General features: G+C 71.7%; 46 protein-coding genes and 2 pseudogenes. 29 read left to right on the top strand and 19 right to left on the bottom strand.

Annotated elements, in window-relative coordinates:
- Positions 1 to 198: 198 nt before the first annotated feature.
- The 3 genes from B1L11_RS02825 (at position 199) to B1L11_RS02815 (ending at position 4,673) form a co-directional block, all read left to right on the top strand.
- The gene (locus tag B1L11_RS02825; RefSeq protein WP_143736836.1) at positions 199 to 1,416 is read left to right on the top strand and encodes a hypothetical protein; all 1,218 of its coding nucleotides are present in this window, start codon (positions 199 to 201) and stop codon (positions 1,414 to 1,416) included.
- Positions 1,417 to 1,427: 11 nt separating this feature from the next.
- Positions 1,428 to 3,365, top strand: coding sequence for a serine/threonine-protein kinase (locus tag B1L11_RS02820; protein ID WP_079312909.1), 1,938 nt, complete (start codon positions 1,428 to 1,430; stop codon positions 3,363 to 3,365).
- A 72-nt stretch (positions 3,366 to 3,437) separates the two neighbouring features.
- Entirely contained in the window at positions 3,438 to 4,673 is a 1,236-nt protein-coding gene (locus B1L11_RS02815; RefSeq protein WP_079312861.1) for a serine/threonine-protein kinase, read from the top strand.
- Between the two features lie 13 nt (positions 4,674 to 4,686).
- On the opposite strand, the gene B1L11_RS02810 is transcribed toward B1L11_RS02815, so the two are convergent.
- Positions 4,687 to 5,568: a hypothetical protein gene (locus tag B1L11_RS02810; RefSeq protein WP_143736835.1), complete on the bottom strand. Its 882-nt coding sequence runs from the start codon at positions 5,566 to 5,568 to the stop codon at positions 4,687 to 4,689.
- 454 nt (positions 5,569 to 6,022) lie between these two features.
- On the opposite strand from B1L11_RS02810, the gene B1L11_RS02805 reads away from it, so the two are divergent.
- Both B1L11_RS02805 and B1L11_RS02800 read left to right on the top strand, forming a co-directional pair.
- Positions 6,023 to 6,802: an electron transfer flavoprotein subunit beta/FixA family protein gene (locus B1L11_RS02805; RefSeq protein ID WP_079312857.1), complete on the top strand. Its 780-nt coding sequence runs from the start codon at positions 6,023 to 6,025 to the stop codon at positions 6,800 to 6,802.
- Positions 6,803 to 6,812: 10 nt separating this feature from the next.
- On the top strand, positions 6,813 to 7,766 hold the full coding sequence (locus B1L11_RS02800) for an electron transfer flavoprotein subunit alpha/FixB family protein (RefSeq protein WP_079312855.1): 954 nt from the start codon (positions 6,813 to 6,815) through the stop codon (positions 7,764 to 7,766).
- Between the two features lie 69 nt (positions 7,767 to 7,835).
- On the opposite strand, the gene B1L11_RS02795 is transcribed toward B1L11_RS02800, so the two are convergent.
- Both B1L11_RS02795 and B1L11_RS02790 read right to left on the bottom strand, forming a co-directional pair.
- Positions 7,836 to 9,050 (bottom strand): MFS transporter, encoded by a 1,215-nt coding sequence (locus tag B1L11_RS02795; protein WP_079312853.1) that lies wholly within the window; start codon positions 9,048 to 9,050, stop codon positions 7,836 to 7,838.
- 154 nt (positions 9,051 to 9,204) lie between these two features.
- On the bottom strand, positions 9,205 to 9,696 hold the full coding sequence (locus B1L11_RS02790; protein ID WP_079312851.1) for a TetR/AcrR family transcriptional regulator: 492 nt from the start codon (positions 9,694 to 9,696) through the stop codon (positions 9,205 to 9,207).
- A gap of 102 nt (positions 9,697 to 9,798) precedes the next feature.
- On the opposite strand from B1L11_RS02790, the gene B1L11_RS02785 reads away from it, so the two are divergent.
- Entirely contained in the window at positions 9,799 to 10,953 is a 1,155-nt protein-coding gene (locus B1L11_RS02785) for a cysteine desulfurase family protein (protein ID WP_079312849.1), read from the top strand.
- Between the two features lie 87 nt (positions 10,954 to 11,040).
- Here B1L11_RS02785 and B1L11_RS02780 read toward each other — a convergent pair whose 3' ends face one another.
- From B1L11_RS02780 to B1L11_RS02770, 3 genes are all read right to left on the bottom strand, one after another.
- A complete protein-coding gene (locus B1L11_RS02780) occupies positions 11,041 to 11,520 on the bottom strand; it encodes a hemerythrin domain-containing protein (RefSeq protein WP_079312847.1) in 480 nt (159 codons plus the stop codon).
- 70 nt (positions 11,521 to 11,590) lie between these two features.
- Complete coding sequence (locus B1L11_RS02775; RefSeq protein ID WP_079312845.1) at positions 11,591 to 12,511, bottom strand: Rieske 2Fe-2S domain-containing protein; 921 nt, start codon at positions 12,509 to 12,511, stop codon at positions 11,591 to 11,593.
- 134 nt (positions 12,512 to 12,645) lie between these two features.
- Entirely contained in the window at positions 12,646 to 13,686 is a 1,041-nt protein-coding gene (locus B1L11_RS02770) for a DUF695 domain-containing protein (RefSeq protein ID WP_079312843.1), read from the bottom strand.
- A 76-nt stretch (positions 13,687 to 13,762) separates the two neighbouring features.
- Here B1L11_RS02770 and mnmA point away from each other — a divergent pair, with 76 nt between their 5' ends.
- The gene (gene mnmA / locus B1L11_RS02765; protein WP_079312841.1) at positions 13,763 to 14,848 is read left to right on the top strand and encodes a tRNA 2-thiouridine(34) synthase MnmA; all 1,086 of its coding nucleotides are present in this window, start codon (positions 13,763 to 13,765) and stop codon (positions 14,846 to 14,848) included.
- Between the two features lie 2 nt (positions 14,849 to 14,850).
- Here mnmA and B1L11_RS02760 read toward each other — a convergent pair whose 3' ends face one another.
- On the bottom strand, positions 14,851 to 15,483 hold the full coding sequence (locus B1L11_RS02760; protein WP_079312839.1) for an MBL fold metallo-hydrolase: 633 nt from the start codon (positions 15,481 to 15,483) through the stop codon (positions 14,851 to 14,853).
- An 18-nt stretch (positions 15,484 to 15,501) separates the two neighbouring features.
- Between B1L11_RS02760 and B1L11_RS02755 the strand changes: the two genes are divergently transcribed.
- The 4 genes from B1L11_RS02755 (at position 15,502) to B1L11_RS02740 (ending at position 19,337) form a co-directional block, all read left to right on the top strand.
- Positions 15,502 to 16,506: a methionine synthase gene (locus B1L11_RS02755; RefSeq protein ID WP_079312837.1), complete on the top strand. Its 1,005-nt coding sequence runs from the start codon at positions 15,502 to 15,504 to the stop codon at positions 16,504 to 16,506.
- 106 nt (positions 16,507 to 16,612) lie between these two features.
- Entirely contained in the window at positions 16,613 to 17,230 is a 618-nt protein-coding gene (locus B1L11_RS02750; RefSeq protein WP_079312835.1) for a DUF1989 domain-containing protein, read from the top strand.
- Between the two features lie 27 nt (positions 17,231 to 17,257).
- Positions 17,258 to 18,391 carry a tRNA-dihydrouridine synthase gene (locus B1L11_RS02745; RefSeq protein ID WP_079312833.1) on the top strand — a complete coding sequence of 378 codons (1,134 nt, stop codon included), beginning with the start codon at positions 17,258 to 17,260 and terminating at the stop codon, positions 18,389 to 18,391.
- A gap of 79 nt (positions 18,392 to 18,470) precedes the next feature.
- The gene (locus B1L11_RS02740) at positions 18,471 to 19,337 is read left to right on the top strand and encodes a polysaccharide deacetylase (RefSeq protein WP_079312831.1); all 867 of its coding nucleotides are present in this window, start codon (positions 18,471 to 18,473) and stop codon (positions 19,335 to 19,337) included.
- A gap of 84 nt (positions 19,338 to 19,421) precedes the next feature.
- Here B1L11_RS02740 and B1L11_RS47855 read toward each other — a convergent pair whose 3' ends face one another.
- The gene (locus tag B1L11_RS47855; protein WP_218670847.1) at positions 19,422 to 19,769 is read right to left on the bottom strand and encodes a CdaR family transcriptional regulator; all 348 of its coding nucleotides are present in this window, start codon (positions 19,767 to 19,769) and stop codon (positions 19,422 to 19,424) included.
- A 91-nt stretch (positions 19,770 to 19,860) separates the two neighbouring features.
- Positions 19,861 to 20,931, bottom strand: a pseudogene (locus B1L11_RS54460) (PucR family transcriptional regulator ligand-binding domain-containing protein); the annotation flags it as partial.
- A gap of 178 nt (positions 20,932 to 21,109) precedes the next feature.
- On the opposite strand from B1L11_RS54460, the gene B1L11_RS02730 reads away from it, so the two are divergent.
- From B1L11_RS02730 to ligA, 4 genes are all read left to right on the top strand, one after another.
- Positions 21,110 to 22,552 carry a cytosine permease gene (locus tag B1L11_RS02730; RefSeq protein ID WP_079312829.1) on the top strand — a complete coding sequence of 481 codons (1,443 nt, stop codon included), beginning with the start codon at positions 21,110 to 21,112 and terminating at the stop codon, positions 22,550 to 22,552.
- Positions 22,549 to 23,532 carry an asparaginase gene (locus tag B1L11_RS02725; protein WP_079312827.1) on the top strand — a complete coding sequence of 328 codons (984 nt, stop codon included), beginning with the start codon at positions 22,549 to 22,551 and terminating at the stop codon, positions 23,530 to 23,532. The genes B1L11_RS02730 and B1L11_RS02725 overlap by 4 nt, the downstream gene beginning before the upstream one ends.
- A 130-nt stretch (positions 23,533 to 23,662) precedes the next feature.
- On the top strand, positions 23,663 to 24,124 hold the full coding sequence (locus tag B1L11_RS02720; protein WP_079312825.1) for a hypothetical protein: 462 nt from the start codon (positions 23,663 to 23,665) through the stop codon (positions 24,122 to 24,124).
- A gap of 389 nt (positions 24,125 to 24,513) precedes the next feature.
- Positions 24,514 to 26,736, top strand: coding sequence for an NAD-dependent DNA ligase LigA (gene ligA, locus B1L11_RS02715; RefSeq protein WP_079312907.1), 2,223 nt, complete (start codon positions 24,514 to 24,516; stop codon positions 26,734 to 26,736).
- A 156-nt stretch (positions 26,737 to 26,892) separates the two neighbouring features.
- Here ligA and B1L11_RS02710 read toward each other — a convergent pair whose 3' ends face one another.
- Positions 26,893 to 28,326: an ATP-binding protein gene (locus B1L11_RS02710; RefSeq protein WP_079312823.1), complete on the bottom strand. Its 1,434-nt coding sequence runs from the start codon at positions 28,324 to 28,326 to the stop codon at positions 26,893 to 26,895.
- 175 nt (positions 28,327 to 28,501) lie between these two features.
- Complete coding sequence (locus B1L11_RS53695) at positions 28,502 to 28,741, bottom strand: cellulose binding domain-containing protein (protein WP_306291589.1); 240 nt, start codon at positions 28,739 to 28,741, stop codon at positions 28,502 to 28,504.
- 73 nt (positions 28,742 to 28,814) lie between these two features.
- Here B1L11_RS53695 and B1L11_RS54455 point away from each other — a divergent pair, with 73 nt between their 5' ends.
- The gene (locus tag B1L11_RS54455) at positions 28,815 to 28,982 is read left to right on the top strand and encodes a hypothetical protein (RefSeq protein WP_372974641.1); all 168 of its coding nucleotides are present in this window, start codon (positions 28,815 to 28,817) and stop codon (positions 28,980 to 28,982) included.
- Between the two features lie 95 nt (positions 28,983 to 29,077).
- Here the strand turns inward: B1L11_RS54455 and B1L11_RS53690 are convergent.
- Positions 29,078 to 29,912 (bottom strand): annotated as a pseudogene (locus tag B1L11_RS53690) (glycoside hydrolase family 6 protein); the annotation flags it as partial.
- Between the two features lie 362 nt (positions 29,913 to 30,274).
- On the opposite strand from B1L11_RS53690, the gene B1L11_RS02700 reads away from it, so the two are divergent.
- The 7 genes from B1L11_RS02700 to B1L11_RS02670 all read left to right on the top strand — a co-directional run bounded on the left by B1L11_RS02700 (position 30,275) and on the right by B1L11_RS02670 (position 39,973).
- The gene (locus B1L11_RS02700) at positions 30,275 to 32,344 is read left to right on the top strand and encodes a bifunctional diguanylate cyclase/phosphodiesterase (RefSeq protein WP_079312905.1); all 2,070 of its coding nucleotides are present in this window, start codon (positions 30,275 to 30,277) and stop codon (positions 32,342 to 32,344) included.
- A gap of 150 nt (positions 32,345 to 32,494) precedes the next feature.
- Entirely contained in the window at positions 32,495 to 32,794 is a 300-nt protein-coding gene (gatC, locus tag B1L11_RS02695) for an Asp-tRNA(Asn)/Glu-tRNA(Gln) amidotransferase subunit GatC (RefSeq protein WP_030506108.1), read from the top strand.
- The gene (gene gatA, locus B1L11_RS02690; RefSeq protein WP_079312821.1) at positions 32,791 to 34,281 is read left to right on the top strand and encodes an Asp-tRNA(Asn)/Glu-tRNA(Gln) amidotransferase subunit GatA; all 1,491 of its coding nucleotides are present in this window, start codon (positions 32,791 to 32,793) and stop codon (positions 34,279 to 34,281) included. The genes gatC and gatA overlap by 4 nt, the downstream gene beginning before the upstream one ends.
- Positions 34,282 to 34,307: 26 nt before the next feature.
- Entirely contained in the window at positions 34,308 to 35,639 is a 1,332-nt protein-coding gene (locus B1L11_RS02685; RefSeq protein WP_079312819.1) for an AAA family ATPase, read from the top strand.
- The gene (locus tag B1L11_RS02680; protein ID WP_079312817.1) at positions 35,639 to 36,277 is read left to right on the top strand and encodes a DUF4276 family protein; all 639 of its coding nucleotides are present in this window, start codon (positions 35,639 to 35,641) and stop codon (positions 36,275 to 36,277) included. The genes B1L11_RS02685 and B1L11_RS02680 overlap by 1 nt, the downstream gene beginning before the upstream one ends.
- A complete protein-coding gene (gene gatB, locus B1L11_RS02675) occupies positions 36,270 to 37,778 on the top strand; it encodes an Asp-tRNA(Asn)/Glu-tRNA(Gln) amidotransferase subunit GatB (protein WP_079312815.1) in 1,509 nt (502 codons plus the stop codon). The genes B1L11_RS02680 and gatB overlap by 8 nt, the downstream gene beginning before the upstream one ends.
- 230 nt (positions 37,779 to 38,008) lie before the next feature.
- Positions 38,009 to 39,973, top strand: coding sequence for a VanW family protein (locus tag B1L11_RS02670; protein ID WP_079312813.1), 1,965 nt, complete (start codon positions 38,009 to 38,011; stop codon positions 39,971 to 39,973).
- A gap of 53 nt (positions 39,974 to 40,026) precedes the next feature.
- Here B1L11_RS02670 and B1L11_RS02665 read toward each other — a convergent pair whose 3' ends face one another.
- A complete protein-coding gene (locus B1L11_RS02665; protein ID WP_306291587.1) occupies positions 40,027 to 40,950 on the bottom strand; it encodes a sorbosone dehydrogenase family protein in 924 nt (307 codons plus the stop codon).
- Positions 40,951 to 41,341: 391 nt separating this feature from the next.
- Between B1L11_RS02665 and B1L11_RS02660 the strand changes: the two genes are divergently transcribed.
- The 5 genes from B1L11_RS02660 (at position 41,342) to ilvC (ending at position 49,058) form a co-directional block, all read left to right on the top strand.
- Entirely contained in the window at positions 41,342 to 42,262 is a 921-nt protein-coding gene (locus B1L11_RS02660; RefSeq protein WP_079312903.1) for a 2-hydroxyacid dehydrogenase, read from the top strand.
- Between the two features lie 300 nt (positions 42,263 to 42,562).
- Positions 42,563 to 45,199 (top strand): bifunctional diguanylate cyclase/phosphodiesterase, encoded by a 2,637-nt coding sequence (locus B1L11_RS02655; protein ID WP_256862167.1) that lies wholly within the window; start codon positions 42,563 to 42,565, stop codon positions 45,197 to 45,199.
- A gap of 414 nt (positions 45,200 to 45,613) precedes the next feature.
- Entirely contained in the window at positions 45,614 to 47,434 is a 1,821-nt protein-coding gene (locus B1L11_RS02650) for an acetolactate synthase large subunit (protein ID WP_079312807.1), read from the top strand.
- Positions 47,435 to 47,483: 49 nt separating this feature from the next.
- On the top strand, positions 47,484 to 48,008 hold the full coding sequence (gene ilvN, locus B1L11_RS02645) for an acetolactate synthase small subunit (protein WP_030506098.1): 525 nt from the start codon (positions 47,484 to 47,486) through the stop codon (positions 48,006 to 48,008).
- Positions 48,009 to 48,065: 57 nt separating this feature from the next.
- Positions 48,066 to 49,058: a ketol-acid reductoisomerase gene (ilvC, locus tag B1L11_RS02640; protein WP_079312901.1), complete on the top strand. Its 993-nt coding sequence runs from the start codon at positions 48,066 to 48,068 to the stop codon at positions 49,056 to 49,058.
- A gap of 95 nt (positions 49,059 to 49,153) precedes the next feature.
- Here the strand turns inward: ilvC and dacB are convergent, their stop codons facing one another.
- The 4 genes from dacB to B1L11_RS02620 all read right to left on the bottom strand — a co-directional run bounded on the left by dacB (position 49,154) and on the right by B1L11_RS02620 (position 53,183).
- On the bottom strand, positions 49,154 to 50,737 hold the full coding sequence (gene dacB, locus B1L11_RS02635) for a D-alanyl-D-alanine carboxypeptidase/D-alanyl-D-alanine-endopeptidase (RefSeq protein ID WP_256862166.1): 1,584 nt from the start codon (positions 50,735 to 50,737) through the stop codon (positions 49,154 to 49,156).
- 81 nt (positions 50,738 to 50,818) lie between these two features.
- Entirely contained in the window at positions 50,819 to 51,352 is a 534-nt protein-coding gene (locus B1L11_RS02630; RefSeq protein WP_079312803.1) for a DUF1707 and FHA domain-containing protein, read from the bottom strand.
- A 121-nt stretch (positions 51,353 to 51,473) separates the two neighbouring features.
- A complete protein-coding gene (locus tag B1L11_RS46415; RefSeq protein ID WP_256862165.1) occupies positions 51,474 to 52,376 on the bottom strand; it encodes a CAP domain-containing protein in 903 nt (300 codons plus the stop codon).
- A gap of 171 nt (positions 52,377 to 52,547) precedes the next feature.
- Positions 52,548 to 53,183: a DinB family protein gene (locus tag B1L11_RS02620; protein WP_079312799.1), complete on the bottom strand. Its 636-nt coding sequence runs from the start codon at positions 53,181 to 53,183 to the stop codon at positions 52,548 to 52,550.
- An 89-nt stretch (positions 53,184 to 53,272) separates the two neighbouring features.
- On the opposite strand from B1L11_RS02620, the gene B1L11_RS02615 reads away from it, so the two are divergent.
- Positions 53,273 to 54,349 (top strand): sigma-70 family RNA polymerase sigma factor, encoded by a 1,077-nt coding sequence (locus B1L11_RS02615; protein ID WP_079312797.1) that lies wholly within the window; start codon positions 53,273 to 53,275, stop codon positions 54,347 to 54,349.
- On the opposite strand, the gene B1L11_RS02610 is transcribed toward B1L11_RS02615, so the two are convergent.
- Complete coding sequence (locus tag B1L11_RS02610) at positions 54,242 to 55,720, bottom strand: MFS transporter (RefSeq protein ID WP_079312795.1); 1,479 nt, start codon at positions 55,718 to 55,720, stop codon at positions 54,242 to 54,244. The genes B1L11_RS02615 and B1L11_RS02610 overlap by 108 nt on opposite strands.
- 124 nt (positions 55,721 to 55,844) lie before the next feature.
- Positions 55,845 to 56,732, bottom strand: coding sequence for a hypothetical protein (locus B1L11_RS02605; RefSeq protein ID WP_079312793.1), 888 nt, complete (start codon positions 56,730 to 56,732; stop codon positions 55,845 to 55,847).
- Between the last annotated feature and the right edge of the window lie 164 nt (positions 56,733 to 56,896).

Raw genomic sequence — 56,896 nt, 5'->3', positions numbered from 1 at the left:
TGGATGTACTGCGGTTAGAACAGCCGCTCGCGGGCGGGCCGCCGACCGGGTCGCCGATGCCGCCGATCACCCCGCCGGTCGCGCCCGTGGCGACGCCGCCGGTGGCGCCGGCCCAGCCGGGCGGCCGCGCCGAGGAGTTCGTCTCACTGCTGCGCGAGACGCCCGCGGCGGGTCAGGGGCGGCGACCCCTTCCCGACCGTGCGGGTGACCGGAGAGGACCTGCGCCGGGCGGGCCTCGGGCCGAACAGCCCGGCGAACGGCCCAGCGAACGGCCCAGGGAACGGCCCGGTGGAGAACCCGGCCGAGGGCGACATCCCCACGCGGATGGCTCCGCCCCGCACCCCGCCGACCGGCCCGTCCGGTCCGCCCGCGTACCCCGGCTCGCCCGTGTCGGGCCCGGCTCCCACGACCGGTGGGCCGCCCGCGCCGCCGCGTGGCCGGGCGGACGAGTGGCCCACGCCGATGCTGCGCCCGGAGGGCGACATCCCCACCCGGCGGGTGACCTCCGAGGAGGTGCGCCAGGCCGTCACCGGCGATCCCACGGGACCACGCGCGGCGTCCTCGGCGTTCACCCAACCCGGTTCCCCACAGCACGGGTCCCCACAGCACGGCTCCTACGAGCACGGGTCCTACGAGCAGGGGGACGTGGCGGCGCGCGACCACGCGCTCTTCGGGCACGCGCCCGAGATCTACGAGCGGACTCCGCACATCCACCAGCCGAACCCCGCGCCGTTCATGCCGACCGTGCGGGTGCCGCCGCCGACCGTGCCGCCCATGGCGTTCCCGCCCGGGGGGCTGTTCCAGCGCTCCAAGGCGTACGGCGTGGCGAGCGCGCTGCTGCTCGTCGTGATGACGTCTCTCGCGGTCGTGGCGCCGCTGCTGGTGTGCCTGGTGGCCGTGCCGGCCGTGGTGCTGCTGCGGGCCGCCGACATGGCCCAGCCGCACCTCAACTCCCGCCGTCCGGCGGGCGCCGCGGCGGCCGACGTGCTGCGGGTGCTGAGCCGTCCGGCGGAGCTCGTGAAGTCGATCGGCGTCACGATCGCGCTCGTGCCGTACGCGCTGATCCTGGGGCTGCCGGTGACGCTGCTGCTCACCGTCCTCCTCGGCGGCACGCCCGCGCTCCGGCTCGCGGCGCTGAGCTGGGGGATCGCGACGGCCTTGTGGACGATCTGCGCGGGGCCCGGAGTGGTGGGCCCGGGCAGGCAGATGCGGCGGACGCTGGCCTCACTGGTGCCCGGTGAGGGAGCGGCGAAGGGGCTCGCCTGGGGGATCGGCGCCTTCGCGGTGCTGACGGCGGCGATCGCGCTCTCCAGCCTCCTGGGTAAACAGACAGCAGGGCACTTCTGGGGCCCAATCGACGTTGTGTCAGTACTGGAACGACTGAGAGACCTGCGTAACCAGGCGGGGAACGGGTGACGGGGGACGACATGTCGGCTACTGAGGCTCCGGAGAGGATCGGGCCCTACCGGCTGCTCAGGCAGCTCGGCGAGGGCGGCATGGGGGTGGTCCATCTCGGTCTGGACGCGGAGGGGCGCGAGGTCGCGGTCAAGGTCCTGCATCCGCACGTCGCCACCGACCTCAAGGCGCGCGACCGGCTCACCCGCGAGGTCGAGACCATGCGGCGGGTGCGCAGCAAGCGCGTCGCCGAGGTGCTCGACGCCGACCTGACCGGCGCCGCGCCCTACATCGTGACGCGGTACGCCCCCGGGCGGACCTTAGAGCAGACGGTGCTGGAGGACGGGCCGCTCGCCGACGACGGCGTGATCCGGCTCGCGGTGGGGCTGTGCGAGGCCCTGGTCGCCATCCACGCGGCCGACGTCATCCACCGCGACCTCAAGCCGGCCAACGTGATGCTCGTGGACGGCGAGCCGCTCGTGATCGACTTCGGCATCGCCCACCTGGTCAACGCCACCCGGCTGACCCAGACGGGGATGTTCGTCGGCACGCCCGGCTACCTCGCTCCGGAGATCATCCGGGACACCGAGATCACCCAGGCCGCCGACGTGCACGCGCTGGCGGCCACGGTGTTCTTCGCGGCGACAGGGAAGGCGCCGTTCGGCTCGGGCACGTTCGAGTCGGTCTGTTACAACATCCTCGAAGGCAAGGCGCAGGTGGATCTCGCGCCGGCCTGGCTGCGGGGCTGGCTCCGCTCCGCGCTGGCGCCCGAGGCCACGTCACGTCCCACGGCCGCGTCGCTGCTCCGGCTCACCCGTTCGCTCGACCCCTCGGTCACCGTGCTGCAGGAGTCCGCCCACGAGCCGCCACGTGACGGCGGGACGCGGATCCTGGACGGCACGCGCGTGCTCGACGAGCCGGCGCGGGGGAACACGGGCGGCTTGAACGGGGGCGGCCCGGTGAACGGCGCCAACGGAAGCCGGACCTCCATGCTGCCGGCCGACGACGACAGCTACTCCGACCTGCTGCCGCCGGTGAACTACGTGGAGCCGGAGCGCCCCCGCAGGGAGCCCCGGGGGCCCCGGCAGCGCCGCCCGGTGTCCGCGCCGCCTCCGGCGCATCCGCAGGCCCCGCCGTACGGGCAGGGGGGCCCGCCCCCGCCGCCGTACCAGCCTCCCGGGTATCAGCAACCCGTGTACCAGCCGTACACCGACCAGCGGGTGGCGGGCTACCCGGAGCCCCGGGTCGCGCCGCCGCCGGCTCCCGTCGCGCCGCACGAGCCCGAGCCGAGGCGGGCCCCCTACCGGGCCCCGCATCCGGTGCTCGCGGCCCTGCTGCTGGCCACGATCGTGGCTCTGGCCTGCCTGCTGCCGGTCGTGGTGAGCCTGTTCGCCGTCGTGGCGGCGCTGTGCCTGCGGGTGGGGCAGTACCTGCTCGGCGATCTCGCCGACCGCCGGGCCGCGCGGGGCAGCAGCGGGGCCGACCCGCTCCTCGCGGTGCTCGGCACGCCCTGGGCGCTGATCAAGGCCGGGCTGGCGACGGTGGTGCAGGTGCCGCTGGCCGTGATGTTCGCGATGTGCGTGTGGGGCGGGTTCCGTTACCTCGGCGGGGTCAGGCCCGACCCCGCCGCCGCGTACGCCGCGGGCGCCTTCGTGGCGGGGCTGTTCCTCCTCCCGGGCGGGAAGGCCCCCCGCAAGGCCGTGTCCCGGACGCTGAGCGCGGTGATCCGGAGCCCCGGAGCGGGAATGATCGTGACGATCGCGGTCGGCACGGTCGCGCTGTTCGCGGTCATGACGGCGCTGTCCGCGGACGCCTCGTGGGTCCCCTGGCGGCCGCCGTCGGTGGCGGTGGACCACATCGTCGCGGATCTCAAACAGAAGGGTCAGGACACGGTCGTCAACCTGATCGGCGGCGTGATCGGGGACATCATGGACAGGATCGGCCTGGGCTTCCTGACCTTCTGGACCTGACCGCCCCGGTCCCTCGGTGAACCGGGAGGCCCCGAGCGAAGCGGGGGCCCCGAGCGAAGCGGGAGACACAGTTTGGGTACGCCGGAACAGCTTGGTCCCTACCGTCTGGTCTCCGCGCTCGGCTCCGGGGGGTTCGGTGAGGTCCACCTCGCGCTCGACCCCGACGGGCGCACGGTGGCGGTGAAGGTCCTGCATCCCCACGTCGCCTCCGACGGGTTCGCCATCGCCCGCCTCGCCCGCGAGGTGGAGACCATGCGCCGCGTTCGCGGGGCCCACGTCGCCGAGGTGCTGGACGTCTCGCTGTCGGGGGAACGGCCCTACATCGTCACCCGGTACGTCCAGGGCAGGCCGCTCAGCACGGTCGTGGCCAAGGACGGTCCGGTCGCCGGGGCCGACCTGCTGCGGCTCGCCCTGGGGCTGGCGGAGGCGCTGGAGTCCGTCCACGCGGCCGGCGTCGTCCACCGCGACCTCAAGCCGGCCAACGTGATCGTCTCCGAGCGCGAGCCGTACGTGATCGACTTCGGCATCGCCTGCGCGCTGGAGTCGGCCTCGGTCACAGCCTCGGGCGCGGTCGTCGGCACGCCCGGCTACCTGGCCCCCGAGGTGCTGGAGGGCCGGGAGGCCGGGCCGGAGGCCGACGTGTTCGCCTGGGGGGCGACGCTGGCCTTCGCCTCGTCGGGGCGGCAGCCGTACGGGACCGGGCCGGCCGCGGCGATCGCCTACCGGGTCGTCCACCGCGAGCCCGACCTGTCGGGCGTGCCGTCCTGGCTCGTCCCGATCGTGGAGCGGTGCCTGAGCGCCGATCCCGCGGACCGCCCGGCGACGGCCGAGCTGGCCGGGCTCCTCAAGGAGGCCGCCCCGGTGCTGGACGGGATCGAGCCGGCGCGGCCCGGCCTGTCGGAGGCGCCCACCCAGCAGTGGCGGCCCGGTGACCGGCGGCAGAGCCGGCCCTCGCGGGGAACCCGGCGGGGAGAGGTGGACGACACGCGCGCGGCGCACCGGGAGAAGCTGCACCGGCGCTGGGTGATCGGCTCGGCGGTGGTCGTCGGCCTGTTCGCCGCCGCGGCGCGCGCCGACCTGCCCGAGGTGTCGCTTCTCCTGCTGGTGCTCTACGGCATCGCCCTGCTCGTGGACGCGGGGTTCGGGCTGATGGGGAAGTCGAGGCGGCGGCTCGTGGTGGACCTCGCGGGCGGCGTCGGGGCCGTCGCGGTGTGGGCGCTGCTCAGCACGTTGTTCAGCACGGCGACGCTCCTCCTGGCCGTCGGCACCGTCCTGTTCCTGCTCGTCATGCTCGTGTTCGCGAGCTGAATCCCGCTGGGGGCTAGGAGAACCAGTTGCCGCCGAGCTCCCGGATGGTCTTGCTGCCCTGGGGCACCAGCAGCGCCTCGCTCAGCACCTGGTTGACGTGCTTGGGGTCGTTGACCATGCCGAACAGGAAGAACGAGCCGCCGTCCGCCGTACGGAAGCCGAAGACCGAACCGTGCCCGGCGAACGCGACGTACGCTCCCTTGTACACCTTGGGGAACACCTTGCGGCTGTAGCTGTCCTTGGCCAGGCGGTAGCCGGAGGCGCCCTCCTTCTTCTCGTTGTTCCAGAAGTTCAGGTACTCCTCGGCCACGGCACGCGCCACGGTGGTGTCCATGTCGGTGATGTAGCCGTCGGCGTCGAGCCGCGGCTCCGGCATCCGCTCGCCCCAGTGGATCGGTGTCGCGACGGCCAGTCTGAACGACTGCCCGGGGGAGCGGAAGAACGCGAGCACGTGGGGGCGGGCATGGCCCTTGGTGTCCTTGTAGGTCGCCTGGGCGATGAACCAGTCGCCGATCGGCTGCTGCCGCTCCGGCCTGGGCAGGTAGATCGTCGGGGTGCCGGTAACGTTGATCGGCTTGTGCCCCGGCTTCGTCCCGAAGATCTCGTGGTTGCGTTCGATCACGCCCTCGTGCAGGGCCGCCTCGACGAACAGCGCGTCGAGCCGGTCGTTCTGGTTCCACCACTCGCGCTTCCGCAGCGTCGCGTTGTACTTGCCCACCCACTCCCGCAGGGCCTGCCTCGCCTGGGAGATGGTCAGCCCGGTCTCGCCGGCGGAGGGAGTGGGGGCGGTGCTCGACGCCGGCCGGGGTGACGTGACCGTGCTCGGCGCGTCGGCGCGGTGGGCGACCAGATCGGTGACCACACCACAGCCGGACAGGCTCACGACAACAGCCACGATCAGCCACGTCCCACGCACCGGCAGAGACCCCCCAAGATCAGCCCCAAAATGCCAACATATCGGACACCGGAGCACGGTGAGCGCCGCGTGGTCCCGCCTGCTTACGATCATGGAGTGGCGGGCGTGGGCGGCGGGCGCCGCTCGGAGGTCCCGGCTACAGGGACCTCCGCGACGTCTCCGGAACATAGTTCGGTAGGGTGGCAGTGGGCGTGACCGGGTTCTGGGTAATTCCTCAACCGAAGGACGCGGCCGTAAAAACCTGGAGGTTTGCACCTAAGCTACCGATGGGTAACATACGCCTTGGGGGGACCAGGGTCAGTTCGACACCCGGGCCACCTGCACAGGCGCGCCCGCGAGCACCTGGCAGTCTTGCATCACGTGCGCGTACCCCGCGCCACGTACCGAGAACCGCGGCGTCAGCCGTACGGAAAGGGGAGGTCGGCCACCGGCCATGAACATCGTCGTCTGCGTGAAGCAGGTCCCCGACACGGCGACCGAGCGCAAGCTGAGGTCCGATGACAAGACGCTCGACCGCGACGCCGCCGACGGCGTCGTGAACGAGCTCGACGAGTACGCGGTCGAGGAGGCGCTGCGGCTCAAGGAGGCCCATGGAGGCGAGGTCACCGTCCTCAGCATGGGCCCCGCCAAGGCGACCGAGACCATCCGCAAGGCCCTGGCGATGGGCGCCGACAAGGCGGTGCACCTGCACGACGACGCGCTGCACGGCTCGGACGCCCTCGGCACCTCCTACGCCATCTCCCAGGCCCTGAAGAAGATCGGTTTCGACCTGGTGATCCTGGGTTCCGAGTCGACCGACGCCCGCACCGGCATGCTCGCCGCGATGCTGGCCGAGCGGCTCGGCGCCCCGCAGCTCACGCTCGCCAGCAAGGTCGAGGTCGAGGGCACCTCGATCCGGGTCGAGCGGATCACCGACTACGGCTACGACAAGGTCGAGGCGTCGCTGCCCGCCGTCGTGTCGGTGGTCGAGAAGATCAACGAGCCGCGCTACCCGTCGTTCAAGGGCATCATGGCCGCCAAGAAGAAGCCGGTCGAGACGCTCGGCGTCGCCGACGCGGAGATCGCGGCCGACCAGGTGGGCCTGGCGAGCTCCTGGAGCGAGGTCGTCGACTTCGCCGCCGCCCCGCCGCGTGCCGCGGGCACCGTGATCAAGGATGAGGGCGACGGCGGAGCCAAGGCCGCCGAGTTCCTCGCGTCGAAGAAGTTCATCTGAGGGGCTTGGGATGAGTGAGATTCTGGTTCTCGTCGAGCACGTCGACGGTGACGTCAAGAAGGTCACCCTCGAACTGCTGACCCTGGCCCGGTCGCTGGGCACCCCGGCCGCCGTGTGGGCCGGCCCCGGCTACTCCGACGCCGCGAAGGCCAGGCTCGCCGAGTACGGCGCCGAGAAGATCTACGTGGCGGCGGCCGACGAGATCGGCGACTACGTGGTGGCTCCCAAGGCCGAGGTGCTGGCGCACCTGGTGGCCGAGCGGTCCCCGGCCGCGGTCTTCGTCGCCGCGACCGGCGAGGGCAAGGAGATCGCCGGCCGCCTGGCGGTCAAGACGGACTCCGGCGTGATCTCGGACGCGGTGGGCGTCGGCGAGGGCTTCGTCGCCGAGCAGTCCATCTTCGGCGGCGGCGTCAACGTCCACAGCCGCGTGACCAAGGGCACGCCGATCATCACGGTCCGGCCGAACAGCACCGCCCCCGTCGCCGCGGCCGCGGCCGGCGCCGAGGAGAAGGTGGAGGTCGCGCTGTCGGACGCCGCCCGCGCGGCCAGGATCGTCGAGCGGGTCGTCCAGGAGAAGGGCGCGCGTCCGGAGCTGACCGAGGCCGCGATCGTGGTCTCCGGCGGCCGGGGCGTGGGCTCGGGCGAGAACTTCGCGATCATCGAGAAGCTCGCCGACGCGCTCGGCGCGGCCGTGGGCGCCTCGCGGGCCGCGACCGACGCCGGTTGGTATCCGCACCAGTTCCAGGTCGGGCAGACGGGCAAGACCGTCTCCCCGCAGCTCTACATCGCGGCCGGCATCTCCGGCGCCATCCAGCACCGGGCCGGCATGCAGACCTCCAAGACCATCGTCGTGATCAACAAGGACGCCGAGGCGCCCCTGTTCGAGATCGCCGACTTCGGTGTCGTGGGCGACCTGTTCCAGGTCGTCCCGCAGCTCACCGAGGAGATCGAGAAGCGCAAGTAGGACCCGGGCCGGAAGCGGCGCCGCACGAGGAGTGCGGCGCCGTTTCCGTCTGCCGGGGCGGTCCGGGAGTCACGCGGCCAGGGGAAGGGACCGCTCCTCGTCCTCCGCGGAGGCCCGCAGCGGGATGATCTCCGTACGGGACGCGGGCAGCAGCCGTGCGGCCACGGCGATGACGACGCCGAGCACGACCGCCACGCCCATCGCGAGCCGCAGCGAGGCCGCGGTGGACAGGAAGCCGATGACCACGGGCCCGAGCAGCAGGCCCGCGTAGCCCATCGCGCTCGCCTGCGCGATCGCCGGGCCGGGCTCGCGCGTCGCGGTCCCCGCCAGCGACAGCGCCATCGGCGAGATCGTCGCCACCGACAGCCCGATGAAGAACAGCCCGGCCACGGCGGCCACGGTCACCGGCGCGGCGATGACCACGAGGAACGCGAGCGCGGTGGCGGCGCCGGAGAACGTGATCAGCCCACGCGCGCCGTAGCGGCCGCGAAGCCGGTCGCCGGCCAGCCGGGCGAGCAGCATGCCCGCCTCGAACACCGGGTAGCCGAGCGCGGCGACCGCCTCGGAGGCGTGCAGCGTGCCGATCAGGTAGAGGCCGTTCCAGTCGGCGACGACGCCCTCCACCATGAACGCGGCGAAGGTGACCGCGCCGAGCAGGTAGACGACCCCGGGCAGCCTGCGCCGGGCACGAGCCTGCGCCTGGCCCGCCTGGTCCGCCTCGGGCGCGGGGTCGGGCAGGTGCAGACGGCTCAGGGCCAGCGCCGCCGGCACCGACACCAGGGCGACGACCAGGATGTGGACGGTGAGGGACAGGCCCAGGGAGATGGCCGCCGTGCCCAGCAGGCCCGCCGAGATCGCGCCGACGCACCATCCCGCGTGCATGCCGCTCATGATCGGCCGGCCGTACGCGCGCTCGACGGTCGAGCCCTGGGCGTTCATGCCGACGTCGACCGCGCCGAACGCCATGCCGAACAGCGCGGCGGCCACGGCCAGCACCGGGAGGGACGGCGCGAACGCGACGAGGACCAGTGACGCCGCGCACAGGGGAGCGGCCGCGCGCAGGACGCCTCGGCTGCCGATCCTGGCCAGGACGACGCGCATGAGCTGCATGGTGAGCAGCGCGCCGATCCCCCAGCTGAGCAGGGTGAGCCCGACCGACGACTCCGGCAGGCGGAGCCGGTCGGCCAGCGCCGGGAGGCGCACGGTGAAAGTTCCACACATAAGGCCGGCCAGGACAAAGGTGAGGACTGCCCCGTGACGGGCCTTCCTCAAAGCGCGGGTCATCACAGCTTCCTTTCCAGGTGAGTGGAGTGGGTTTCCGGGCCCGGTTTTACGGGCAGACACCAGCAGGTCGCCCTTTCACGGCGGAGCCGGAAGGAAGGGCGACCACCAGGTGTGGGTCAGGGGTCAACAAGCGGCGCTGTTCACAAGCGGCGCGCTACAACAGGGCGAGCAGCCTGGCGCGGATCGCGGCGTAGTCGATGATCGCCGCACAGTGGGTGGCGACCTCCCAGACGCCCTCACAGGCCAGCCGTACGACCTGGGAGGTCAGGGGGTCGGGCTCGTCGTCCAGGCCCTGCCGCATCCAGCGGTCCATCGCCTCGCGCAGCGGCGCGAGCAGTCCGGGATCGCCGGCCGCGCCCGTGACCACGGCCCATCGTCGCAGCCGGCCGGTCTCCACGGCCTCGAACGTCGCGGCGACGTACGCCCGGGTGTAGGTGCTCTCGGACTGCGCCTCGATGAGCGCGTCGAAATCGGCGATCAGGCGCTCGATCATGCCTTTGACGAGCGCGTCCTTGCTCGCGAAGTGATAGAGGAGACCGCCCTTGCTGACACCGGCGCGCTCGGCCACCGCCGCCAGGGTCAGGGCCTGGGCGCCCTGATCCTGCAGCAGGCCCTCGGCCGCGTCCAGCAGTTCGTCCCTCCTCATGCCCTCTACTGTACCGTCTGGACGGTTAAGTTGCGACACGTGCCGGTGTCCTTTGCTCGCCCGGATACGCTTGGTGGGCTGAATACGTGTCAGGGAGGGGTCGTGGGAGCTGCTTATCTGGACCATGCCTCGACCACACCCATGCTGCCCGAGGCGATCGAGGCGATGACCGCCCAGCTCGGGCAGGTCGGCAACCCCTCGTCCCTGCACGCGGCGGGCCGCCGGGCCCGCCGGGTCGTCGAGGAGTCGCGCGAGACGATCGCCTGCGCGCTCGGCGCCCGCCCGAGCGAGGTCGTGTTCACGGCCGGCGGCACCGAGGCCGACAACCTCGCCATCAAGGGCCTGTTCTGGGCGAGGAAGCGGCCCAGGATCCTGATCAGCTCGGTCGAGCACCACGCCGCCCTCGACCCCGCCCACTGGCTCGGCGACAACCACGGCGCCCGGATCGAGCTGCTGGAGGTGGACGAGCGGGGCCGGGTGCATCCGGAGACGCTGCGCGAGGCCATCGCCCGCGACCCGGACGACGTGGCGCTGGTGAGCGTCATGTGGGCCAACAACGAGGTGGGCACCGTGCAGCCGGTGCCCGTGCTGGCCGCCATCGCGCACGAATACGGCATCCCCTTCCACACCGACGCGGTGCAGGCGGTCGGCCAGCTCCCGGTCTCGTTCGCCGAGTCCGGCGTGGACGCCATGACCGTCTCCGGCCACAAGGTCGGCGGTCCCGTGGGCGTCGGGGCGCTGCTGCTGGCCCGGGGCGTCGATCCGGTGCCCGTCCTGCACGGCGGCGGGCAGGAACGCGACATCCGCTCCGGCACTCTCGACGCCCCGGCCATCGCCGGGTTCGCGGCGGCGGTCGAGACGGCCGTCGCGCGGCAGCCCGCCACCGCCGAGCGGCTGTCGGCGCTGCGCGACGACCTGATCGAGCGCGTACGGCTGGCCGTGCCCGACGTCGTGCTGAACGGCGACCCGGTCAACCGGCTGCCGGGCAACGCCCACTTCTCGTTCCCCGGCTGCGAGGGGGACGCCCTGCTCATGCTCCTCGACGCCAAGGGCGTGGAGTGCTCCACCGGGTCGGCCTGCTCGGCCGGGGTCGCCCAGCCGTCCCACGTGCTGCTCGCCATGGGTCAGGACGGCGTACGCGCCCGCGGCTCGCTGCGCTTCTCCCTCGGCCACACCTCGGCGGAGGAGGACGTCGACCGGGTCGCGGAGGTCATCGGGCACGTCGTCGAGCGCGCCCGACGTGCCGGTTTGTCGTAACCTGCCCTCGGAGCCCGGTGCAGCGCCACACGACCGTCGCGAGCGGCCCCCGCCGGAACCCGTGACCTCCCGCCGCCATCGCCGCGCCTACCGGGCCGTACGGCGCAGCAGCGCCCGTTGCAGTCGTAGGACCGCCCGGATGTGCCGTGACGAGCGCAGCCACTCCAGGCGGGCCTGGAGCCGGTCGCCCAGGTCGACGAGCAGCTCCTCGTCCGCGAAGCGCTCGATTTCCGGGAACATCTGCCGCTCCTCGTCCAGGTGGGCGTGCGACTCCAGCGCGTCGTGCATCACGCCCAGCTCCCGGTCGAACCGCTCGGTCCGCGGGTCGGCCCGCACCAGCGCCGCCAGCTGGTCGCTGAGCTGGCGGTGCTCGGACCAGGCCGCCGCGATGGCCGGGGTGATGTCCCGCATCGCGGGATAGAAGACGCTCTCTTCGATCCGCTCGTGCATCCACAGCTCGTCGAACAGCTCGTCGGCGAGCGCGCGCCGCCGGCCGGGCTGGGAGCGCGGCGTCTCCCGCAGCTGCCGCATGAGCCCCCGCAACACCTCGTGGTGCTCCACGAGCACCCGCGTCGCCGTCTTCCGCTCCCGCCGGGCGGCGCCTGCGGCGCCTCCGTGAGCACCTGCTGCCTCCTCCTCACGGCTGCACCTCCTGCTGGTGGATCAGTGCGCTCCCGGGAGGGGCGGTGGCCGCGGCAGGCGCACGGCGCACCTCGATCCATCCGTCGCGTACGCGGGTCTGGAAGCACGGCACGGGCGCCGCGGCCGGGCCGTTCAGGCTCTCTCCGCTGGACAGCTCGAACCGGGAGCCGTGCCAGGGGCAGGTGAGGGCGCCGTCCCTGAGCCAGCCCTCGGACAGCGGGCCGCGCAGGTGCGGGCAGGTGTTCTCCAGGGCGTGGATGCGGCCGTCCGCGCGGACCAGGACGACGTCCACGTCGCCCGCCCGCGCCCGGCGAGGGCTCTTGTCGGTCAGGTCGTGCTCGGCCATGACGCGGACGAAGTGACGTGGTTCGAGCTGCCTGCCGGTCTGGTCGACCCCGATCCGGTGGCGGTAGACGAGCGTGCCACCCAGGAAGCCGCTGACCATGATGACGGGATAGCCGAGCAGGGCGGCGAGCCGCCCCCGCAGGTGGTGCCCTCGGCCCCGCTGCACCCACGACCAGCCGTACAGGCCGAGGGCGAGCGTATTCAGCGTGCCGTGGACCATGCCGACGCGCCGGGCGTGGTCGTGCGTGTGCTGCCAGTCGTGCAGGCCCGTCACCGCCGCGGCCAGCGCTCCGGCGAGGCCGACTCCCACGGCTGCGCGCGCCGCGCGTTTCTGCCCGGCGAGGTCCAGGACCAGCGCCGTCGTCCAGGAGCCGATCGGAAGGTCGGTGAACACCGGGTGGAGAGGGTGCCCCAGCCAGACGCCGTGCAGGAAGCCGCGGGTGCGGCCGCCGGTGATCCCGAGGAGGTTCTCGGTGAACGCGAGGCCCTGTTCGAGCCGATGACCCGCCCGGTCGAGGCGGTCATCGCCTTCGATCGCGTTCAGCAACCGGTCCAGTGCGCGCTGAGCCATGTCCGACCCCAATCCCATCGCCGGATCGGCCCCGCAGCCTGCGGGAACGGGCGGAACGCGGGCGCTCGCCCGCGCGTTGCGTCTATCGCGACGTGCCCGAGCTCAAATGCGGTGAAACGCGCCGAATGTCCGGTTCAGGTCAGGAAGGGGGCCACCGCACTCCATGAGGGGTCCTCGGCCACGTCGACGCGGGCCCGCCCCTCCTTCCACTCGGCGGCGATCTCCTCGACCACGGGCGGCACGGCCGCCGCGGGGTCGGCGTAGACGTGCAGCACCCGGCTGCGGTCGGCGCTCAGGTGGGCCGTCAGCACGGCCGAGCCGAGCGTGGCCAGCCGTCCGCTCAGCCGCTCCTCGAAGTCGCGCAGCGCGTCCAGGGAGGCTCCCGTGGGCAGCCCGTCGCCGTCGGCCTCCTGGTAGGGCAGCGTGACCGCGATGTGCTGGTCGAACAGCGGGAAGTCGACCGGCCTGAGGGGATAGCGGGCGGCGGCCGTCAGCCGGCCGCCGGTGGCGGTGTGGCCTTCGAGGAGCGCCCACTGCTCCTCCGCGAAGCCCTCCGCCACGTCGGCGACGACGGAGGGCAGGTGGATCGCGGGAAGGGCGTCGATCGGCTCGAACTCCGCGGCCACGATCTCGCCCACCCAGCGGGCCACCTCGTCCTCGCCCAGCAGCCAGTCGAGCGCGAGGAGGGTCGCCTCCATCCGCGTGTCGTCGTCGACGTCGGGGAAGATCGGGTGGAAGGCGGTGACGTCCACGCGCGGCGTGCCGGGCGGCACGCGCAGCGCCACCACCAGCCGGTCGAGGCCGAACTCCCGCCCGCCGACGTCGACCGTCAGATCCGCGGCCTGCGGGTTCGCCTGCCGCGACGGATGGAACTCCCACATCGCGTCCGCCGGCGGCGCGGCCAGGGCCCAGCGGTGGGCGAACGGCCGCAGCTCCGGGTCGCCGGACGCGCTGACGACCAGGGCGTTCACGGCCATGCGGCCGGGAGCGATCTCCCAGACGAGGGACGGATGAAGCGCGGTGACGGCGGGGCCGATCATCTCGGCCAGGGCCTCGGGGTCCTCCGCCTCGACGTGCGCGTCGATCTGGGGACGCGCCTGGTCCCACCAGGTCCAGAAGGCCGCGATGGCCTCGGCGGGGTCGGCGGACTCGCTCTTGCGCCCGAACAGTCGCATGACCCCGCATCCTCCCAGCCCGCCCGCCCCGATGCCAACGCGGGCGCGGCCCGGTGGGCGGTAACCTCGAACTGTTATGGGTCCCACACGAAAGCTCCGCGTCCTCGCCGCCATGTCCGGCGGCGTCGACTCCGCGGTCGCCGCCGCCCGGATCGCCGAGGCGGGGCACGACGTGACCGGCGTCCATCTGGCGCTGTCGTCCAACCCGAAGTCCTACCGCACCGGCGCCCGCGGGTGCTGCACGCTGGAGGACGCCCGTGACGCGCGCCGGGCGGCCGACGTCATCGGCATCCCCTTCTACGTGTGGGACATGGCGGAACGGTTCCACCGCGACGTGGTCGAGGACTTCGTCAGCGAGTACGCCGCCGGGCGCACCCCCAACCCCTGCCTGCGCTGCAACGAGAAGATCAAGTTCGAGGCGGTGCTCGACCGGGCGCTCGCGCTCGGCTTCGACGCCGTCGCCACCGGCCACCACGCGCGGCTGGAGGACGGCGTGCTGCGGCGCAGCGTCGACGAGGCCAAGGACCAGTCGTACGTGCTGGGCGTGCTCACCCGCGAGCAGCTCGCACACGCGATCTTCCCGCTGGGCGGCTCGACCAAGGCGCAGGTGCGCGAGGAGGCGGCGCGGCGCGGGCTTACCGTCGCCGACAAGCCCGACAGCCACGACATCTGCTTCATCGCCGACGGCGACACCCGGGCGTTCCTCGCCGATCGGCTCGGCGCGTCCGAGGGGCCCATCGTCGACGCGCTCACCGGCCAGGTGGTCGGCAGCCACCAGGGGGCGTACGGCTTCACGGTCGGGCAGCGCAAGGGCCTGCACATCGACCGGCCGGCCGCCGACGGCAGGCCGCGTTACGTGCTGTCGATCGAGCCGGTGTCCAACACGGTCACGGTCGGCCCCCGCACCTCACTGGAGGTCCGGAGCATCGTGGGGGAGCGGCCGGTGTGGAACGGCCCGGTGCGGGAGCCGTACGAGCCGATCACCTGCACGGTCCAGTTGCGGGCGCACGGCGAGGTGTACGGCTGCCGCGCCCAGGTGTCCGGAGGCGAGCTGCACATCGAGCTCGACCGCCCGGCGACCGGCGTCGCGGCGGGGCAGGGCGCCGTCCTGTACGACGGGGAGACGGTCATCGGCTCCGCCACGATCGCCTCGGCCGTCTGAGATCAGGAGATCTCGACGGACTCCCCGGCCGGGATGCGGCGGAAGTCGGCCTTCTGCTTGTCCGCCTCCATGCCGAGCCAGTTGTCGATCAGCTTCGCGCCGATCTCGTTGACCAGCCCGTCGTGGGTCGAGTAGGCCCGGGCGGGCCGGACGTAGCGCAGGTAGAGGATCGTCTCGGCCGCCTTGAGCCATGGGCCGTTGGTCGGCACGAGCAGTGTGGGAACCTCGGCGCCCGGCGGCGTCAGGGCGTCACCGGGGTAGAACACCTCGTCGTCCACGAAGAAACCGACGTTCTGCACGGGCGGAACTTCGGGCAGGTTGAGCGCATGCCACTCGCCGACCGCCCGCACGTGGAAGCCCGCCGTCTCGAAGGCGTCCCCGTGGTGGACGACCTGGACCTTCGCCGGGATTTCGCCGAGCTGGTCGGCGACGGCCCGGCAGGTGTAGACCTCCAGGTCGGGGCTCGCGTTCCTGAGCAGATTCGCGTCCACGTGGTCGAAGTGCTCGTGGGTGATGAGCACGGCGTCCGCGCCCTCGATGAGCCCCTCGCCGCTGAACGAGCCGGGGTCGATGACGAGCGTCCGCCCGTCCTTCTCCAGCCGCCAGCACGCGTGACCGAGTTTGGTGAGTTTCATGTTCCCTAAGCTAGTGACGTGAGCGACTATCCGTGGAGCGAGGCCACGGCCACCGGTGTGGGGTCCTACCCGGGCGAGGACCATCTGGAGGCGGTCAGGACGGCCTTCGGTGAACTGCCCATGCCCTACCTGCCCGAGCTGCCCGCCCGGGGCGTGGGCGCCGACATGATCGGCCGTACGGCGTCACTGCTGGTCGAGCTGCCCGTGGAGGTGCAGCCGTCCGGCTGGCGGCTCGCCGACCGGCCGGGACGGGACTTCAAGCGGGCCAGGGATCACCTCACCCGCGACCTCGACGGCCTGGAGGAGGTCTCCCAGGGCTACGAGGGGCCGTTCAAGATCCAGGCATGCGGGCCGTGGACGCTCGCCGGGGCGATCGAGCTCAGGCACGGCGACAAGGTGCTCGCCGACGCGGGAGCCGTACGCGACCTGACCGAGTCGCTGGCCGAGGGGCTGGCGCAGCACGTGGCGGAGGTCCGGCGCCGGGTCCCGGGAGCCGACCTCGTCGTCCAGATCGACGAGCCGGGGCTGCCCGGGGTGCTGGCGGGCACGGTGCCGACCGCGTCCGGCTTCGGGCGGCTGTCCGCCGTCGAGTCCCCGATCGCGGCCGAGCGGCTGAAGACCGTGCTCTCCGCGCTGGAGCCCGCCTTCCCGGTCGTCCACTGCTGCGCGCCGGGCGTGCGCGACGGTCGAGTCCGTACGGCGGGAGCGCGGGGCGTGTCGGTGGACGCGGCGCTGCTGCGCCGCCGCGACGAGGACGCCATCGGGGAGACGATCGAGAAGGGGCTCGCCCTGCTGCTGGGCGTCGTGCCCGGGGTCGACACCCGGCTGCCGGACGTCGGCGTGGTGGCCAAGCCGGCGGTCGAGCTGTGGCGCCGCCTCGGCTTCCCGCCCGCCCGGCTCGCCGAGCAGGTGGTGCTCACCCCCGCCTGCGGCCTGGCCGGGGCCTCGCCCGCGTACGCGAAGGCGGCGCTGGCCCGGTGCCGGGAGGCGGCCCGCGTGCTGCGCGAGGACCCCGGGGAGTGACGGGCGCTGCGGCTCGCAGCGGGGATGGATGTTCACACAGCCACAGTGAGATTCACTGAAGGAAGCTCCATGGCATCGCGTGGGGTTCCGATGGTTGCCTTGAGGCATGAATCCGATCACCGCCGTAGAGCGGACCGTCGTACCGGCCCGGGAGGCGAGGGCGGTGCGGGTGCCGCAGGGCCGGCGCGTCAGCGTCGTCGATCTCGAAGGCGGCCAGGTGGGCGACGTCTTCGCCTTCGCCGCCGATGACGTCACCGAGCACCTCAGCGCCTCGCACACGCGCAGTGCCACGAACCGGTTGTTCCCCGCGGTGGGGGAGCGGTTCTTCACCGATCGCCGTCGGCCGATCCTGACGCTCGTCTCCGACACGTCCCCGGGCCGGCACGACATGTTGATCGCCGCGTGCGATCCGGAGCGGTACGCCGCGCTGGGTGCGCAGCCGTCACACGCTTCGTGCGCGAGCAACCTGCACCGGGCGCTCGCCTCGATGGGTCTGGCCCTTCCCTTCACTCCGCAACCGGTCAACGTCTTCATGCGGATTCCCGTCGACGAGGAGGGGCGGCTCGACTGGCTCCCCGCGGTCAGCCGACCGGGAGACGCGATCACCTTCCGGGCGGACATGGACTGCGTTCTCGTGGTCTCCGCCTGCCCGCAGGACCTGGTGGACATCAACGGCGGCGTACCGACGTCGCTGGCGATCGACGTCCTGCCCGAATCCGACTGAACCCACGTTTCGAGGAGTGCGTTTCCGATGAGCGCGTTCACCCCGGATCATCCGGCCCTGCTGCCTTTCCGCTTCGCCGGCCTCGACCTGCCCAACCGGCTCGCGGTCGCGCCGATGACCCGGGTCTCCGCGGCCCCCGACGGCACGCCGACCCCGGAGATGGCCGACTACTACTCCGAGTTCGCCGAGGGCGGCTTCGGTCTGGTGATCACCGAGGGTACCTACACGGACACCGTCTACAGCCAGGGCTACCGCAACCAGCCAGGCATCGCGTCGGACGCCCACGTCGCGGCCTGGCGGGAGATCACCCGCCGCGTGCACGCCGCGGGCGGACGGATCCTGCTGCAGCTCATGCACGCCGGCGCGCTGTCCCAGGGCAACCGCTATCGCGACGAGACGGCCGGGCCGTCCGCCGTGCCGCCCCGCGGGGAGATGATGCCCGAGTACGGAGGATCGGGCAGGTGGCCGATCCCCAGGGAGATGAGCACGGCCGACATCGAGACGGCGATCGCCGGGTTCACGGCTTCGGCCGTACGGGCCCGGGAGGCGGGTTTCGACGGCGTCGAGGTGCACGCGGCCAACGGCTACCTACTGGACCAGTTCCTCACCGACTACACCAACCGCCGTACCGACTCGTACGGAGGCGACGTGGCCAACCGGGTGCGCCTCACGGCCGAGGTGGTGGCCGGCATCCGGGCCGAACTGGGTCCCGGCTTCTGCGTGGGGGTGCGGCTGTCCCAGGGCAAGGTCAACGATTTCACGCACCGCTGGGCCGGGGGCGCCCAGGACGCGAAGATCATATTCTCCGCGCTCGCCGACGCGGGCGCGACGTACCTGCACGTCGCCAGCGAGGGCCGCGACTGGATCGAGACCGCCCGCCTCGACGGCGACGTCACGATCACAGCCCTGGCCCGCGAGGCGACCGGCCTTCCGGTACTCGCGAACGGCGGCATGCACGACCTCGCCCAGGCGGCGCGGGTGCTCGCGGACGGCCATGCCGACATGCTGTCCGTCGCCAGGGGCGCGCTGGCCAACCCCGATCTCCCGCGGCGTCTCGCCCAGGGCCTGCCGCTGGACCGGTTCGATCACGGGATGCTGGAGCCGATGGCGACGCTCGGCAACGCGCGCCGGTGGTCGCGTACGGCGCGGGCGATGTCCTGATCGCCGGGATGCGACACTCGGCACGCGGGGGACGGTGGAATGACGGCCGCGCGACCGGCCGGGAGAGGAAGGACGCGGGATGAGCGCGAACTGGCGTGACGGCGCCGCGGCCGTGGTGACCCTGACCTTCGACGTCGACGCCGAGACGCCGGTGCTCGCGCACGGACGCGAGTACGCCCGGCACGCGAGCACCATGTCGCACCAGGCGTACGGCCCGGAGGTGGGCCTGCCGCGCATCCTGGACCTGCTCGGCGAACTCGGCGTTCCGGCGACGTTCTTCGTCCCGGGCTGGGTCGCCGAGCAGCGGCCGGGGCTGGCCGCGTCGATCGTGGAGCGCGGGCACGAGGTGGCACATCACTCCTACAGCCACCGCCCGCCCACGTCGATGACCGCGAAGGAGGAGCGCGCCGATTTCGAGCGTGCCCTCGAGGTCTTCGCCCGCCAGGGCATCGAGATCGCCGGGCATCGGGCCGCGCTGTGGGAGGCATCGTGGCAGACCGCCGGCCTCGTCGCCGAGCACGGCCTGCTCTACGACTCCTCCCTGATGGGCGACGACCGGCCGTACCGGCTGGTCACCGGGTCCCGCGACATCGTCGAGCTGCCCGTGCACTGGTCGCTCGACGACTGGGAGCAGTACGCCTACCTCCCCGCGCCGCACGTCGGATCGGTGATCGAGTCTCCGGGGAAGGTGCTGGAGTTGTGGCGCGCCGAGCTCGACGGGATGCGCCATTACGGATGCCTGTTCAACCTGTGCGTGCACCCGTTCCTGTCCGGTCGTCCGGGGCGTGCCCTGGCGCTGCGCCGATTCGTCGAGTACGCGCTGGAGTGCGGGGACGTGCGGTTCGCCCGGTGCCGCGAGGTGGCGGAACTGGCGGCGGCCGACCCGGATCTGACCACGCGCCGCCCCTCCCCGCCGGTCGTCGACCCCGAGGTCTATCCCGCGTAGGCGCCGTTCGCGGGCGCGGTCGGCAGGCAGGGGCGGCAGGCGCGCTCGGCAAGCGTGCTCGGCAGGCACGGTCGGCAGTGCTGCTCAGCTTGTCTCGGCGGCGAGGGCGAGGAACAGGTCGACGCGGTCCTCGGTGCGTCCCACGTCCCTGCCGGTCAACTCGGCGATCTTCGCCAGCCGGTTGCGCAGGGTGTTGACGTGGATGTGCAGGGCCGCCGCCGTGGCCGCCCACTGCCCGTCGTGATCGAGGAAAGTACGCAGCGTCGCTTCCAGGTCGCTCCCGCGGCGATCGTCGTGCTCCCGGAGGGGACCGAGCAGGCCGCGGGAGAAGCCGCGCAGCGTCTCGGAGTCCACCAGCCCGAGCAGCAGCCGGTGTGTGCCGAGCTCGGCGAAGCCGCGAACCGCCGGTCCGTGGGGGGAGCGCCGGAGCACCCGGCACGCCTCCCGCGCGTGCAGCAGCGGCTGCCGGAGCCCCGCCGCGTGCGGAGCCCACCCCGCCGAGCCCCGCGACCGCCCGCCGGCCCGGGAAACGCCTGTTCACGGCCGCCAGAAGGCGCTCGGCGAGCAGGGGGAGCTCGGGCTCGGGATGCCGCCAGGAGAGCACGGACACGACGTCCTGCGTCCCTCCGGCCACCAACGCGGGGATCCCGGCGGCGGAGAGGAACTCGCCGGCCAGCTCGGCAAGGCCGTGCGCTGTGGCGGGCTCCGGCCCGGAGAAGGCCAGCGCGAACACGGCCAGCGGCCCCGCCGCGTCCACGCCGAACGCCTGCAGCCTGCCGGCCACCTCGGCCGTGCGCCCGCCGGACAGCACCATCTCCAGCAGTTCGCCCGCGAAGCGCATCTCGATGGCCTGCACCGCCTGCTGCTTGGCCACCTCGAGGCTGAGGAACCTGGCCGCCTGCTCCAGCGCCGCCTGCTCGGCAGGTTCGAGGCCGGACAACGGGCGCAGGCAGATGAGTGCCGCGTCGACGTCGCCCACCGCTCCCACGGGGAAGAGCGCGGCGAGGGTCTCGCCTCGGTCCAGCTCCAGCTTCAGCTCCAGGGGCGGCGGCCTGCGGGCCAGCCCGGCGGCCACCGCTCGCGCCTGGGCGTCGTCGAGGTCGGCCCCCGCCGCCGCCAGCACCCGGCCCATCCGGTCGACCACGGCGAGAGGCAGGTCGTGGTCCCGCCGGAGTACGTCGAGCACGCCGGAGGGGCCCGCCCCACGCGAGATCGCGGTCGCCAGGGCGTCGCCCCTGCGGACCATTCCGACCAGGGCCTGCTGGCGCTGGTCCGTGTACATGGCGGAGACCGCCTGGGAGACCTCCGTGAACGGCACCGCCGGGGCGATCTCCAGCAGCGGCAGGCCGGCGTCCCGGCAGGCGCTCACCAGCTCCGGCGGCGTGCTCGGGGTCTGCGGGCGCAGCCCGAAGACGATTCCCGCGGCCCTCGCCAGCCGCACGTTCGCCACGAACTCGGCGGCGCTCGCCTGTCCCGCCCACAGGCCGTTGGTCAGCACCAGCTCTCGCTCCCTGACGTACGGTGAGGGATCGGGGAGCTCGGTGTTGTGGACCCACGCGACGGGCTCGTCCAGGGCGCCCTCCGGGCCGGGCACCAGCACCTTCAGCTTCAGCGACGCGTTCGCGACCAGGGACCGCAACGTGAACACCGTGTGAATGTACACAGTGGTCGGGTTGATTACTAGAGCTTCGTCCACTTACCGGCCTCTGTCCCACCTGCTTGTGTGGTGGGTGTCACACCAGCGTGTGACGCCAGCACTATCAGGAGCAGCCATGCACAACCCCCCTCCTACCGGCCCCTCTCCTTCCGGCTCGGCGGACTCGGTCCGCTTCGACTCCCACGGCATCGAGCCCATCTCCCCCTCGGCACGCGACTCCACGCCGTGGCAACAGTTCTGGATCTGGACGGGCGCCAACATCGCGCCTATCAACTGGGTCCTCGGCGCCCTCGGCGTCACCCTGGGCCTCAGCCTGATCGAGACCATCGTCGTCGTGGCCGTGGGCAACCTGGTGGGCTGCGCCGTGTTCGGCCTGTTCAACGTCATGGGACATCGCACCGGGGTCAACCAGATGGTGCTCGGTCGCGCGGCCTTCGGGCGCCGGGGGGCGATCGTGCCGGGCCTCGTCCAGGGTCTGCTGACCATGGGCTGGGTCGGGGTCAACACCTGGGTCGTGCTCGACCTCGTGCTGGCGACCCTCGCGCAGCTGGGGATCCAGGGCGGCACCGGTCTGAAGTATCTGGTGGCCGCCGTCATCATGGGCGTCCAGCTCGTCCTGGCGCTGTACGGCTTCTACGCCATCCGCACCTTCGAGAAGTACACCGTGCCGGCCACCGTGGCGCTCATGGCCCTCATGACCGTCCTCGCGGTGAGCCAGGCCGACCCGCAGTGGACGACCGCCGCGGCGGCGCCGGAATCGAAGATCACCGCGGTCACGCAGCTCCTCACCGCGATCGGCGTCGGCTGGGGGATCACCTGGCTGCCCTACTCCGCCGACTACAGCCGCTTCGTCCGGGCCGGTGCGTCCGCCCGGTCCGTGTTCTGGTCAACCGCGCTCGGCATGTACGTGCCGACCGTGTGGCTGGCCGCGCTCGGGGCGTACCTGGCCGCCTCGGGCAGCGGAGCGGACCCCGCCGGCCTGGTGACGAGCACCTTCGGGGTGATGGCGATTCCCGTGCTCCTGCTGATCATGCATGGGCCGGTCGCCACCAACATCCTCAACCTCTACTCCTGCTCGCTCGCCGCCCTGTCCGTCGGCATCCGGATCGCACGGTGGAAGCTCACCCTCGTCGCGGGCCTCGTGGCGTCCGTCGTGCTCGCGGTGTTCGTCCGGGCCGACAGCTTCGCCCACGCCTTCGACAACTGGATGGTCTCGATCCTGGTGTGGATCAGCCCGTGGGCGAGCATCGTCCTGGTCGACTTCTTCCTCCTGCGCCGTGGCCGGATCGATGTGCTCTCCCTCTACCGCGACGACGCCTTGTCCGGCGGCGGGACCGGCCGGCCCGCGTTGATCAGTCTCGGGCTGGGCCTGCTCGCGGCGTGGAGCTGGCAGTTCGGCATGGTGCCCGCGACCCAGGGCCCCATCGCCCGGGCGCTGAACGACACCGACTTCTCGTGGCTCGCCGGCGGCCTCGTCGCGGGCGGGCTCTACTACCTGCTCGCCCGGGCGAGGACCGGCCGTACGTCCCCGCAGCGGGAGGAGGCGTTGTCCCGATGAGCGCGCGGATCCGCGTCATCACCACCGGAGGCACGATCGCCTCCGTGCCGGGCGGCGGCGCGGTAAGCGTGGCCGTCTCCGGCCGCGACCTGGTCGGCGCGGCCGGAGGACCGGCCGTGACCGTCGAGGTGGACGAGGCGATGCTCGTCCACAGCTTCAACCTCACGCTGGACGGCATGCTGCGGATCGCGGAACGGGTCGCCGCGGCGGTCGCCGACCCGGATGTGGACGGGGTCGTCGTCACCCACGGCACCGACACGATGGAGGAGACCGCGTTCTTCGTGGACCTGCTCCTGGGCGCCGGCCGGACCGTGGTGTTCACCGGGGCGCAGCGGCACGCGGGCGAGCCGGACGGCGACGGGCCGCGCAACCTCGCGGACGCCCTGCGGGTCGCCGCCGCGACCGCGGGCAGGGGGCTGGGTGCCGTCATCGTCATGGCCGGACGGGTCCACGCCGCACGGCACGCGACCAAGGCCGACACGGTGGCGCTCGACGCCTTCGACTCGCCCGGCTACGGTCCCGTCGGCCGCGTGCACGGCGAGCGCGTCCATATCGCCGCCAGGCCCGAACGTCTCCCCGGGTTCACCCTGGCGGAGCTCGGGGGCCTGGAGGCCCGGGTGGACATCGTGCCCGCCTACCTCGGCGCCGACGGCGTCCATGTGGCCGCCTCCCGGGCGGCGGGCGCACGCGGGCTCGTCCTGGAGGCACTGGGAGCGGGCAACCCGACCCCCGGCCTGCTCGGCGAGGTCCGCGCGTGCGTCGCGGCGGGCATCCCCGTGCTCGTCACCTCGCGCTGCCATGCCGGTCCGTCGCTACCGGTGTACGGGGCGGGAGGCGGAGCCACCCTGCGGGAGGCGGGCGCCGTCTTCGCCGGATCGCTCGCCGCGCCCAAGGCCCGGCTGCTGCTCGCCGCCGCCCTCGCGGCCGAGCCCGGGCCCGCCGAGGCGCTGGCCCGGCTCGGGCCACACCTCACTGTCTGAACGGACGAGCACACGCGCGAGGGGTGTGCGAGGTGATCCAAGCGGCCTCCCAGCTCATCCCCAAGTGATTCACAAGCCTTGTCACGTATCTCTTGACGTGCTGGAAGTTCAGACGTTCAGGAGAAAGACCATGCGAAGCGCCCCGCGCCTTCTGCTCCCTCTCGCCGCTGCCGGGCTGTCCGCCGCTCTGGCCGCCGGTCTTGTCGCGGCGCCCGCCGCGGCCTCCGGGTCGTCGGCGGCGTCGTCCGTGTCCGCGGCGGAGACCTGGGAATGGGGGCCGACGGCGTCCACCGACACCAAGGGCTGGGCGAACGGGTACGTCCGGTCGGGCTCGTCGGGCCTGCGCATCGTCGGCGACCTCTACGACGCGGGCGGGGCCAGGACCTGTTCGTGGGTGAAGATCAAGTGGCTCACCGACCGCGGGAAGTACCGCACGGCGACCTACCGCAACTGCTCCCAGTCCACTCCGCGAACGTTCACGGTGAACGCCGGGTACATGCTGCTGGCCAAGGCCATGGTCTGCCGGGGCGGCGCGACCCGGATCACAGGCAAGTGCTCTCGCTGGGAACGGGTCTGGACCCAGGGAGGTTGACCCTCGGCCGGTCTCTCTCCATCCACGGCGACCGGCCCGAGTACACCCGGACAAAAAGGAATGAAAGTGGGCTGCAAGCGGTCTACCGTAATTCTCGATCGCTCCTGAAACGAGGGGCCGCGCGGTCTGGAGCGGCTCTCTCGCCGGAGCGGTCCGGCGGGAGTCGCCCACGTCCTCGGTGCGGCTCCCGCCCCGTCCTTCGCGAACTGTCGGTCGCCGGAGATACGGTTGCCCTGGGTGTCTGACGAGGGGAGACGGGCGACGTGACCGACAGGGCTGACCGGACTGACGGGCTCGACGGCGCCGGGCTCGATGGCACTGAGCTCGACGGCACCGAGCTCGCGGATGAGGCCGCCGGGCACGCGGAGGCCGCGAGCGAGGTCGAGAGCGTGACGGGTGCCGCAGAGACCACCGGGAGCACCGGGAGCACCGGCGGAGAAGCACAGAGCGCACCGGCCGAGGCGCGGGAACGGCACGCCGAGCTCGCGGAGCTGATCGAGAACGCCAACTGGCGCTACTACGTGCTCGACTCGCCCACGGTGAGCGACGCCGAGTACGACGGCTGGATGCGGGAGATCCTCGCGCTGGAGGAGGCGCATCCCGACCTGCGCACGCCGGACTCGCCCACCCAGAAGGTGGGGGCGCCGATCTCCACGGAGTTCGCCCCCGTCACCCATCTCCAGCGCCTGGAGAGCCTCGACAACGCCTTCAACGACGCCGACCTCGCCGGCTGGCAGGCCAGGGCCGAGCGGCTGATCGAGGCCGACCCCGGGCCCTACCTGTGCGAGCTGAAGATCGACGGCCTGGCCGTGGCACTCGTGTACGAGAAGGGCCGCCTGGTGCGGGGCGCGACCCGCGGCGACGGGCGCACCGGCGACGACATCACCCCCAACATCCGCACGCTCGGCGACGTGCCGCATCGGCTCAACGGGGACGACGTGCCCGACCTGCTGGAGGTGCGCGGCGAGGTCTTCCTGCCGGTCGAGGGCTTCAAGAAGCTCAACGAGCAGCTCATGGACGCGGGCAAGCCGCCGTTCGCGAACCCGCGCAACTCGGCCGCCGGTTCGCTGCGGCAGAAGGACCCGCGCGTCACCGCGCAGCGGCCGCTACGGATGATCGTCCACGGCGTCGGCAAGTGGGAGGGCGGCGGCCCGCTGCCCGCCACCCAGTCGGCCGTCTACGAGCGGCTGCGTGACTTCGGACTCCCGGTCAGCGACCGCTACAAGGTGGTCGAGAGCCTCGACGAGATCCGCGAGTTCATCTCCTACTACAACGACCATCGCCACGACCCGGAGTACGAGATCGACGGCGTGGTGGTCAAGGTCGACCGGATTCCGGTGCAACGGCAGCTCGGTTCGACCAGCCGGGCGCCGCGCTGGGCCATCGCGTTCAAATACCCGCCTGAGGAGGTCACCACCAAGCTCCTCGACATCCAGGTCGGAGTGGGCAGGACGGGCCGGGTCACGCCGTTCGGCGTGATGAAGCCGGTGGTGGTGGCCGGGTCCACCGTGGAGCGCGCGACGCTGCACAACGCCTCGGAGGTCGCGCGCAAGGGCGTGCTCATCGGCGACACCGTGGTGCTGCGCAAGGCGGGCGACGTCATCCCCGAGATCGTCGGTCCGGTGGTGGACCTGCGGCAGGGCGGCGAGCGGGAGTTCGTCATGCCCACGCACTGCCCCGAGTGCGGCACAGAACTGGCCTACGAGCGGGAGGGCGACGCCGACCTGCGCTGCCCGAACGCCCGCTCCTGCCCCGCGCAACTGCGTGAGCGCATCTACTTCGCGGCCGGCCGCAACGCGTTCGACATCGACGGTCTTGGCTACGTCGCGGCGACCGCGCTGACCCAGCCGCTGCCGCCGCAGGAGCCGCCGGTCCGCACGGAAGCCGACCTGTTCGACCTGACCATCGAGAAGCTGCTGCCGATCAGGTCGGTGGTCCGCGACCCCGACACCGGCCTGCCGAAGATCGATCCGGAGACCGGCGAGCCGAAGGTCGTCTCCTTCTTCGCCAACATCTCGGGTGAGCCGAGCAAGAACGCCGAGCTGATCCTCCAGCAGTTGAAGGAGAAGAAGGACCAGCCGCTGTGGCGGGTGCTCGTAGCGCTGACGATCCGGCACATCGGGCCGCCCACGGCCCGCGCGCTGGCCGCGGAGTTCCGCTCGATCGACGCCATCGCCAACGCGTCCGAGGAGGAGCTGGCGGCGGTGGAGGGCATCGGCCCGAGGGTAGCCGCGACCATCAAGGAATGGTTCGCGGTCGACTGGCACCGGGAGATCATCGAGAGGTGGCGGGCCGCCGGGGTCCGGATGGCCGACGAGTCGCCCGCCGACGAGGGGCCGCGTCCGCTGGAGGGACTCACCTTCGTCGTCACCGGGACGCTGACCGACTTCAGCCGTGACGAGGCCGCCGAGGCCATCGGCGCCAGGGGCGGCAAGGTCACCTCGTCGGTGTCGAAGAAGACGAGCTTCCTGGTGGTGGGGGACAACCCCGGTTCGAAGTACGACAAGGCGGTCAAGGCCGGCGTCCCGATCCTCGACGAGGAAGGCTTCCACGTCCTCCTCGACAAGGGCCCCGACGCCGCCCGCGCCGTCGCCGTCACCCCCGAGGAGTGACGACCTGCCTCGGAGCTGCTGAGGCGATGAGAGCGGGCTGGGGCGGCGCCGGCGGATCAGGGCGCAGCCCCGGTGCGGGCGGGATCGCGACGACCGTGAGGCGGATCAGCGCCATCGGGAGACGAATCCAGTCGAGCGATGAGCGAACCGCCGCTGTCACGGCCAGGCGGCCAGCAGGTCTTCGGGGCCCCAATGCGCGGCGAGCGGCAGGGCGTCATCGACACCGGAGCGGGAAACGGCCACCAGCGGAGTCGTGGGGTCGGCGCCGGGGACGGCGAGCATGTCGCGCACCAGGCTCTCGTACTCATGGCGGCCGAAGGACCCGTTCTCCAGCCACTTGATCGAGCCGAGGAAGTGCACGCGCCGCGCGACCGGCTCACGGTCCGCCCCGACGAGGTCGATCTCGGGGTTGTTCCGGCGGTTCCACCATCCGCCGATGGCCTCGGTCTCGGGCCATCGGTCGTCGGGCAACAGCCGCAGCAGTGCCTCACGGACGACGGGCTCGACAGCGCGGCCACGCCAGGAGGTCCAGGAGCGTTCGATGGCAGCCAGGACACGTTCGCCCCGGCCGCGTTCGACCAGCGGAATGCCACGGTCGAGGAAGGCGAGCCAGAATCGCAGATACGGATCGGCGATGCGATAACGCTTGTTCTTCGTGTCCGGCTTGGTCGACAGCGGGGTGTCTACGGCCAGCACCCGTTTGTCGATGAGAGTGGACAGCAGCGGGGAAAGCGTGCCGGAGGCCAGGGGGGTGGCGCCACCCGCTTCGGTCGCGATGGCGGAGAACGTGCGCTCCCCGCTGCCCACCGCCGACAGGACCGCACGCGAGTGGGAGGTCTCGGGAAACTCGCCGAGCAACGACAGCTCGCCGGCCATCAGCAGCGCGGACAGCGGATTGGCCAACGATTCCCGCAGGTAATCGACGCGGTTCATGCCGGGCTGCCACGCCTGGACCACCTCGGGAAAACCGCCGGTGATCAGGAAGGCGTCGATGGCGTCGGCGGCGTCCAGTCCGGTCATGACGGCCACATCCGCAGGGTGGAGAGGCTGGACGGTCATCTTCGCGGCGCGACCGAAGAAGGGGCGGCCATAGGACTGCAGCGCCTCCATCACCGACAGGTCGCTGCCGACCAGGATGAGCAGCACCGGCTTGGCGGACAGGTGCCGATCCCAGATCGTCTGCAATGCCCCCTCGAATTCGTGGTCCTGCTCCACCAGCCACGGCACCTCGTCGATCACCGCGACGCTGGGTGCCTGGTCGGGCACGGCCACGGCCAGCGCGCGTAGTGCCTGGTTCCAGTCTCCGGCCTGTACCCCGGCGATCAACTCGGCCCCCGGTAGGGCGGACTGTCCAAGCATGGCGACGAAGTCGGAGCGCTCTGCCGCTGGGTTGCGGCCCCTGGTGGCCTGGAAGACCACGTACGGCACGCCGGCGCGGTCGCAGAACTCCTGAACCAGTCGCGATTTTCCCACCCGACGCCGACCGGTCATGATCACAGCGCGCCCGCGAGTGCCGCTTGACCCCTGCGCCACCTGCCGCAACTGCCGATTGAGTAGCTCGAGATCGGCGGCTCTCCCCTTGAACTCCATTAGTCGCCTCGATCATACGTAGAATCAATCTAACGTAGATGCGATCTTACATTGTGCATCCTGCAGTCCTGGCAGCGGGCTTTCAAAGAGGCCGAGACCGCGCCCTCCTCATTCAACAAAAGGCGTGCCGTACGGCTGGGGAGCCGTACGGCACGCCTGGATTATGCGGTGAGGGTCAGGAGGTGGTGCAGACCAGGGGGGACGGGGTGGACGGGGCCCCGCTGGAGCTGCCGAGGAAGCCGAACGTGGCGCTTCCGCCGGGAGCGATGTTGCCGTTCCAGCTCAGGTTCGAGGCCGTGATGCTGCCGGTGCTGCCGGTCAGGTTGGCGTTCCACGACTGGCTGATGGACTGCCCGCCGGGCATCGTCCACTTCACGGTCCAGTTGTTGATCGCCGAGGTGCCCGCGCTGGTCACGGTGACCTCACCCTGGAAGCCGCCCTGCCACGAGCTGACGACCTTGTAGACCGCCGTACAGCCCCGGTCGCCGGTGAAGGTCGGCGACGGAGACGGAGACGGCGACGCGGAGGGCGAGGCCGACGGAGACGGCGACGGAGAAGCCGAGGGGGACGGCGACGGCGAGGGCGACGGGGACCGGGTCGGGGACGGCGACGGGGACGGCGAGGGGGTGTATGGGGCGGCAATCGCCAGGTCGTAGGCCCGCTGCGGCACGAACTGTCCTGCGGGGGCGATGCAGCCGTCGGACTCGCCCGGAGGCTTGACCCACAGGTACGCCGCGATCGCCGAGTCGCCGGTGTTCGTGGTGCTCCAGGTGCCGGTGGCGCGGCCGGCCGGGTCGCACCACTCGCTGCCCGCCGGGCCGTTGCCGTTGCGGCTGGTGTCGATCACGGCCTTCAGATTCGGCGCGCCGACGGCCGACAGGACGCTCTTGGCGTACGAGACCAGGCCCGAGGTGAACCGGTAGTTGGAGACGTTGAGCGAGATGCCGTCCGCGCTGTTGGCGATGTCGGCCCCCCGCAGCCGGTTGGCCATGTCGGAGGCGCTCACCCAGGCGTCGTGACCCGCGTCGAAGAAGACCTTGACGTTCGGGGAGGTGGCCTTGAACTTCTTTCCGGCGTACGCCATGGAGGCCTGGACCTCGGCCTGCTGCGACGAGTTCATGCAGTTCGGCATGATCGACAGGGCGTCGGGCTCCAGGATGATGTAGGCGGGCCGCCCGCCGAGACCCGCGGCGACCTGGTCGATCCAGGCGCGGTACGACGCGGTGGTCGGGGGCGCCGCCCGCGCTCGCGCCGCCGCAGTCGCGGTTCGGCATCTCGTACACCACCACGATCGGGATCTTGCCGGCGGAGGCGGCGGCGCCGACGTAGGCGTCGACCTGGCTGCGAACGGTCGAGGGGTTGTAGCTGGCGAACCACCGGCCCTGCGGGACGGCGGCGATGCGGTCCCTGATCACCGGGGCCTTGCTGTCGCCGGGGTTGGCGGCCACCCACTTGGCGGCGTTGGTCGTCGGATCCACGTAGAAGGCGGAGTCGGCGGCCTGTGCGGCGGAGGAGGTGAGCACGGACGCTCCCACCGCGGCCGTGGCGACCGCTGTGAGCACAGCCGCCGTCAATCTGCGAGACATGGAAATACTCCGTCCGGTAATGTGGGAGCGCTCCCACAGGTCTATCGGATGGTAGGGAGCCGATGGCGGGTCCAAGAAGGGTCGCCTGGGGTTTGTCTGGACGGCCAACCTAATCGGCGCAGGCGGGCGGGGGATCGGACCTGTGGGGCACTTGAAACTTTCACCGCAAGTCCGGTCAGACCGTGATATCTCCAGAAATCATGGTGACGCAGTGTGCCCAAGCGGTTTCGCGAAGTGGCCCAGAGGCCGTACCCTCCCATAGTGACCTCTTGGGGGGTTTCTTACCGATGACGCTTTCACGCGGTCTTATGCCGCTTGCCGGGGTGCCACGCGTCCTCCTGCCCGCCGTCGACCTGGGCGAAATGTCCACGCCCGTCGACACCCGGGACACCGGACCGCGCCCTGGCTCGCCCCTGTGGGCCTACCTGACGGCGGTCACCGCCGTCGGCGTCACCGCGCTGGTGATCACGCAGGTACGGCTCGGCTTCGGCGAGCTGAGCGAGGTGGCCCGCACTCCGCTGTTCTGGATGCTGACCGTCCTGGTGGTGCTGGGCGAGCTGCGCCCGGTCATGTTCAGCTCCTCGACGCTGGTCGGGGGCACGCCGACCTCCACGATGTTCACCTTCGCCGTGCTGATGTACCAGGGCCTGCCCACGGCGGTGCTGATGCAGGCGGTCGCCGTGGTGGTCAGCGGGCTGGTGCACCGCAGAGCCTGGCACCGGGTGCTGTTCAACCTCGCGCAGGTGACCCTGGCCTGCACGGCGGCCGCGGCGGCCTTCGCCGCGTTCGGCGCGCATCCGGCGCCCCGCGCGCCCTGGACGCCCGACGGCGGGGACATCCCCGCCATCGCGCTGGCCGCGGCGGCGTACTTCGCGGTCCGCGCGATCCTGGTCTGCCAGGCGGTGGCGCTGCACGAGCGCCGGCCGCTGGCCCGGGTGATGAAGGCGTCGATCGGCCCGCAGGCCCTCGTCTACGGGGCGCTGCTCGGCCTCGCGCCGCTGGTCGTGGTCGTCATGGCGCACTCCACGGCCCTAGTGCCGTTGTTCGTCGCGCCGCTGACCGCGGTCTACTTCACCGCGACGCTCTCGTTGCGCCGCGACCACCAGGCGACCCACGACGGGCTCACCGGCCTGCCGAACCGCAAGATGCTCATCCTGCGCACCGAGGAGGCTCTCGCCGAGGCGCGCGAGCACGAGCGGGTGGGGCTGCTGCTGCTCGATCTCGACCGCTTCAAGGAGGTCAACGACACGCTCGGCCATCCTGTCGGCGACCGGCTGCTGCAGATCGTGGCCCACCGGCTCACCCACAGCGTGCGGCCCGGCGACGTGGTGGCCCGCCTCGGCGGGGACGAGTTCGCGGTGCTGCTGCCGTCGATCAGGGACGCCCACGCGGCCAAGGAGGTCGCCTCGCGGCTGCGGGTCGCACTGACCGAGCCGGTACGCCTCGAGGGCATGACCTTCGACCTCGACGCGTCGATCGGCATCGCGCTCTACCCCGACCACGCGCCCGACTTCGAGCTGCTCATGCAACGTTCCGACGTGGCGATGTACCTGGCCAAGGAGGGCCGCACCGGTGTCGAGTTCTACCTGCCGGGCAAGGACCGCAACTCGCCGGAACGGCTGAGCCTGCTCGGCGACCTGCGCCGGGCGATCGACGCCGACGAGCTGGAGCTCCACTATCAGCCCAAGGTGAGCCTGGAGGACGGCAGGGTCGAGAGCATCGAGGCGCTGCTGCGCTGGTGGCACCCGGTGCGCGGGCCGATCTCGCCCGCCGAGTTCATCCCGCTGGCCGAGCAGTCGTACCTGATGCGCGAGCTCACCCAGCACGTCATCGGCCACGCGCTGCGGCAGGCGGCCCGGTGGTGGCACGCGGGCATCGATGTGCCGGTCTCGGTCAACGTGTCGGCCCGCGATCTGCTGGATACGGGCCTGCCCGAGCAACTGGAGTCCGGGCTGGAGAAGCTGGACCTGCCTCCCGAGGCCATCCGGCTGGAGGTCACCGAGCGCATCCTCATGACCGATCAGGCCTACAGTGCCGAGGCCATCCGCACCCTGGCCGGCCTCGGCATCCAGTTGGCCCTGGACGACTTCGGCACCGGCTACTCCTCCCTGGTCCGGCTCCAGCGGCTCCCGGTCTCCGAGGTCAAGATCGACGCGTCGTTCGTACGGCGGCTCGGGGAGTCGCCGGACGACGAGCGGATCGTCCGCTCGATCATCGACCTCGTACGGTCCCTCGGGCTGAGGTCGGTCGCCGAGGGGGTCGAGTCACCGGAGGTCGCGACGCTGCTGCGGGAGATGGGCTGCCACGCGGGCCAGGGGTGGTGGCTGGCCAAGCCCATGCCCGCGAGCGAGGCGACCACCTGGTTGCGCGGCCGGCTCAGCGCCGCCTTCCGGGACCGCGAGGGCGGCGGCGCCCGTCTCGCGCCGCACTGAGCCCCAACACCGAGCCCCCGCACCGAACGGGCCACGACGCGGGCGCCGCATTAAGAGCATGTGACGCGGCGTCGTCGGGTCGGCCGCGCTCGGTGTCGAGCCCTAGGATGGGTAGGTCCAATCTCCATCATGAAACGGGTTCGACGACTCATGTCCGCCATAACCCGCGATGAGGTCGCTCACCTCGCCCGGCTGTCCCGGCTGGCACTGGCCGACGACGAGCTCGACCACTTCGCCGCCCAGCTCGACCAGATCGTCGGCGCCGTCGCCCGCGTCGCGGAGGTGGCGGCCGACGACATCCCGCCGTCCTCGCACGCGCTTCCGCTGACCAACGTGTTCCGGCCCGACGACGTACGGCCCGGCCTCACGCCCGAGGGCGCCCTGTCCGGCGCGCCCGCCGTGGAGGACGACCGCTTCCGCGTGCCGCGGATCCTCGGGGAGGAAGAATGAGCTTGATTCGCAAGACCGCCGCCGAGCTCGGCGCGCTGGTCGCCTCCCGCGAGGTCACCGCCGTCGAGGTCGCCCAGGCCCACCTCGACCGGATCGCCGAGGTCGACGGCCGGGTCAACGCCTTCCTGCACGTGGACGCGGAGTCCGCGCTGGCGCAGGCCCGCGCGGTCGACGAGCGCATCGCCGCCGGTGAGACCCTCGGGCCGCTCGCCGGGGTGCCGATCGCGCACAAGGACGTGTTCACCACGTCCGGCATGCCGACGACCGCCGGCTCGAAGATCCTCGAAGGCTGGCACCCGCCGTACGACGCGACCGTGACCCGCCGCCTGCGCGAGGCCGGCCTGGTGATCCTCGGCAAGACCAACCTGGACGAGTTCGCCATGGGGTCGTCCACGGAGAACTCGGCGTACGGCCCGACGCACAACCCCTGGGACCTGTCCCGGATCCCCGGCGGTTCTTCCGGCGGTTCGTCGGCCGCGGTGTCCGCCTACGAGGCCCCGCTGTCCACCGGCACCGACACCGGCGGCTCGATCCGGCAGCCCGCGGCGGTGACCGGCATCGTCGGCATGAAGCCGACGTACGGCGGCTCGTCCCGCTACGGGCTGATCGCGTTCGCGTCCTCGCTCGACACGCCCGGTCCGTTCGCCCGCAACGTGCTGGACGCGGCGCTGCTGCACGAGGCGTTCTCGGGCCACGACCCGCTCGACTCGACCTCGATCGACGCGCCGGTCCCGCAGGTCGTCGAGGCCGCGCGGCACGCCGACGTGGCGGGCATGCGGGTCGGCGTGGTCAAGGAGTTCGGCGGGGAGGGCTACCAGCCCGGCGTCCTCGCCCGGTTCAACGAGGCCGTCGAACTGCTGGAGTCGCTCGGGGCCAAGGTCGTCGAGGTCTCCTGCCCGACCTTCACGTACGCGCTGCCCGCGTACTACCTGATCGCGCCGTCGGAGTGCTCGTCCAACCTGGCTCGCTTCGACGCCATGCGGTACGGCCTGCGCGTCGGCGACGACGGCACCCGCAGCGCCGAGGAGGTCATGGCCCTGACCCGGGCGGCCGGCTTCGGGCCCGAGGTCAAGCGGCGCATCATGCTCGGCACGTACGCCCTGTCGTCCGGCTACTACGACGCCTACTACGGGCAGGCCCAGAAGGTCCGCACGCTGATCATGCGCGACTTCGAGGCGGCCTTCCAGCAGGTGGACGTGCTGGTCTCGCCGACCACGCCGACCACCGCGTTCCCGATCGGGGAGCGGGCCGACGACCCGATGGCGATGTACCTCGCCGACCTGTGCACGATCCCGACCAACCTGGCCGGCAACGCGGCGATCTCGGTGCCGTGCGGCCTGGCCGACGAGGACGGACTGCCGGTCGGACTGCAGGTCATGGCCCCGGTCCTGGCCGACGACCGCTGCTACCGGGTCGGCGCCGCCGTGGAGAAGGCCTTCGAGAGCCGGTGGGGCGGCCCGCTGCTGTCCCGCGCGCCCGCGCTCTAGTCGCCGAGGGGAGGGGGAACGGCGGCATGATCACCCGCATCGAGATCGACGGCTTCAAGTCCTTCGAGAACTTCGCGCTCGATCTGCCGCCGTTCCTCGTGCTCATCGGCACCAACGCCAGTGGCAAGTCGAACCTCCTCGACGCGTTGAACTTCGTTTCGGTGGCCGCCACCCGAGGGGTTGACGCCGCTGTGGCGGAGGTGCGCGGCGACGCTCGAGGTTTGTTCCGGAGGCGGGGAGACGGCACCCGTGTCGACCGGATGCGCTTCGCCCTGGAGTTTCTACTCGGTGAGCTTCCGGCACATCTGCACAACCGCTGGCGTTACGAGATCGAGTTCGTGTGGTCGGTCCCCGAAAACGCTCTCGAAGGCATCGTCGCCGAGAAGCAGCGTCTCGTGGAGTTTCCGTTCGGGAGGGATCGCTGGGCCGAGGTGGTCGGTCTCTCCCCGGAGTGGCTGCCGGGCTTCTCGAGCGGCGGACGAGCGGTCATCAAACTCCCCTCAGGAGTGTCGGCGGCTCACTCGGCGGCCCCCGGACTGATCGAGAGCGCCAGGGTTCTGCTGCAGCGGGGTTCCGGTCCGGGGCAGGGCGACGAATGGGTCGACAACGGGAGGGTCCTGTACCGGACCTGGCGAGAACTGGCGTTGGTTCGCACCCTTCACCTGGAGGCCGGCTCGCTGCGACAGGCGAGCGAGATCGGTGGTCCGAAACGGATGGATGCCAGCGGGCGGGATTTGCCGAATCACCTCAGGTCGCTGGCGAGGGAGACGGCGTCGGAGAACAGCCCGGTCGGGGTGGTCGGCGAGATCAAGATGCATCTCGTCGGCCTGGTCCGGGAGATCAGCGACTTCGCGCTCATTGAGGATGAGCGTCGCAGGGACGTCAGGCTCGAGTTCTCGTCGCCGTACGATCAGGGCCTGGACGCCGAGTTCGCCTCGGACGGGACTCTCCGCATGCTCGCGATCCTGGCCGCATTGCACGACCGGGGGACCGTCGCGGTCGAGGAGCCGGAAAACGGTGTCTTTCCGGAGCGGCTCCGGCAGTTGCTCGGGTTGGCCCGTGGTCTGGTGACCGACCTGCGTATGCCTCTGGAGCGCGACGAGAAGGGCGAGCCGCTGCCGCACCGGCAGGCGATCTTCACCAGCCACTCGCCGGTCGTGCTCGACGCGGTGCCGTACGAGAACATCGCGTTCCTCGACATGACGACGATCATCGAGGGCGAGGTTCCCAGCCGGGTGAGCCGGGTGCGGCGGCTGAGGGAGGACGCCGGGCCGGTTCGCGTGGAGGGTGAGCGGTGGCCGCGGGTGACCGACTCCGAGCTCGACAGGTTCCGGGCCGGAGTGGAGGAACCGGTCTGATGCGGAGCCTGAGCTGCGTTCTCATCAGGGAGGGGCCATCCGACGACTGGTTCCTGCCGATCCTGCTGCGCCGGGCCCTGGAGGACCTCGTGATCGAGTCCTTTCCTTCCTGCCGGGAGGTGCAGGAGGTGCGCAGCCTGCCCAAGGCGGGAAACCAGAGTCCCGAGCCCGTGCTCGCGGCGCTGAAGCAGGAGCGGGGCACCTTCGACGTGGTCCTGTACCACCACGACGGCGCTCCACCGGCGAAGTCGGGTCCCGTGCTGGAGCGGATGCGGCAGACTTGGAGGACCAGCGACTTCGAGGAACCTCTGGTGGCCGTCGTCCCGATGAGGGAGACGGAGGCATGGTTGCTCGCGGACCAGGCGGCTCTCGTCAGGGCGCTCAACGTGCGGAAGCTCGGGCGGGCGCCCGTGTCGGGACCGGAGGTCGAGTCCTGCCCCGATCCCAAGGCGGTGGTCGAGACCCTGCTGCGGGACGAGGCCGGGATGAATCCCAAGAAGAACGGCGTGCTCCGGAACTTCTACGTGTCGGTGGCGGAGACCGCCGGCATCGCTGAACTGCGGAAGGTGCCCGCCTTCCAGCAATGGTGGAATGACATGATCGAAGCATTGGAAGGACTGGGTTACCAGCATGGCTGATACCGCGACGCTCATGCCGTACGACGAGGCGCTGGAGCGCTTCGAGCCGGTGCTGGGGCTGGAGACGCACGTCGAGCTGGGCACCGCCTCGAAGATGTTCTGCGGCTGCCCGACGACCTTCGGCGCGCCGCCGAACACGCAGGTCTGCCCGGTGTGCCTGGCGCTGCCCGGCTCGCTGCCGGTGGCCAACGAGAAGGCGATCGAGTCGACGATCCGGATCGGCCTCGCGCTGAACTGCACCATCGCGAAGTGGTGCAGGTTCGCCCGGAAGAACTACTTCTATCCGGACATGCCGAAGAACTACCAGATCAGCCAGTACGACGAGCCGCTGTGCACGGACGGCTACCTGGACGTCGAGGTGGACGGGAAGATCGTCCGCGTGGAGATCGAGCGGGTGCACCTGGAGGAGGACACCGGCAAGTCGACCCACGTCGGAGGCGCGACCGGGCGGATCCACGGCGCGGACTACTCGATCGTCGACTACAACCGGGCCGGCATCCCGCTCGTCGAGATCGTGACCAAGCCGATCGCGGGCACCGACCGGCTCGCCCCGGAGGTCGCCCGCGCGTACGTCACCGAGCTGCGCGAGGTGATGCGCTCCCTCGGCGTGTCCGACGTGCGGATGGAGCAGGGCTCGCTGCGCTGCGACGTGAACGTCTCGCTGATGCCGCGCGGCTCGGCCGAGTGGGGCACCCGTACGGAGACCAAGAACGTCAACTCGCTGCGCAGCGTCGAGCGGGCGGTCCGCGGGGAGATCGAGCGCCAGGCGGCCATCCTCGCCGAGGGCGGCCGGATCGTGCAGGAGACCCGCCACTTCCACGAGGACACCGGGCAGACGACCTCCGGGCGGTCGAAGGAGGAGGCGCAGGACTACCGCTACTTCCCCGAGCCCGACCTGCTGCCGATCGCGCCCGACCCGGCCTGGGTCGAGTCGCTGAAGGCGGCGCTGCCCGAGCTTCCGTCGGCGCGGCGCAAGCGGCTCCAGCAGGAGTGGGGCGTGTCCGACCTGGACATGGCCGCCATGCACAACGCCGACGCGATCGACCTGGTCGAGGCCACGGTGGCCGCGGGCGCCCCCGCCGCCGACGCGCGCAAGTGGTGGATGGGCGAGCTGGCCCGGCGGGCCAACGAGTCGGCCACGGCGCTCGCCGACCTGCCGATCACCCCGGCGCAGGTCGCCCGGGTGACCGAGCTGGTCGCCTCCGGCGCGCTGAACGACAAGCTGGCCCGCCAGGTGCTCGAGGGCGTGCTCGCCGGCGAGGGCGGCCCGGACGAGGTCGTGGAGAAGCGCGGTCTCCAGGTGGTCAGCGACGAGGGCGAGCTGTCGGCGATCATCGACAAGGTGCTGGCGGACAACGCCGACGCCGCGGAGAAGGTGCGCGGCGGGAAGATCGCCGCCGTGGGCGCGCTGGTCGGCGGCGTGATGAAGGCCAGCCGGGGCAAGGCGGACGCGGGCCGGGCCCGTGAGCTGATCCTGGAGAAGCTCGGCGTCCAGGGCTAGGGAATGCCTGACGAGCGCCGCCTTGCAAGGATCCGGTGAGGCGCCGTCGGGACGCCACCTGTAGCAGGGCGTGAAACGGCCGGTCACGGTTCCGCGTGGCCGGCGTCGGCCTGTCCCGGCCGGATCGCTCCCGACACGAGCGCGGAAGGTGTTGCTTCATGACATATCCAGCGGAGGGTGTTTTAGGGTTAACTGATCGGAGTTGACCTTGAGCCGGAGGAGACCGAGGCGTGCGTAACGCCGGAGCGTCCGTCGACCCGCCCACGGATCCGTCCGGGGCGGCGTCCGTTCCTCCGCACAAACACCCGGTGCGCCGCGTCACCTCGCTGCCCCGCGGGGTCTCGGCCCTCCCGCGAGGGGTGTCGGCCGACATCTTCGCCGAGCCTCCCGCTCCCGCCGCTCCGGCGGTCAAGCCGTCCGGTAACGGAAACCTCCCGCCGCCGGCTCCGCCGGTCGAGCCGTGGCGGGTCCCGGAGCGCCCGGCGTCCGAGGAACCCGTTGTCGTCCCGCCGCCGGACCTCGAACTGCTGGACCCCGTTCCCCAGAGCCGTACGCTCCGCCGTGCGCTGATCGGCCTGGCGGTGCTGCTCCTGGCGCTCTACCTCGTGCCGGCCGTCTCGATGGCGGGGAAGGTCCTGCCCGGCACGATGGTGCTCGGCGTGGACATCGGCGGGCAGAGCAGGGCCGAGGCCGTCGCCACGCTGCGCGAACGGCTGTACGCCCAGGCCAGGACGCCGCTGATCGTGCGGCAGGGCACGCGGCGGCTGACCGTGGACCCACAGCAGGCCGGTCTGATGCTCGACGCCGAGGCCACCGTCCGCGCCGCGCCGGGGGGCTTCCCCAGCCCGCTGGAGGTGTGGAGCGCGCTGACCGGCAGCCGTGAGGTGAAGCCGGTCGTGTCGGTGGACCGCCGCAAACTCGACGAGGTGGTGGCCAGGCACATCGCCGCGCCACTGGAGCGCCCGGGGCGCGAGGGCGACGTCTCGTTCGACGGGGTCACCCCGGTCGCGAGGTATCCGCGGGAGGGCCGCGTCATCGACAGGAGAGCGACGGCCGACCAGATCGTCAGGGGATACCTCGACCCCGAGGCCGTCGTCGTGGTGCCCACGGCGACGGACCTGCCGCACATCACCCGTGCCGAGGTGCGGCGCGCCCTGCGCTGGGCGAGACGTGCGGTGGCCGCACCGCTCACGCTGACCAACGGAACCGCCTCCGTCAGCCTGTCGCCGGCCACACTGGCGCGGCACCTGACGTTCGCGCCCGACGGCGCGGTCCTGCGGCCGCGCTTCGACGCCGAGGGGGCGGTCGCCGGCGTCGAGCCCGCGCTGGTCGGCCCCGCGAGGGCGGCCCGCGACGCCACTTTCACGATCAAGGACGGCCGGCCTGTCCTGGTGCCCGGCAGGCCGGGCGACCGGGTGGACACCGACCGCCTCGCCGCGGACGTGCTGACCGCCCTCGACGGCGGCAGTCGTACGGTGGCCGTGGCGGTCGTGAACGGGCCGCCGCGGGTCACCGACGACGCGGCGCAGCGGATGGGGGTCCGGGAGGAGGTCGGCCGTTTCACCACCTCCTACGCCTGCTGCCCGCAGAGCGCGGGCAACATCCGCGCGGCCGCCGCGCTCCTCGACGGCCGCCTGGTGGAACCGGGGGAGACGTTCTCGTTCAACGAGGTCGTCGGCCCGCGCACCGCGGCGGCGGGCTTCGACGGCATCGGCCCCACCATGATCCACGGCCGGGCCGGCACGGAGGCGGCGGGGATGACCCAGGTCGCGACCACCCTGATGAACGCCGTGATCCGTGCGGGGCTTCGCGTCACCGAGCACACCCCGCCGGAGGTCCACGCCTCCCACCTGCCGATCGGCACCGAGGCCACGGTGTCGTTCCCCGGCCCCGACCTGCGGTGGAAGAACGACTCGCCGTACGGTGTGCTCGTCCAGGCGTCCGCCACCGGCACTTCGCTGACCGTGACGCTGTGGAGCACCAAGCGGTACGACGTGGACCTGCAGGGGCCGGTCGTCGGGCAGCGGGTGTCGCTGCCCGCAGTGACCGGTCACGGGTCCGGCTGCGTGGCGACACAGGGGCAGCCCGGTTTCACCGCCGCGGTGACGCGGGTGCTGCGGCAGGACGGTGAGGTGGTCTCCCGGGAGACCTTCCGCGCCTCCTACCGCGCCCAGGCCGGGGTCGTCTGCGGCTGATCAAGAGCAAGGCGCTGATCAAGAGCAAGGCGCTGATCAAGAGGAGGCGCTGATCAGGAGGGCCGCACCACCAGGATCCGATCATCGCCGTCCCTGGGGGTTCCGCGCCCGTCCCGGTTGCTGGTGCTCACCCACAACGTGCCGTCGGGCGCGGCGGCCACAGCGCGCAGCCTGCCGTACTCGCCCGTGTACAGGGCGGTCGGACGGCCGACGCGGCCCGAGGCGTCCACCGGCACGCGCCACAGGCGCTCGCCGCGCAGCGCCGCGGCCCACAGCGCCCCCCGGGCGTACGCGAGGCCGGACGGCGACGCCTCGGCGGTCGACCAGGTGAGCAGCGGGTCGGTGTATCCGGGCCGGTGGCCCACCCCCTCGACCTCCGGCCAGCCGTAGTTGCGGCCCTTCTCGATGAGGTTGATCTCGTCGTAGGTGTTCTGGCCGAACTCGGTGGCGTACATGTGCCCCTGGTCGTCCCAGGCCAGGCCCTGCACGTTGCGGTGCCCGTAGGTCCACACGAGGGTGCCGAAGGGGTTGCCCGGGGCGGGCCGGCCGTCGGCCGTCATACGCAGGATCTTGCCGCCCAGGGAGTTCCTGTCCTGGGCCAGGCCGCGTTCGCCGGTCTCCCCCGTCGAGGCGTACAGGTGGCCGTCGGGGCCGAAGGCGAGGCGGCCCCCGTTGTGGATGGCCCCCTTCGGGATGCCGGTGACGATCACCCGGCGGTCGGAGAGCCGCCCGTCGTAGCGGTAGCGGACGATCCGGTTGTCGTGCTCGGCCGTGAAGTAGACGAAGACGAGGTGGTCGGTGGCGTAGCGGGGCGATACGGCCACGCCCAGCAGGCCGCCCTCGCCGCTCGCCGACACGCCCTGGATCACGGCGACCTCGTGGACCTCGCCGCGCGGCGTGACCCGCAGCAGCCGCGCCGACTCGCGCTCGGTCACCAGCGCGTCGCCGCCGGGCAGGAACGCGATCGCCCAGGGCACCGCGAGACCGGTGACCAGCGTGCGCGGCGCGGCCGGCGTGACGTTCGTCTCACCGCCGCCCGAAGCCGCGCCCGAAGCCGCGCCCGAAGCCGCGCCCGCAAGCCGCGCCCGAAGCCGTGCCCGAAGCCGTGCCCGAAGCCGTGCCCGGAGTCGTGCCCGCGCCGGCACTCGTAGGGGCACTCGCGGCGGCGCCGGTGACGTCGCTCGCGGCGGGTAGCGGCGGGGGAGTCCTGCCTCCGCCCTCCTGCCCCGGCGAGCACGCCACGGTCGCCGTCAGAAGGGCCGCACCCAGGAGCGCCGCGCCCCACGCCATGCCTGTTCGCCATCCCCCATGACCTCCTCACCTACCCATACTCGCTGGCGGGGGCGATGGTTCCCTAGGTTGTTCCTCGTGAAGATCTGGGTCGCATCACAGGACATCGCCGACGCGCTCACGGACCTGCCCGAAGGGCTCCCTGCCCTCGACTGCGCCGTGTACGACGGGAAGACGCCGCCACCCGGCCCGCCCGAAGAGGTGGAGATCTGGGTGCCGCCGCTGGTCCCGGTGCCGGACATCCCCGGCCTGCTGGGCCGCATGACGAACCTCCGCCTGCTGCAGACCGTGACCGCGGGGGTCGAGCCCTACCTGCCGCACGTGCCGCCGAAGGCGGTCCTGTGCAACGCGCGGGGCGTCCACGACGCGGGCACGGCCGAGTGGGCGGTGGGCGCGATGATCGCGATGCTGCGGGAGTTCCCCGGCTTCGCGGCCGCCCAGGCCAGACGCGAGTGGACCTACCACCACACCGGCGTCCTCGCCGACTCCACCGTGCTGATCGTCGGGTACGGCTCGATCGGCGAGGCGCTCGAACGGCGTCTGGCCGGATTCGAGGTGGACGTCGTCCGGGTGGCGCGCACGGCCAGGGACAACGTCCACGGACAGGACGAACTGCCGGTGCTGCTGCCCGCCGCGGACGTGGTCGTGCTGCTGGTGCCCGCCACGGCGGGGACGGCCGGTCTGGTGGACGCCCGGTTCCTCGCCCGGATGAAGGACGGAGCGCTGCTGGTGAACGCCGCGCGCGGGTCGGTCGTGGACACCGACGCGCTGCTCGCTGAGTTGCGGGCGGGCAGGCTGCGGGCGGCGCTCGACGTCACCCCCGTCGAACCGCTGCCGTCCGATCACCCGCTCTGGACCGCGCCGGGGGTGTTCATCACCCCGCACGTCGCCGGCAGCACGCCCGCGTCCGTACGGCGTACACGGAGGCTGGTGCGGGAACAGGTCATCCGTCATCTGACGGGCCGTCCACTCGATAACATGATCACCGGGCATTACTGACCGCTCCATTAAGGATTCCGGAACGTGGCTGCCTCGTGACCTGGGGTGCGTACGGTGAAGCTCAGCGTGCGCGGCTGGTTATCAGATCGGTGACGACTCGCTCGTTGTCCCCCTCTCGATCAGCGGCAGTGCGCACACTGGCCATGTGACAGGGAGAGTAAAGCCGAGTCGAGAACGGGAGGGGCAGTGACGACACACCCCACCGAACCCGGCGACGCTTATGCGACTCCGGCCTCCACCGAAACCCCGGAGGACACGACGGCCGGCGGTGAAGCGGCGACAGGTGCAGAGGCGACGCGCGTGAAAGTCAGGCGTGACCCCCGGGTCCCACTCACCACCGCGGCCGGGCTCGGCGCGGTGGCGGTCGTCGTGGCCCTGGTCACCGGAGGCTCGGCGCCGGTCGTGACCGCGATCGCGGGGGTCGTCACCGGCCTGCTCGCGGCCATCTCGCTGATCATGGCCGCCTCCCGCGTCGTCCCGGCCCACCGGCGCCAGCCGGGCGCGTGGCGGTGGATGGCCGCCGGGTCGCTGACCTGGCTCCTCGGCGTCGGCGTACGTCCCGTGGCCGACGGCACGCCGTTCGTGCTCACGTTCGCCGACCTGCTCCTGCTCGTCGGGTCGGTGCTGCTCGCGATCGGCTGCGGCCTGTCCGTGAAACCACCCGCGTTCACGCGCGGGGTGATACGCCAGGCGGCCGACGCCTACCTGGGCGCGGCGTCGGTCTTCACCGTGGCCTGGGTCGCCGTGCTCGGCCCGGCGTTCAGGAAGGCGGAGGACACCGGAGCGTTCTTCGTCGCGCTCGCGCTGCCCCTGGTCTGCCTGCTCGCGACGTGCGCGGTGACACCGGCCGTGGCGGCGTCCCGGTCGGGTAACCGGGTGGTCGGGCTCACCGGCGTAGGGGTGCTCACCGCGATAACGGTGGCGGAGATGGCCACGGCCCTCGCCCGTCTCGACGGCGACACCCCGCCGCTCGCGGCGGGGCTCGTCGTCCCGGCCATGCTGCTGGTCCTCGCCGTCGCGCCGTGGGTACAGGAGGACCGGCCGGCCAGGCCGCTGCCCGCCGCGTTGACGGCCGCCACCCCGCTCGTGCTGGTCGCCGCCGCCACGCTGGTCGCCACCCTGTACGCGATCGGGAGCAGCCGCGACGCCGCCCTGGTCGTCGTGGCCTCCTCGGTCGTCCTCGTCCTGCTCGGCCGGCTGTTCGTGCTCCTGGTCGAGACCGCGGGCATGCGCCGCCTCGTCGACGTCGGCGAGCAGCAACTGCGCAGGCTCGCCGAGAACACCGGCGACGTCGTGCTCGTGTGCGACCCCGGCGGCGTCATCCAAGAGGTGGGTCCAGGCCTCGAGACGACGTACGGCTACCGCCCCGAGGACCTCGCCTGCCGGCCGATCTTCGACTACATCCACCCCGAGGACCTGCCGGCCGTACAGGCTCTGCTCGATCGCATGACGGACGAGGACGACGGGTCCGAGCAGGAGGGCGGCACCCGCATCTCCTGCCGGTTCCGCGCCTCCGACGGCACGTGGCGTCCCACCGAGTCGGTCGCCGCCCGGCACGTACGCGACGACGACCTCGTCCTGGTCACGATCCGCGACCTCAGCGACCAGGTGGCCCTGCGCAACCAGGTCACCCACCTGACCTTCCACGACGGGGTCACCGGGCTGCCCAACCGGGCCTACTTCGAGGAACGCGCCAGGGACGTGCTCAGCCGCCGCGGCGCCGGCGGGACCGCGGTGATCTTCCTGGACCTCGACGGCTTCACCTCCGTCAACGACTCCGTCGGCCATGCCAGCGGCGACCACCTGCTCGGCCAGGCCGCCCGCCGCCTGCGCTCGGCCGTACGGGCCGACGACACGCTCGCCCGGTGGGGCGGGGACGAGTTCGCGGTGCTGCTTGAGGGCGGCGCATCCGGCGGCGCCGACGCGCAGACCGCCATCGACCTGGCCGAGCGGCTCGTACGCGCGGTCTCGAACGAGCCGTTCCGGGTCGCGGACCGGGACGTCGCGCTGACGGCCAGCGTCGGCGTCGCGTTCGCCGAGGAGGACCTGCCTCCCGGTGACCTGCTGCGCAACGCGGACGTGGCGATGTCGCGGGCAAAGGAACTCGGCGGGCGGCGGGTGGAGGTCTTCGCCACCCACATGCACGCCGACGTCCTGCGCCGCCTGGAGATCGCCTCCGACCTGCAGCGAGCGCTGCTGGAGAACCAGTTCGCGATCGAGTACCAGCCCGTGGTCGACCTGGCCACGTCGCGGGTGACCGCCGTCGAGGCGCTGGTGCGCTGGTGGCGCGGCAGCACGTTCGTGCCGCCGGAGCAGTTCCTCGGGCCCGCCGAGGACACCGGGATCATCGTGCCGCTCAGCGAGTGGATCCTGCGCGAGGCGTGCCGCGAGGTGGCGGCCTGGCGCGCGTCGTCCTGGGACATCGGGCTGGCGCTTAACCTGTCCGCACGGCAGATCATGGCCCCGCGCTTCGTGGAGACCGTGGCGGAGGCGCTGAGCGAGAGCGGGCTGCCGGCCAGCGCGCTGACCCTCGAGGTCATCGAGGAGATGCTGGTCGAGGACGCCGGGGAGATGATCAGCAGGCTCTCGGAGCTGAGGACCCTCGGCGTACGGCTGGCCATCGACGACTTCGGCACCGGCTACGCGTCGCTCGCGTTCCTGCGCCAGCTGCCGGTCGACATGATCAAGATCGACCCGTCGTTCGTCTCCGGACTCGGCCGCGACGACACGCTGACCCTGCTGACGAAGACGATCGTGCAACTCGGCAACGACCTCGGCCTGATCGTCGTCGCCGAGGGCATCGAGCGTCCCGAGCAACTCGACCTGCTGCGCAAGATGGGCTGCACACGCGGCCAGGGCTATCTGGTGGCCCGCCCCATGACCGCACGCGGCGTCGACTCCCTGATGCCCACCACCACCCTCCAGAACACGGCTTAGCCGCGTTCCCCGCGTCGCTCGTATGGGCGCTTAGATCCGCCGTCTTCCCTCGTCGCGCTTGGTCGCTTCGCTCCCGCGCGCTCCTCAGTCCAGACCGGCGCGCGCCCATCCGGCTCGCTCGGTGTTCCCCGCGTCGCTCGTAGGGGCCGCGTGGATCCGCCCGGCCGTGCCGGAGGCGCGCCCATCCGGCTCGCTCGGTGTCCCGGGACGCTGGAGGGGCGCCGGATGGCATAACCTGGGAGTCCGTTGTGGGTGTCTTGGATGGCGAGACGGGCGTCCCAGATGATTTGACGTGGAGGCGCTCCATCGGACATCGTTGTAGCCATGCATAGCGGTGGGATCCTCGTAGTACTTCGCAGGCGCGCAGCCTGACGAAGCACTCGGTCCTGCGCGCGCCCCAGCTCCGCCCAGCGGATGGGGCATTTTTTATGCCAGGAGTCACGCCAAGCAGCCCAGCCACAAGCAAGCTCAGCCACAAGGAACGAGCCGATGACCGAGAAAATGACAGGTGCCCAGGCCCTCGTGCGGGCGCTGGAGCAGGTCGGGGTCGACACGGTGTTCGGGATCCCCGGCGGGGCCATTCTCCCCGCCTACGATCCCCTCTACGACTCGACCAAGGTCCGGCACGTGCTTGTACGGCACGAGCAGGGCGCCGGCCACGCGGCCGAGGGGTACGCGCAGGCGACCGGCAGAGTCGGGGTGTGCATGGCCACCAGCGGCCCGGGAGCGACCAACCTGGTCACCCCGATCGCCGACGCCTACATGGACTCGGTGCCGATCGTCGCGATCACCGGACAGGTGGCCTCGCCGCTGATCGGGACCGACGCCTTCCAGGAGGCCGACATCTCCGGCATCACGATGCCGATCACCAAGCACAACTTCCTGGTCACCAACGCCGACGACATCCCGCGGACCATCGCCGAGGCGTTCCACGTCGCCTCCACCGGGCGCCCGGGACCGGTCCTGGTGGACATCTCCAAGGACGCCCTGCAGGCCACGACCACCTTCTCCTGGCCGCCGGTCATGCAGCTGCCCGGCTACCGTCCGGTGACCCGGCCGCATTCCAAGCAGATCCGCGAGGCGGCCCGGCTGATGACCGAGGCGAAGCGGCCGGTGTTCTACGTCGGCGGCGGCGTGCACAAGGCGCGGGCCTCGGCCGAGCTGCTGGAGCTGGCCGAGCTGACCGGCATCCCGGTGGTCACCACGCTGATGGCGCGGGGCACCTTCCCCGACAGCCACCCCCAGCACATGGGCATGCCCGGCATGCACGGCAGCGTGGCCGCGGTCGGCGCGCTGCAGCGCTCGGACCTGCTGATCGCGCTCGGCACCCGCTTCGACGACCGGGTCACCGGTGAGCTGTCCAGCTTCGCGCCGAACGCGAAGGTGATCCACGCCGACATCGACCCGGCCGAGATCTCCAAGAACCGGCACGCGGATGTGCCGATCGTGGGCGACTGCCGTGAGGTGATCGGGGATCTGATCACGGCGGTGCGGGCCGAGCAGGCCGACGGCCGCAAGGGCGACTACACCGAGTGGTGGCGGATCCTCAACGGCTACAAGGAGACCTACCCGCTGGGGTACGAGGAGTTCGCCGACGGGTCGCTGGCCCCGCAGTACGTGATCGAGCGGCTGAGCGCGCTGGTGGGCCCGGAGGCGATCTACACCGCGGGCGTCGGCCAGCACCAGATGTGGGCCGCGCAGTTCGTCAAGTACGAGCACCCGGGGACGTTCATCAACTCCGGCGGTGCGGGCACGATGGGCTTCTCCGTCCCGGCCGCCATGGGCGCCAAGATGGGCTGCCCGGACAAGGTCGTGTGGGCGATCGACGGCGACGGTTGTTTCCAGATGACCAACCAGGAGCTGGCGACCTGCGCGATCGAGGGTGTGCCGATCAAGGTGGCGGTCATCAACAACGGCAACCTCGGCATGGTCCGCCAGTGGCAGACGCTGTTCTACGACGAGCGGTACTCCAACACCGATCTTCAGCGGGTCAAGCGGATCCCCGACTTCGTGAAGCTCGCCGAGGCGTACGGTTGTGTCGGCCTGCGGTGTGAGCGTCCGGAGGACGTGGACGAGACGATCCGCAAGGCCATGGAGATCAACGACGTGCCGGTGGTGGTCGACTTCGTCGTGCACCAGGACGCGATGGTCTGGCCGATGGTGGCCGCCGGCACCAGCAACGACGACATCAAGTACGCCCGCGACATGGCGCCGAACTGGGAGGGTGGAGAATGAGCCCCGCCCCGGCCCGACCCGATCACGACCAGCAGTGCGAGGAGATGGCATGAGCCGCCACACGCTGTCCGTCCTGGTGGAGAACAAGCCGGGCGTGCTGGCCCGGGTCGCCGCCCTGTTCAGCCGCCGCGGGTTCAACATCGACTCGCTGGCGGTCGGGCCCACGGAGCACGACGACATCTCGCGGATGACCATCGTCGTCAACGTGGAGGACCTCCCGCTGGAGCAGGTCACCAAGCAGCTCAACAAGCTGGTCAACGTCATCAAGATCGTCGAGCTCGACAACAGCCAGTCGGTGCAGCGCGAGCTGATGTTGATCAAGGTGCGGACCGACTCCGAGAGCCGGTCGCACGTCCTCGAACTCGTGAACCTCTTCCGGGCACGCTGCGTTGACGTGGCCCCGGACGCGGTCACGATCGAGGTCACCGGGACGACCGACAAGCTGGAGGCGTTCGTCCGGGTCCTTGAGCCGTACGGCATCAAGGAGCTCGTGCAGTCGGGCATGGTGGCCATCGGCCGCGGCGCCCGTTCCATCACCGACCGCTCGCTTCGCGCCCTCGACCGCAGCGCATAGCTCCTATGGCAGGCACGTCGCGACGGACAACCCGTGAAAGGCAAGCAAGTGACTGAGATCTTCTACGACGACGACGCCGACCTGTCGATCATCCAGGGCCGCCACGTCGCGGTGCTGGGTTACGGCAGCCAGGGCCACGCGCACGCGCTGAGCCTGCGTGACTCCGGTGTGGACGTCCGGGTCGGTCTGCCCGAGGGCTCCAAGAGCCGGGAGAAGGCCGAGGCCGACGGCCTGCGCGTGCTGTCGCCGGGCGAGGCCGTCGAAGAGGCCGACCTCACGATGATCCTCGCGCCGGACCACATCCAGCGGCACCTGTACGCCGAGCACGTCGCGCCGAACCTCGTCGAGGGCGACGCGCTGTTCTTCGGCCACGGCCTCAACATCCGCTACGGGCTCATCGAGGCCCCGGCGGGCGTCGACGTGGCCATGGTGGCGCCGAAGGGCCCGGGTCACCTCGTCCGCCGTCAGTACTCCGCCGGTCGCGGCGTGCCCTGTCTGGTCGCCGTCGAGCGTGACGCCACCGGCAACGCCTGGCCGCTCGTGCTGTCGTACGCCAAGGGCATCGGCGGCACCCGCGCCGGCGCGCTGAAGACGACCTTCACCGAGGAGACCGAGACCGACCTGTTCGGCGAGCAGGCCGTGCTGTGCGGCGGCGTCTCCGAGCTGATCAAGGCCGGGTTCGAGACCCTGATCGAGGCCGGCTACCAGCCGGAGGTCGCCTACTTCGAGTGCCTCCACGAGATGAAGCTGATCGTGGACCTGATGTACGAGGGCGGCATCTCCAAGATGTACTGGTCGGTGTCCGACACCGCCGAGTACGGCGGCTACACCCGTGGCCCGCGCGTGGTCAACGAGGAGACCAAGAAGGAGATGCGCCGCATCCTGGACGAGATCCAGGACGGCCGCTTCGCCCGCGAGCTGGTCGAGGAGTTCGACTCCGGCCAGACCAACTTCAAGCGCTACCGCGAGGAGCTGGCGGGCCACTCGATCGAGCAGACCGGCGGCAAGCTCCGCCCGATGATGAGCTGGCTCAAGGGCGAGCAGGCCTGAGGCTCGCGAACCGCTGCGTGACCGCGGCGCCGCGCCCCGCCGACGAGGTGGGGAGCGGCGCCGCGTCGCGTTTCAGGACACCAGGGCGAGAGGGATCAGCACTGGGCGGGCTTGAGCCAGGAGCACTCGAGGTCACCGGCGGAAGGAGCCGGCCCGGCGGCCTCCTGCGGCGGCGACCCGGGAGTCACGCTGCGCGCGGCCGCCGTCTCGTCCACCGCGGCCTTCCTGGTGAACTGGGCCAGCCTGACGGCGATGCGGTCCTCCAGGTCCCTCGGCGCTCCGGACAGGTAGCCGTTGCTGATGACCGAGAAGACCAGCGGCTCGCCGTCCGCGCTGGTCACGTAGCCCGACAGCGCGGTCACGCCGGTCAGCGAGCCGGTCTTGGCGTGCACGTTCCCGGCCGCCGGCGTGCCGCCCATCCTGCTGCGCAGCGTGCCGCCGACCATCCGGTCCGCCTCTCCCGCGATCGGCAGGGCGGCGTACCAGGTGGGGAACCAGGGCTTGCCGCGCACCGCCGCGAGCAGGGCCGTGATTCCGGCGGGCGTCAGGGCGTCCACCCGGGACAGGCCGGATCCGTCCCGCAGCCGCAGCGTCTTGATGCCGTTCGCCTGCGCGAACGCGGTCGTCACGGCGAGTCCGGCCGCCCACGTCCCCGTGCCGGAGACCTTGCGTCCCATCGTCTTGGTGAGGATCTCCGCGTGCATGTTGTTGCTCAGCTTCAGGAACGGCACGAGCAGGTCGCCGAGGGTCATCGACTGGCGTGAGGCGACCGTGGCCGCCTTGGCCGGGGCGGTCCCGCGTACGGTCGGCCCGAGCACCTTCACGCCGTGCCGGGTCAGCCCCTCCCGGAACAGGGTGGCCGCGTAGAGCGTGGGGTCCCACACCGCAACCCACTCGTCGTACGGCTCGGAGACCGTGCCGGTGACCACGACGGTGTTGGTGCCGTGCTGCCGCTCGACGAGCACGTCCGTCTCGTCGCCGGTGACGGCCCTGTTCACGATCTTCACGTATCCGGTCGCCGGCGTGGTGGACACCTTGGCGGCCTTGCCGGGGCCGTCTCCGGGCGCGACCGAGACGATCACCGAGCCCGCGTCGTAGTCGGTGTCGGGCGACGCGGTCAGCGCGGAGATCTGCCCGGCGTAGTAGTACGGCTCGTCGTCCCAGGCCCAGTCGGTGCCGAGCCGTACGTCGTCGAACCAGGTGTCGTCGGCGACCAGCCGTCCCGTGACGACCTTGACCCCGGCCGCCGCGACCTTGGCGGCGAGCGCGTCGTAGTCGGCGGCGAGCATGGTGGGGTCGCCCGTGCCCCGCAGCGTGAGGTCCCCGGCGACCGTGTGGCCCACCCTGGACGCGGCGAGCACGTCGGTCGTGAACCGGAAGCCGGTGCCGAGCGTGTCGAGGGCGGCGGCCGAGGTGAGCAGCTTGGTGTTGGAGGCGGGGGCGAACAGCTTGTCCGCGTCGAGGGAGTAGAGGTCCTCGCCGGTGGCCGCGACCCGCACGGCGACGCCCGCCCGCGCGGGGGCCAGTCGGGAGTCGGCGAGGATCTGGTCGAGGTCGCGGGTCAGGTCCGCGACGCCGGGGGCCGGGTCCCGCGCCCCGGCGGGAACGCCGGAGCCCGCGATCCCGGTGGCCAGAACGGCACCGGCCAGCATGATCGTGATACGTCGTGACAACCGCACAGTCCGCTCCCGGGTGAGTGGCTTTCCGCGATCGTCGGTGAGCCGTGCCGGGGCATCAATACGGAAATGTACGTATAGCGATCAGGCCGGCATCGAGACCAGGAACACGCAGTCGCCGAAGGCCACCTCGTCGCCGGCCCGTACGGCCGCGGGCCCGACCAGGCGCCAGCCGTTCAGCCGGGTGCCGTTCATCGAGCCGAGGTCGACGAGGAGCCAGGAGTCGTGCTCGCGCCGCAGCTCGGCGTGCACCCGCGAGACGGTCAGGTCGGCGAGGACGAGGTCGCAGGAGGAGCCGCGGCCGACCAGGTAGCGGGCCCGGCCGTCGGCGGGCAGGGCGAGCCGGGGCAGCCGGGGACGCCGCCAGGCGGACTCGATCCGGCTGCTCAGCTCCGACACGGAGGCGACCGCGTCGGTGATCCTTCTGCGCCAGCGCCCGCGGTGTGGGAGGTCGGCGACCAGCTCGTCCAGCTCGTTGCGGCTGCGAGCACGAAGCGCCAGGTCCACCCGGCCGACGAAGGTCTCCATGGACAGGCGTCCTTCGGCGGCCCGGTCGCGGAGCTCGCTGAGCGCGCGCTCGCGGTCCCCGTCCGAGGCGCGAACCGGGGGAGAGCTCATGATTGGAGTATCCGCCGCAGTGGTCCGAGGTGTCCAGAAGACCGCCGTATTCCCCGCCAATCCCGGCGTCGAGCGGGGCCGCCGGGCGTGGCGTCCCCGCTCCGTGCCGGACCGGCGGTCTCTACTGCCGGCCGAAGTCCTGGGTCCAGTACGGGCCGCCCGCGGCGACGTACCCGACCCCGATGTCGGTGTAGTTGCAGTTGAGGATGTTCTGCCGGTGGCCGGGGCTGTTCATCCAGCCCTGGACCACCGCCTGGGCCGTGCCGTAGCCCTTGGCGATGTTCTCCGCCGCCGCCCGCCAGGTGTAACCGGCGGCCGTGATGCGGTCGGAGAAGGAGCGGCCGTCCTTCGAGGTGTGGTCGAAGTAGTTCTTGGCGGACATGTCGGCCGAGTGGGCGTACGCGGCGGCGCGCAGGCGCGCGTCGTGCTTGAGCGGGCCGCAGCCTGCCTTCGCCCGCTCGACGTTGGTGAGGCGCACGACCTCGTTCTCGATGGCGGTGCCCACGGCCGAGCCGCTCGTGGGAGAGGCGCTGGGAGCGGCGGCGCTCGCGGAGGGGCTCGCGCTGGGGGCCGTGCTCGGGACCGCCGAGGGGCTCGTCGTGGGGGTGGCGGTCGGGCTCGGGGAAGAGGTGGAGCTGGGGACGGGGGTGGGGATGTCGCAGTCGAGGCGCACCGGCCTCGACCGCGACAGGTGGCCGCGGTAGTCGGTGACGACGCTGTAGTAGGCACCGTCCGCGCAGGTCAGGGCGACGACGACGCGGGCGTTCCTGACCACCTTGGAGCCGCTCTTCACGACGCGGTCGGGGCCCGGCGTGCTGTTCACGATCCGGACCCGGAAACGGGCGTTGTCGACGCAACCGGCCCGCGAGCCCGCCGCGCGGATCTTGCCGTCCACGGTGACGTAGGGCTTCGCGGCGGCGACCCGGCAGCCCGCGTGCTGGGCCTCGGCCTGAGCGGGTCCGGCCGCCACGCCGACGGCCGCGACGCTCCCGAGGCACAGGACCGCTCCGAGCGCTCTGTTCACGATCATTCCTCCAGTGGGGGTTAGACGCTGGGGAAGTCGTCATTATGGTGCGCCAGAGACCGACATGTGGTGATAAATCGGTCCAATCCCGAAAGTATCTACCTTCTCTTAAACATGGCTTAGGCTGCGCAAAGCCCTAAATGTCCGATAATCCGCAGGTCAGCCGCATGATCAGCGAGGGGATCGCCTTGAGGGGCGCTTAAGGTCGTTCGCGGCCTCCCGCGCCACGCGTTCCAGTTCCTCGTGGTAGCTCTCCCACCAGGACGGATCGTCGGCCGTCATCACGTCGCCGACCCGGTATCCGGCGGCGCCGTCGATCGACTCGCGGACGATGTCGGCGTGGCCGGCGTGCCGGTGGGTTTCGGCGATCATGTGGACCAGCACGCGGTGCAGGGTCGCCCGCCGGTGCTCCTCCGGCCACCACACGATGTCGGCGGCCGACTCCAGTGGCAGCTCCGCGATCGTCGCATCCGCGTGTCCCCAGGCGCGCCGGTACACCCCGGTGACGTACTCGCGGGACTCCTCGGCGGTGGCCCACATGTCCGCGTTCCTGGCGAAGGCGGCGGGCCCGAGATCGGGACGGAACCAGGGCACGGGCTCGTCGAAGTGACGGCCGAACACGAACCCCAGATACAGCAGCTCGACGCCGGCCAGATGCTTGACCAGCCCCAGCAGGTTGGTGCCCGTCGGCGTCAACGGGCGGCGGACGTCGTATTCCGAGAGTCCGTCCAGCTTCCACAGCAGGGCGTCTCGAGCGTCCTGCAGATAGCGGCGCAGGTCGGCCTTCAGATCCGCCTCGGTGATCATGGCGTGTCTCCTGTTCGGGAACGAACGGTCGGGAGCCGGTCGTGCTCCCCGGGAGGGGAGACTCCCGATGTGAGGCAGAATCGTCGCTCGTGGGTGAGGTTTTTTCCCCGACGGCGGCGGACGGCGACCTGGCGCGGGCGCGAGACGGGGACGAGGCCGCGTTCACCAGGCTGGTCCGGCCGCTGCGCCCGGAGCTGCACGCCCACTGCTACCGCATGCTCGGCTCGGTCCACGACGCAGACGACGCCCTCCAGGACGCTCTGCTGCGGGCCTGGCGGGGCCTCGCCCGCTTCGAGGGCCGCTCCTCGCTGCGCACGTGGCTGTACGCCGTGACCACCCACGCCTGCCTCGACCTCGCGGAGAGCCGGGGCAGGCGGATGCTGCCGATGGACCTGGGCCCGTCGAGCGAGCGCGCGGTCGTGGACGGGCAGGGTCCGCTCGGCGACGTGGCCTGGCTGGGCCCCTATCCCGACGCCGGCCTGACGGACGGCCCGGCGGGGCGCTACGAGCGGCGCGAGGCCGTGGAGCTCGCCTTCGTCGCCGCTCTGCAGCACCTGCCCGGCAACCAGCGCGCGGCGCTGCTGCTCTTCGAGGTGCTCGGCTTCTCCGCCGCCGAGATCGCCGCGATGATGAAGACCTCGGCCGCCTCCGTGAACTCGGCTCTGGCTCGGGCCCGCAGGATCCTCGCGGAGAAGGCGCCCTCCCTCGACCGGCAGCGGGCGCCGCGCACGATCGGCGACCCCCGGGTGCGGGAGATCGCCGTCGGGTTCGCGTCCGCTCTCGAACGCGGGGACGCCGACGCCCTGATCGCGCTGCTCACCGACGACGTCACCTGGTCGATGCCGCCGCTGCCGCACTGGTATCGCGGCATCACGGCGGTCGCCGACTTCGCCGTGCAGGTGCCGCTCACCCGCTGCCCGAGCTGGCGGTATGTCCTGACCGGCGCGAACGGCCAGCCGGCCGTGGCCTTCTACGTCGGCGAGGGCGCGACTCTCCCGCACACCGCCTGGTCGATCACCGTGCTGACCCTGCGGGACGAGCGGATCTGCGAGATCGCCTCATTCCTCGGCGCGGAGCACTTCGCCGGCTTCGGGCTGCCCGCCGTCCTTCCCGGCGTGCTCACCGCCGGAGCCGGTGTTCTCTCCGCCGGAGACGGCGGTCGTTGAGGCCGTGGGCGCGGGTCCGGTCCCGTCCGCGCCGCCGACGGCGGCGAGGCGGTCGGCGGTCAGGTTGTATTTGAGCGTCATCAGCACGCCCGCGAACGTGATCAGGGCGGGCACCACGGTCACGCCGATCACCACGGCGACGTGGGCGCTGTCCGATTGGATCACCGGATGCTCGGGATCGGAGGAGACGAAGCCCCCCACGCCCAGCACCCACCCGTACGCGGTCGCCCCGAGCGCCGCCACCGCGTTCTCCACCGCGGTCCACAGACCGGTGAAGATCCCGCCCCTGCGCTCGCCGCTCACCGCGCCGTCGTACGCGATGACGTCGGCGAGCATGGAGAACTGCAGCAGTTGCAGGCCCGCGTAGCCGACGCCCACGATCATCACGCACAGGTGCGCGTACAGCTCGCCGAGCGCGGGCGTCGCGAGGATCAGCAGCGCGCCGGCCGTGAACAGCGTGCCGGACAGGATCATCGCGCCGCGCTTGTCGAGCTTGCGGGCCAGCCACACCCACAGCGGCATCGTGACCAGCATCGGCCCCACGAGCGCCGCGAAGAGCGTGGTGGTGGCGGAGGTGTCGTCGAGCGAGTAGGCGGCGAAGTAGGGCGCCCCGGCGAGCATCACGCCGGCCCCGAGCGTCTGCGCGGAGCTGAGTCCGAGCAGCCACAGGAACTGTTTGCTCGTGCGGGCGGCGGCAAGCTGCTCCCGCAGCGTCCCCTCGGATTTCTGCTGGCCGGTGAAGGGGGCGCGGGCGGTGCCGAAGAACGAGCCCAGCATCGCGACGAGCAGGATCGCGCCGAAGGCGACGCCCATGGTGCGGTATCCGTCGGCCGTCTCGCCGGCGATCATCGGGGCGAGGATGCCGCTCATCGCGATCCCGACCGCGATGAGGACCATGCGCCACTGCAGCAGCGAGGTCCGCTCGTGGTAGTCCGTGGTCATCTCCGCGGGCATCGCCTTGTACGGCACCTCGTAGAGGGCGTATCCGGTCGCGGCGGCCAGGAAGGTGACCCCCACGTACAGGGCGGCGGGCACGCCGGTGAGCGGCGGCCCGGCGAACATGAGGGCGAACGACACCGGCAGCACGAGGGCGCCGGCGAGCAGCCAGGGCCGGCGCGGTCCCCAGCGTGAGACCGTGCGGTCCGACCACCGGCCGACCAGGGTGTTGGCGATCAGGTCCCAGGCCTTGGGCAGGAAGAGCACGACGCCCGCGAACGCGGCCGGCACCGCGAGCACGTTCGTCATGTAGAAGAGCAGCAGCAGCCCGGGGATCGTGGAGAAGTTGGCCGTGCAGAACGAGCCGACGGCGTACCCGAGGCGAACCCCGAGGGAGACCTTCGACGGGGAGGGCGTCGCCGCCGTGGAAACCATGGCGACATTCAAGCCGAGCAAGCGTCCGTTCGGAAGCGGTCTCCGGCAACGGTTCGGCGGCTGCGCGATGTCTTGCCGATCTCCGCCGGACGACGCCGGCGGAGATCGGCGATGGGGCTTCGGCTCAGTCGCGCACGTCGGGGCAGACGACGTGCGCGCCGACCTCGATCAGGCGGCGTTCGGTGTGCGCGTCGGCGATCCGGGCCATGAGCACCGGGGCCTCGCTGGCCGCCAACTGCGGCAGCCGGGCGCGCACCCGCCGGTGCAGTTCCTTGACGATGTCGTCGGCGGCGAGGGTGTGCACCTTGACGTGCAGCATGATCCCCCACAGCCCGGCGGCCGTCCGCGCTTCGGAGATCCAGACGTGGTGGACGTAGGGATACTCCGGCAGCAGTTCGGCGACCGCCACCCGCAGCGCCGGCAGGATCGGATGACGCGTCCTGCGGTAGCCGGGGTCCACGACCTGCATCGCCCCCGACAGGTGCTGGCGGGGGGCCGGAACCCACTGCGACGGAAGTGCGGAGGGCGCGGCCGGGACCGGGGCGGGCACGGGCGGCGGGGGAGCCTGCCGCGTCGCCTGCGCGCGGGTCACGGTCGCCATCGCACCCGTGGCGTACGCCGTGGGGGCGGCCGAGCCCATGGCCGACAGCGCGGGAGCGGGACCGGTGCGGGTCTGCTCCAGATGGCGCCGCAGGTCGTCGATCGGCACGGCGGCGGCAGCGGGACCGGCCGCGTCGATCACGATCTCGCGCACGCCCGTGACGCGCTGGATGTCGAGGATGGTGTCGGCGTCGCACGCCGACAGGGAGTGGCTGCCACGGTGCCGGGCGTAGGTCGCCGGCCCCGTGTAGCCCAGCAGAACGCGTTCGCCGTTCTGCGTCGTGCCGAGCACCACGGAGCGGTCGGGGCGGACCGCCACCAGGATGCCCCACTCCGCGAGAGCCGCCAGGAGTTGCCGGGGGCTGCCATGCCGCGCGAGAACGTCGCCCAGGGAGGGGTTCCCGATGCTCATAGCCTGAACGATAGGGACTGGACCATGGCGAATCAGGCTAATCCCGAAGATTAGGTGCGATCAATACCGAGATGGGTGGCAGTCCGTATGGATCACGCGTAGGTGGGGTACACCGACCGGCTGGGCGCGTACATGAGCGAGTCTCATGAACCTCGCCGCTCACA

This window comes from Microbispora sp. GKU 823 (genome assembly GCF_002027145.1).
Taxonomy (GTDB): domain Bacteria; phylum Actinomycetota; class Actinomycetes; order Streptosporangiales; family Streptosporangiaceae; genus Microbispora; species Microbispora siamensis.
The sequence above is the reverse complement of the archived record's forward strand: the minus strand, read 5'-3'. Positions and strand labels throughout refer to the sequence as shown.

What these genes read in the sequence shown, in the direction of transcription:
- B1L11_RS02820 (WP_079312909.1), top strand. Translation starts at nt 1,428, where the DNA reads ATGTCGGCTACTGAGGCTCCGGAGAGGATCGGGCCCTACCGGCTGCTC.
- B1L11_RS02805 (WP_079312857.1), top strand. Translation starts at nt 6,023, where the DNA reads ATGAACATCGTCGTCTGCGTGAAGCAGGTCCCCGACACGGCGACCGAG.
- B1L11_RS02800 (WP_079312855.1), top strand. Translation starts at nt 6,813, where the DNA reads ATGAGTGAGATTCTGGTTCTCGTCGAGCACGTCGACGGTGACGTCAAG.
- B1L11_RS02795 (WP_079312853.1), bottom strand. Translation starts at nt 9,050, where the DNA reads ATGACCCGCGCTTTGAGGAAGGCCCGTCACGGGGCAGTCCTCACCTTT.
- B1L11_RS02790 (WP_079312851.1), bottom strand. Translation starts at nt 9,696, where the DNA reads ATGAGGAGGGACGAACTGCTGGACGCGGCCGAGGGCCTGCTGCAGGAT.
- B1L11_RS02775 (WP_079312845.1), bottom strand. Translation starts at nt 12,511, where the DNA reads ATGGCTCAGCGCGCACTGGACCGGTTGCTGAACGCGATCGAAGGCGAT.
- B1L11_RS02770 (WP_079312843.1), bottom strand. Translation starts at nt 13,686, where the DNA reads ATGCGACTGTTCGGGCGCAAGAGCGAGTCCGCCGACCCCGCCGAGGCC.
- mnmA (WP_079312841.1), top strand. Translation starts at nt 13,763, where the DNA reads ATGGGTCCCACACGAAAGCTCCGCGTCCTCGCCGCCATGTCCGGCGGC.
- B1L11_RS02760 (WP_079312839.1), bottom strand. Translation starts at nt 15,483, where the DNA reads ATGAAACTCACCAAACTCGGTCACGCGTGCTGGCGGCTGGAGAAGGAC.
- B1L11_RS02750 (WP_079312835.1), top strand. Translation starts at nt 16,613, where the DNA reads ATGAATCCGATCACCGCCGTAGAGCGGACCGTCGTACCGGCCCGGGAG.
- B1L11_RS02745 (WP_079312833.1), top strand. Translation starts at nt 17,258, where the DNA reads ATGAGCGCGTTCACCCCGGATCATCCGGCCCTGCTGCCTTTCCGCTTC.
- B1L11_RS02740 (WP_079312831.1), top strand. Translation starts at nt 18,471, where the DNA reads ATGAGCGCGAACTGGCGTGACGGCGCCGCGGCCGTGGTGACCCTGACC.
- B1L11_RS02730 (WP_079312829.1), top strand. Translation starts at nt 21,110, where the DNA reads ATGCACAACCCCCCTCCTACCGGCCCCTCTCCTTCCGGCTCGGCGGAC.
- B1L11_RS02725 (WP_079312827.1), top strand. Translation starts at nt 22,549, where the DNA reads ATGAGCGCGCGGATCCGCGTCATCACCACCGGAGGCACGATCGCCTCC.
- B1L11_RS02720 (WP_079312825.1), top strand. Translation starts at nt 23,663, where the DNA reads ATGCGAAGCGCCCCGCGCCTTCTGCTCCCTCTCGCCGCTGCCGGGCTG.
- B1L11_RS02710 (WP_079312823.1), bottom strand. Translation starts at nt 28,326, where the DNA reads ATGGAGTTCAAGGGGAGAGCCGCCGATCTCGAGCTACTCAATCGGCAG.
- B1L11_RS02700 (WP_079312905.1), top strand. Translation starts at nt 30,275, where the DNA reads ATGTCCACGCCCGTCGACACCCGGGACACCGGACCGCGCCCTGGCTCG.
- gatC (WP_030506108.1), top strand. Translation starts at nt 32,495, where the DNA reads ATGTCCGCCATAACCCGCGATGAGGTCGCTCACCTCGCCCGGCTGTCC.
- gatA (WP_079312821.1), top strand. Translation starts at nt 32,791, where the DNA reads ATGAGCTTGATTCGCAAGACCGCCGCCGAGCTCGGCGCGCTGGTCGCC.
- B1L11_RS02685 (WP_079312819.1), top strand. Translation starts at nt 34,308, where the DNA reads ATGATCACCCGCATCGAGATCGACGGCTTCAAGTCCTTCGAGAACTTC.
- B1L11_RS02680 (WP_079312817.1), top strand. Translation starts at nt 35,639, where the DNA reads ATGCGGAGCCTGAGCTGCGTTCTCATCAGGGAGGGGCCATCCGACGAC.
- gatB (WP_079312815.1), top strand. Translation starts at nt 36,270, where the DNA reads ATGGCTGATACCGCGACGCTCATGCCGTACGACGAGGCGCTGGAGCGC.
- B1L11_RS02650 (WP_079312807.1), top strand. Translation starts at nt 45,614, where the DNA reads ATGGGGCATTTTTTATGCCAGGAGTCACGCCAAGCAGCCCAGCCACAA.
- ilvN (WP_030506098.1), top strand. Translation starts at nt 47,484, where the DNA reads ATGAGCCGCCACACGCTGTCCGTCCTGGTGGAGAACAAGCCGGGCGTG.
- B1L11_RS02630 (WP_079312803.1), bottom strand. Translation starts at nt 51,352, where the DNA reads ATGAGCTCTCCCCCGGTTCGCGCCTCGGACGGGGACCGCGAGCGCGCG.
- B1L11_RS02620 (WP_079312799.1), bottom strand. Translation starts at nt 53,183, where the DNA reads ATGATCACCGAGGCGGATCTGAAGGCCGACCTGCGCCGCTATCTGCAG.
- B1L11_RS02610 (WP_079312795.1), bottom strand. Translation starts at nt 55,720, where the DNA reads ATGGTTTCCACGGCGGCGACGCCCTCCCCGTCGAAGGTCTCCCTCGGG.
- B1L11_RS02605 (WP_079312793.1), bottom strand. Translation starts at nt 56,732, where the DNA reads ATGAGCATCGGGAACCCCTCCCTGGGCGACGTTCTCGCGCGGCATGGC.